This window comes from Neobacillus sp. NRS-1170 (assembly GCF_050468025.1).
Genome location: NZ_JBITPF010000041.1, coordinates 55,838 through 105,279, shown reverse-complemented (window position 1 = coordinate 105,279; position 49,442 = coordinate 55,838). Strand labels below are relative to the sequence as shown.

Genomic DNA, 49,442 nt, shown 5'->3' with positions numbered 1-49,442 from the left:
GCTTCTTTCTCATCATCTTCCTCAATTACCGCTTCTGCTTCGTCTTCATCTTTTGTTTTGACTACAGCATCCGTTTTAATAACAGTTTGCTTAGAATCTGAATCTTGATCCTCATCAGCATCTTCTTTTTCTTCTGTTTTCACAGCTGAATCCGAATCTACCTCTTCAGACTTTTCATCTTCTTTAACTGCATCAGTATCTTCTTTAACAGCTTCATCATCGGCTTTTACAGCTTCATCTTTTTCAACTTCTGTTGTTGCAGAAGCTGCAGCTTGCTTTTCAACTGTTTCTTCAGCAGGTACCTTTGCAGCCTCTTCAGTTGCTGGTTCTTGAACCTGAGCTTCCTCTGTTTTTGCCTCTTCAGTTTTTCCAACCTTGCCTAATACGGCAGAGTTTGGATTAGCATTCGCTATTGCATTCTTGCTTGCATGATACATAGCTTGAGATTTGCTCGCATTCCCAGAATTAGTCTTTTCTTTAACTACCGGAGCTGCAGGCTTCACTTGAACTGCAGGCTTAGCATTGACATGAACCTTTACACTTTGTTCAGTTTTTACATGAACGTTGTGTTCAGCTTTTTCCTTGCCAAGACCAGCTGCTTCAGTAAAATGTCCTCCTGCAAATACTCCAAAAGATAATGCTCCAGCCAATACAAAAGATTTCATAACAGAATTAGGGTTTAAGTAATGTTTCATTTTTAAATTCGCTCCTTTTATTATCATGTTCCGTGGCATTTAGCGGCGGTTAACCATTTTTAATAAAGGAGCTTCTTGTGGCGGTGGTGCCGGCGGCGCATTCACCCATTGATTAGTCAATAATGCAGATCGTGAAAGGTACAGCTGGACAAATTTGATTTCAAAGTATTTATTCCACTCAAACCACTTATCCAACGTACTTATCGTGTTCAACCCCTGACTGACTCGATCATTTGATGACCCGCCCGAACTATTGGAACGTGGAGTTGGGTTCGTCGCCCGATCGGCGTTAGGGATTTCATCCTTACTGGCAGGGACCTGTCTTTTACTTGCTGGTTTTGCCGCAAGTGGTTCAATAGGTTCTACCTTTTTCGGTTGCGATAAGTGTAAATCTACCCTTTGAGTTTCTAATCGGCTCATTGAATCGCCTGGATTATTTGCACCAAGATTAGAAGAAACAGACAATTTTCTTGAAGTCTGCTTATCCTTTCCTAACCCTTGGTTACTTTCGTTTGTAATGGCTTTTTTCTGTTGGCCTGGTGCTTCAACGTTTTTCTCTGTCTTTTTTACAACCGTCTGGACGTTTCCTTTTGCCTGAGCCGGCAAACTTTTCGGCGTTGCAATCTGTTTTTGGGACATCGCCTGTTGAGAGCTATGATTGGATGCCTGCTGTTTTACTGCGGCTTGATTTTTATTAGCAGTGGCAGGTACTGTCTTATCCATTGCCTTAACTTGGACGTCAGCTTGCAGGTTTTTGCTATCAGCTTTTGCTGCATGTGCAGCTGCATTTTGGGCATTCTGCTGCCCGCTAAGCTCGTTCTTTTCTGCAAAGGCATTGTGTGGTAAAAACAAAGCTGCTCCAACCATAAGGCCTGAAATAATAAAATGGCGGAAGTGCAATCTCTCACCCCCTTTCAACGAGTCATTTCTTACATGACACCATTCGACTCATTGAAACATTTTTTGACCGTTTTCTCCTTTTTACGATGCAAACCATTCTTTTTGCCTATCTCACATGATTCAATTGACTCGTATATTTCATGTACTTAATAAAATTGGACTAATCCAGCAAAGATAAAAAGTAATGTAAAATTCATAAATACCATTTATTAGAACAAAATAATTTGAAGAACTTTTATTCAATAAAATGAGGGGTTAAAGGAGCACCCTTGAATGACTATAATCTTTTATGCAGTATTAAATGTGTTAGCATTATACTTTTTTATCAAAAAAAAGAAAAACCTGCATATACTTGAAATCCTCGTATATTGGATGATATCTTCCTATCTTTTTCAAAACTTTTCAGCACTTTGCTACATGAATTTTAAAACAATCATAATTCCCGATCAGTTAAGCTATGCGTTTGCCCATTTTATAAACCGCATTGTTCTTATTCCTTTGCTTATGGTCACTTTTCTACACTTTTTCCTAACAACAAGTTCCAATTTAAAAAAGCTGCTGTTAATGATTATCTTTATAATTCTGTTTTCAGGTCTGGAATGGCTCGCTGATTTTTTAGGTGTTTTTAAACATGTCCATTGGCAGCTTTGGTGGTCATTTTCCTTTTGGTTTGCCTGTCTGTTAGTGTTAATTGGTTTTATGAAATTCTTTCGTAAAATCCTTTTTAAAGGTGGATTTTATGTATGAACGTTACTTTTGATTGGAATGAATGGTTTAGCATTTTATCAGCTTTAACATTTTTTGGTTTGTTTTTCATCATTCGAAAGTACTTCCCGCTTGTAATGGTAATCATCATTTGGATTTATAATCTTGCGTTTGTTGCAACCATTGATTATTTTTTGATTGCTTCTCCCTTTAAACTTTATATTTTTGGTGATAATCCCAGTTATGAGCTTTCTGGCGGACTATTTCATTTTCTTATCTATCCATCTGCCTCATTAATCTTTTTATTTGTTTATGATAAGTTCGAACTTTATGGAAAAAAAACAGGTTGGTATATTTTGGTTTGGACTGGATTTGCGTTATTTTTTGAATGGCTCTGCGTCATAAATCATGCTCTGACTTACAAAGGCTGGAAGCTGTATTATTCCATTCCAACCTATCCAATCGCTTCCATAATGTTAATTACTCTTTTTCGCTTTACCAAAAAGAAACTCCATAAGCTTTCCCTTCAAAAATCACCATAAAGTTAAAAGAGATGCTCGCAAAGCTTATTAATCGGGTGTATCTTTTTTCGGCATTTTAAATTGTGCGCAATTTAATTGTTGACTATTAATAGGTTTTCCATTATGATTTATTTGTAACGTTGATTGTACACAATTTAATTTCATAAAATATAAAAGGGGAGATTTTTGATGGAAGCATTATACACAGCAAGCGCAACCGCCGAGGGCGGAAGATTAGGGAAGGTTACAAGCAGCGACGGCACACTAGATTTAACACTGTCCATGCCAAAATCCCTTGGCGGACAAGGCAAGGAAAATGCCACGAATCCTGAACAATTATTTGCAGCTGGCTATGCCGCCTGCTTCGATAGCGCACTGAATTTAGTCGCACGGCAAGCAAGAAAGCGGATTGAATCTAAGGTAACTGCAGAAGTTTCTTTAGGAAAAGACGCGGACGGAGGATACAAACTAGCCGCTGCCTTAAATGTGGCAATAGCTGGTGTCACTTTGGAAGAAGCAGATGAATTAGTAAAACTCGCACATGGAGTTTGTCCTTATTCTAAAGCTACTAATGGCAATATCGAGGTTGAATTAACAACTAGCTTACTATAAATGGATAGGAGAAAGGGAAACCAATGGTTTCCCTTTTCTGTCTTTATAATAAGTAAATATTTTATTTATTAATCACTTGATTCTCCCTAATCCTGATGGAATTAGGTCTTTATTCATATCTTTTTATTGTGTTTTTCTTTTAGATATGGTAATTTTTAATAGTTTGATAACGCTTACACCAGAGAAGGAGACATAATCATATGGCAAATCCAGTCATTCGTACTTTAAACCTAAAGCATTTCACATATGGAAACTCAGAACAACGCGCAGCTTTCGCAGAGGAATTTGCTGCTGGTTTAAAAGAAACAGGTTTTATTATTTTAGAAGGCCATGGAGTGGATCCAAAGCTAATCGACAAAAACTACGAGCTTTGGAAACAGTTATTTAGTCTAGATACAGAAACCAAAAAACAATATGAAGGAATTAACGGCGGGCAGCGCGGCTACACCGGTTTTGGTAAAGAACATGCAAAAAACCGTACAGTTGGCGACCTAAAAGAATTCTGGCATGTTGGCCAGGAACTGCCTGAAGGACATGCCCTGCTCAGTCAATATTCTGCTAATATTTGGCCAAATGAGGTTCCTGAACTAAAGCAAAATGCGGTAAACTTTTATCGCGAATTAGAACGTGTCGCTCGCAATATGCTAGAGGCTCTTGCGATGCACTTTGATCTGCGCCCGAACTTTTTTTCCGATATGATTCATGAAGGAAACAGCATTCTTCGTACAATCCATTATCCTCCATTAGAGGAATCCATGGATCCCAATGCCATTCGCGCAGCTGAACATGAAGATATTAACCTGATTACATTATTAGTTGAATCCACTGCATCTGGATTGGAATTGTTAACACGTGAAGGTGAATGGATGCCTGTTAAGGCTGAGCCTGGACAAATTATTGTGGATGCGGGAGATATGCTGTCCCGGATTACAAATGAAGTCATCCCGGCCACCACACATCGCGTCGTGAATCCGGAAGGAGAAAATACTGCTCGTTATTCCATGCCGTTCTTCGTACATCCGTACAGCACTTGTTTATTAGAAACCATTCCATCCTGTATTTCTGAAGATAATCCGGAAAAATATCCAGCAATCACGGCTGGCGGCTTCCTGTATGAAAGATTGGTTGAGATTGGCTTAATTAAAAAATAGGAATTCAGACAAGGAATCTTCCTTATCTTTTATAAAATAGAATTAAAAAAGGGAAAGGTCTCAAGCCTTTCCCTTTTATTATCCGATGCTTCCCTATTAAGATTTCTCCGATTCTGACTTATCATGGATTGGCTCGCTCCCTACAGCGTAACGGTAAACAAGATGTCCGCCAAACCAACCCCCGATCAGAAGAAAAATAAGCCCTAACAAGGAAAGAGAAACAGAACTCATTAACCGCCACCCGTATAGTACATCAACCCCGAAACGAATAAAAAAGCTGCACGTATACATCATGATTGCCGTAATCATAATGATCATATGGCGCATTGCCACACGATCAGCGCCCTCTTCCTGTGGGATGGCCATAAAGTCAATCATTCCAGTAATAAGTGCAGGCAGGGACAAAACCAGTCCTATGGCAAGATTATAAAACGAAAAACTCCACCAGAACGAAGCATCCGTCCAGATTCCAAGCAGATCACCAAGGAACGACACTGGTAATAGGGCCATTGGAAAATGCGTAACGACAGGGTGTACCGGATGCCCCAAAAACCTTAACTTGCCCCGCTGTTTCATTTAACGTCCACCCCTTACAAAACCCCAATAAGTAAGAAAACATATGCGACAACGGCAGCTAATGCATGAATGACGATTAGACCTTTAGGATGAGGCTTATGGCGTAAATGGTAGGAAAAGAGTACGAATCCGCCAAGTGCGGCGATGAGGAATAGGATTAAGGAGGTAATAACAAGTGATCCTGCATTTTCCTGCACGACCCCAAGGATTAAAGTGATAAGACCAATTGCAGCAACGGCTCCATGGATGAGCGATAGACTCATGGGCAACTCTTTCTGACGAAGTCCTAAGACCCCAAGCACCAGACCACCAAGCGCGGCAATGGCAAAAAGAATAACAGATGAGAGCAGCATCTTAACAATCCCCTCCATTTTTCAATTTTCAATCAGCCAACTTCGGATAAAAACAGTAAATCTAATTATTCAATATAAAAATTGATTAATTAGGTTTATACATTATACTTCTGAATTAATTAAAGAATAACTTGTTTAATTAAATTTTTTACTTTATTTCTATTACAAGGAGCAGTGACAGCCTTTTTAAAATGCAGCATTTTACTATCTTTAGCTGTACACTCGCAGGGAAGAAAAAAGGAACTCTAATAACACTTGAGTGACAATGGAAAAGTCATTTCTTAACAAAAAGTTAAAATAAATGTAATTGTCTAAAATTGTCAAGTGTATATTATGAAGTAGTTAAATATTATACTGCTAATAGCAAACACATCGAAAGCTGAGGACGAAAAGCCACGGGTCTAAAGAGGAATCTCCATGATAGCCGGGTTACCACTGTGAGCGCTATGAAAGACGTTTGTCCCAGAGGGCATGCGTTTTTTTATGAGAAGGGATTACTTTAACGTGTTACTACTGTTATGCCTAAGTCTTTTTTCACTCTTAAACCTGCCCTATATACTCTTCTACGTAAGGAATCGTTAATGGACCTAATGGTAAAACAGCAATCGACATATTCTCTCCGTAAGTTTGTTTCAATTCCTCTAAAGTTTGTTCAATATTATGAGTAGGTTTTAGCATGGAACCGATAACTTGTTCATCTGTGAGCTTGGAGTATACATAGACATCTGCCCAAACTTGCGTCACCGCTTGTTTCTGAACCTGCCATTGATCGAACATTTTAAAATTCGGATCATTGATTAGATCCAATAAAGCTTGCGGGCTATCAGCAAATTCAAAAATCTTCGAATAATTCCCATGACTTGGAAGTCCATCCGAGCATTCAGAAGCGACAATAATCGTTCCGCCTTTTTTAACAATTTTATGTGCTGCACTCATCCCTTTAACGGCTTGATAAAGATTTTGGTCAAGGGGGTAACCAGAATTGGATGTAATAACGACATCAAATCGATCGTCACACTTGATCATGGCATGTTCTTTTACAAATTCGCATCCTTTGTCATGGGCTTCATACAATTCACCAGCAAATACAGATGTGATTTCTTTTTCTCTATTTAATGTAACATTTAACATGAAATTAGGTTTACACATACGATTGATCTCACGAGTCATCTCTTGAACAGGGTTATCTTCCATATTCCCCCATGTAGATCGAGCATCCCCAATCATTCTTGCATTATGGAAGGTCATAATCGTTTCAATACCAGCAATGCCTGGCATAATCCCTTTTGGACCTCCAGAAAATCCAGCAAAAAAGTGGGGTTCGATAAACCCGGTTACAATGCGAAAATCGGCTTCCACATATTCCTTATTTAAATATACATCACAATCAAACTTACTTTTTCCAACATTCACTAATGTTTCTTGATCATGACATTGATTGTTAATAATTCTTACATTATCGACAACCCAATCTCCAAGCATTTGAACAAATTCTTCACTTATTTGGTCACGATGGGTACCTGTTCCATTTATAATAACAAAATTTTCGATTGGAACATGATTAAGTTCTTCAATCAGTACGGGTACCATCTTGTGATTGGGTGTTGGTCTCGTAATATCACTGATAACAATAGCCACTTTATCCGTGGCTTTCACCATTTCTTTTAAAGGTGCAGTGCCAATTGGATTTTTTAATGCTTCTTTTAGGGCTTCAATATCATTTTCTAAACCTGGTAAATGATTAGGCTCAACAATAAATGCATCATCAGACACTTCAACTTCAAGTTCATTTTGGCCATATAATAGGTTTGTTTTCATTTTAATCGCTCACTTTCAATTTTTAAAATGTTAAAATAGGTAGTTTTAGAAAAACCAATGCCATTTATTTTCCTAAATAATTATATTATAACTGCAGTCCATTAAATATTAGCCCCTGAGAATGCTCTCAGGGGCTATTTTTCAATTTATTTACCCAGAGAAATTAACTTGCCTGTCTCTCTTGCAGGTTTAAGTCCCTAATCTTCAAATTATTTAAACCATAAATTGTAAATTTTTATTACACTTTCCAAAATGCTTACATACACTATTTATAAATGAATGAATTATTCATTCAAAAAGGAGGCTTTAACGTTATGAGTGAACGAGAATGGAATCTTCAGGATAAATATGTATTGATTACAGGCGCAACAAATGGAATCGGGCTTGCAGCAGCAAAGGCTATTGCTGCACGTGGAGCAAATATCGGAATCATTGCCAGGAATCAGAGAAGGGCAGAAGAAATTTCTATGCTATTAAAAAAGCAAACGAGTAAACCGATAAAAGTGGATATCTTCATTGCTGATCTTTCCTCTCAAAGTTCCATTCGCCAAGCAGCCGAACAAATACTGGAAAGGTGCCCACAGATTGATATATTAGTGAATAATGCGGGAGCTTTATTCGATACCCTTCAGAAGACGGAGGAGGGTGTGGAAATGACATGGGCATTGAACCACTTGGCACCTTTTCTTCTCACTTCGCTTCTTTTAAACCGTCTAAAGGCAAGTGATTCAGCTCGGGTGATCAATACCTCTTCACATGGGCACAAGATGGTGAAAAACGGTTTTGATTTTGATAATATCAACGGTGAAAATCTCTATACGGGAGTTAAAAAGTTAATGGGCGGTCCAACACTTCGCTATGCTCAGACCAAGCTTGCTAATATTTTATTTACATCGGAATTGGCACTCCGTCTAGAAGGAACAAATATTACCGTTCATTGTTTCGATCCTGGACTCGTTGCCACGAATTTTAATCAAAACAATGGAAGGATGGCCAAAGCGACAATGGCTGTCATGAACCTCTTTTCCCGTAAACCGGAGGAAGGAGCGGATACATTAATCTGGCTCGCAGAAATGAAGGATGTCTCCTGGCTAAACGGAAAATACTGTGCTGACAGACGATTGAAGGAACCGACAGCCGTGGCTGCTGACAGAGAATTGGCAAAAAGACTTTGGAAAATTAGTGAAGAACAAGTTGGGGTATCATTGAAATAATTATTATAATTTATCGTGTGAATAAAGCTTATGGAAGAGGATGAACGAAGGTGGCTCCATTAAATGATGACCAACTGGACCAGCTCCGAGATGAGCGGAGAGAACAAATAAAGAAAGCAGCCCTAAAAATATTTGCTCGCAGAGGACTCGTTGGAACTAAAATGAGCATGATTGCTAAGGAGGCGGGTATTAGCCAAGGTCTATCCTATCGATATTACAGTTCTAAGGATGAGCTTTTTATCGCACTTGTTAAAGATGCAATGGAAGAAACAGCCAAGGCATTTGCAACATTAGGACTTATGAAAGGCTCCCCTTCAGAAAAAATCAAAGAATTTACCATAAGAATGCTGGATGCAAGCAATAGGCATTCCTTTATGCTCATACAGCAAGTACAAACATCCGATGAAGTACCTGAAGAAGCAAAAGATATTGTCCAGCAATATCCAACTACTTCTTTTATTGAGCAAATGTTCCCCATATTTAAAGAAGGGCAAGAGAATGGGGAATTTAGTAAAGGCGACCCAGCTGAGCTTTTGATGCTTTATTTCTCAGTCATTTCCGGTTTAATGCTGCTTCCTCATGGATTATATGGGATTGACTTAAATCATAAGGTTGATAGTTTAATGAAAATATTAGAGGAATGAAACAAATTTAAGTCACCTATCGTCATGGTCTCTAACCGGCTCGTATGACGTAGGTGACTTATTTATTGAATGTAATTAATTCAATCCCATCCTTTAAGATATCAATTATAAAAGGCAATAGGTATCGTCATATTTAACAATACCTATTGCCTTAATGAAATTTCACCTAAAAAACACCTTGTCTATATTATATTTTGACTTGAGTTCATTAATGATATACGTTTCGTAAATTTCTCTATATACAGGGTCTTCGATAACACAAACCGCAATTTTAGTGACTTCATCTCTATGCATTTTGATTGGGGATACAGTATCCTCAAAATGCTTTTTAATTCTTTGTCGCAACTTCCTTGCTTTACCAACGAATAGTAGCTCTTGATTATTGTTATAGAACATAAAAATCCCCCCCTTATCCCTAGGGATAAGATGGAATTCTGTAAACCCATAAATATTACTTAGCTCAGGATTATTCTGTTTGGTAATAGTAACAGTTGGTTTTGGAATGGTTATGTTTATCACTTACGCACACTTCCTCTTTCATATATTATCAGTAAATGCTATCATAACATACTTTAGCAAGTTGCCCGCAACTATCAATTCTAGCGGTTTCTTGCTCCACCTATTTTTCCTCAAGAACTTCATCAAGCTATGAAGTACTTGATATTTTTTATCCATTTATAGCGGTTCCTCCGTCTATATTAAGAATTTGTCCTGTTACATATGAGGAGTCGTCCGACGCCAAATAAACATAAAGGGGGGCTAGTTCAAAAGGTTGCGCAGCACGTTTCATTGGGCTGTTGCTTCCCCATGTTGCATAAATTTCTGGTGGGAGGCTTGAAGGGATAAGAGGGGTCCATACAGGTCCCGGAGCAACCCCATTAGCACGAATTCCTTGATTAACGACGGATAATGCTAAAGAGCGGGTAAAAGAGACAATTGCTCCCTTGGAAGCAGCATAATCGATCGCGTCTTCGCTTCCAGTGTAGGCAGAAATTGAAGTTGTATTGATAATAGAGCTTCCTGTTTTTAAATAGGGAATCGCTGCTTGTGTGAGATAAAAAAATGAAAAAATGTTTGTTTGAAATGTACGTTTTAGTTGTGCCGGAGATATGTCACTAATACTTGTCTGGGTATGTACCTCTCCAGCATTATTAACGAGAATTTCAAGATGTCCAAATGCTTCCATTGTTTTCTGAACCACATATTGACAAAACTTCTCATCCCCGATATCTCCTGCAATCGTTAGGCATTTTCTTCCCAATTGCTCCACTCTATCTTTTGTTTCTAATGCATCTCCATGTTCATTTAAATAGACAATCACAACATCTGCTTCTTCTTTTGCAAAGGCAATGGCAACAGCCCTTCCGATCCCACTGTCCCCGCCGGTTATGATAGCTGCTTTGTTCCGCAGTTTACCGCTTCCAGTATAAGAAGGGTTTTCGGATATAGGTCTTGGAATCATCAAGGATTCAATCCCCGGATGTTGGGGTTGGTATTGCGGAGGATATGTGACAGGGACGGTTTCGCATCTTTTTATATACCCAAAATGGTGATACATACATATTTGCCTCCTTCGGTTATTTGTTTTATAGCATATTCTTAAAAATAGATATAGGTGAATGCCTAAGGGGTCAGGTTTTTATCTAATACTTTGTTTCGAAACATGGATTAGAAAAGTATATTTCTTCCGTAAAGGCGGAAAATTAAGGGTGGTTTTTTGCACTTAGTTCTTATAAAGGAGGTAATAGGATGAAATGGATGTATTGTCTGGGTATTATTTTAGCTTTCATTTTTACTTTACGTATACCGGTTTATGCATTTATTCCTTCTGAAAATCAAATTGTAGCACCTGAAAAGGTGACAGTGGAGAAGGCCGAAGATAAACCAGCCTTCGACCTCTGGGGAAGAACCTTCTCCCATAAAAAGGCACATGTATTAATGAAAACAGCAAAAGGAAGGGAGTTATTATCCCCGAAGAACGGTGCTGTCAAAATTGATCAAGCTCTCTTGAATCTAGGAAGAAAGTCATTTTACGAAGAAACATTTGGGAATGAAGTCTTTTTATCCGATATTCTTGGAGCTTTTAACGGACCGCTTACCATTGAAAATTTCCAAAAAGCAATAAAAGAATTAAACGGTAAGGGGACAACAAATTTACAGGTCGAATTGGCTGGAACCGTAACAATGGGAGGAAAAATATATAAAAAAGGAACAAAAGTGGATACCGGTTTTGATGTGGCAAAAGGTTCTGACGAAGTCCTGGGTTTGCCGCTAGTAAAATCTGAGGGAAGGTTAAAAGTTGGACTTAGCTGTGCAGCATGCCATGCCACTGTTGATTCGGTTAATCAAAAAGTGATTGAGGGGGCCGTTAATACGGATGCTAATTTCGGACTGCTCCTTGCATTAGGTACCAACACATCTGCTTATTTTGCACGTGCTGACATTGCATCTCTAAAAGAATATATTAAGAGCTTAGAGAGAATTGTTGTAACAAGCGAAGGAAAAAAAGAACCCTTACCGGATTCAAAGTCATTGGAAGCAGCTGTTGATGATAGTGTATTCAAATGGCCTAAGGGAAACTTTGATGTTTCTAGCGATTTTATAAGTAATCCAACGCAGATCCCGGATTCTTTCACTTTAGGGGATCATCCTTACAGCTGGAGTGGTTTTGCGATGGCAGGACCGTTTAAAGGTTTAAGTACGTTAAATAATGCCGTTCACGCCCAAGGTTCTGATTTGACGACGATTGCCGAAGCTAGTCGAGCTCTTCTTGGCATCGACAAAGAGGTATATTTAGGAACCATTCTGCAGAATGCTGCGAATCCGAAATATCGATTTGATCCAACACAAGGAAAGAAGCCCTCAGAGTTTTTTGCACAGGTTGATCCTACCCCGGATGCTCCTGGAGTAAACCAAGCGATTAAATTGCCCACCTTTCCAAGGTCTTCACTTGTATCACCGAATGGGGTTATTGTTAGCTCACCAGGAACAAAAGCAGGGGAACAAAACAATGCTATGTCAGCATTTCAAAATACTCTCGTTCCTCCAAAAGCACCCGTTAAGATAACTGATAGGGAAAAGCAATTAGGCAAACGAGTATTTGCACAGGGTTCTTGTATATCGTGCCATGCAGGAAGCTTTTATACCAATAATCAAATTATACCCGTAGAAAAAATTGGTACGGAACCGACGCGTGCGCTTGGTTTAAAAAAGGCAGGCGAGTTTTTGAAAGATCCCGTGATTTATTCACCTGATACACCTGTGCCTGTACCAAAAGGTGCACTAGTATTAAAAGTTCCGACTCAAGGCTTAAACCCTGGCCAAATCAATCTTGCGTTTGGAATTGGCAATACAAAGGGAGGATATAAAGTTCCTAGTCTTATTGGCCTTTATTGGTCTGCGCCATATCTCCATGACGGAGGGGTTGCAGTTGGAGCAAATATTAAAACTCAATTTGGACCAGAAGGAACATTAAATAAAAGTATTTTACCTGACCCGTACAACAGTTTACGTGCATTAGTAGATAAAAGCTTGAGAACTCAAGTAATAAAAGCAAATCAGACTTCGGAAAGTCTAAGGAAATCAAATGTGACAGGGCAAGGGCATGAATATTGGATAGATGCTTCAACAGGTTTTTCTCAGCAAGAACAAGATGCTTTAATAAAATATTTACTAACATTGAAATAAACCTTTTAAAGACAGGCAGTCATAATCAACGCCTGTCTTTTAAATGAAAAAAGGCTTCCTCACAACATTCAGTGAGAAAGCCTTTCTAATTTTAAAGATGTTTACTTAAATTAAAAAGTGGTTTCCGCGTTGACAATATACCAAACATTCCCGACACCCTGGCCTGTAACATCGCCCTTTACCTTGTCTTTTATCCAATAATATAGCGGATATCCTTTGTAGGTCACTTGCTCGACCCCATTATCTTCCCGCTTGATCGTGCCAAAATCACTTGGGTTAAAACCTTCCGGAACTTTGAAATCCTTGGCTGAAAATGACGGCCAGTTTTCCAGACATTGTCCGCTGCAATTGCTTTTTCCAGCTTGATCCTTAGTAAAATAATACAGTGTCATTCCTTTTGCATCCGCTAAGTATTTGCCAATCTTGGCATCTTCCAATAATTGCAATTGATTAGCAGTTGCCTCTTCAAAGGTGGTTTGGCTATTAACAATAAACCAGACATTCCCGACTCCCTGGCCAGTTACATCGCCTTTGGCTTTGTCTTTTATCCAATAATATAGGGGATATCCTTTGTATGTTATTTGCTCTACCCCATTATCTTCTCGCTTGATCGTGCCAAAATCACTTAGGTTAAATCCTTCCGGCACCTTGAAATCCTTGGCTGAAAATGCCGGCCAGTTTTCTAAACATTGTCCGCTGCAATTGCTCTTTCCAGCTTGATCCTTGGTAAACCAATATAACGCCATTCCCTTTGAATCCGCTAAGTATTTTCCAACATTCGCATTATCTAATAGTTGTAAACCATTCTCTTCGGACTTACTCCCTTTGTCAGCTGTTACCGTTTCGCTTTTTGGCACCTTCTTTTTCGTAGTCTGATCAGTCTGGCTGTTACAAGCCGCTAATAATAAAATGACTGAAAAAACTGCTAAGAAAAACGTCCACTTCTTCATTTAAGTCCCTCCCCAAAAATTGTTTACATTTGAGGAAACGGACAATGTTTTAAACCGGTTTGATTTATTTTAAAAATTTTTTCAAAAATAAATTCTGTTACTCACCTGAACCCACTGAACAGGAAAAAAGAGTGAGACTAATTGGTGCTCACTCTTTTTGTCTACCTTAACGAATCAGCCGCATACCTTCCCAATCCAATCGATGGCATTTGTTGCGCTGATTTCCCTTTTATAGTGGCGGGACCGTGCAGGATTTGCACCACCGATAACGTCAACGGTCATTTCGCGAATGAACCTTTTCCCCTTGGACCCAGACTTCACGAATGTTTTCCGGCCGTACCAAATACATGATTTTTTGAAAAATGTCGTTTAAATCTTCATTTGCATCATATATAGGCAGCTTGGCAGTTTCTAGTGAAGTATTGATGAGTTGAACATCCCAGACATAGTTTTCCGCAATGCGGCCGATTGGCAGACTTAAACTTTTCCCTCCGCCAGCGGTGGCATAATAGAACGCTTCATTAATCGTAATCCGTGAACTGGGGACACCGCGTTCTTCAGCAGGAAGAGTCGTATCTACACCATCCTCCAACATTCTCGATGACATTACCGCTTGCCTGGCATTATCGAACAGACTAGGGGAAAAACCTCCTGAAATATCCGATCCTAATCCAATTTCTACCCCTTTTGAATGCAGACGAGCGATCGGAATAACGCTATTGGCAAAGTAGGCATTGGAAATAGGACAATGATAGACAGCCGTACCCGTTTCTGCAAAGAGCCCAGCATCGTCATCATTTAAAAAATTACAATGCGCCATAACAGACTTTTCACGTAATAGACCAAAATCATGCAAGGCAAACGCATCATTTTTATGAAAACGATCCTGGACATAGCCATGCTCCCAGTCACTTTCACTGCAGTGTGATTGGATGTAAGTATCATACTTTGCGGCTAATTCTCCTAAGCCTTTTAAAGTATCGTCCGTACAGCTTGGAATAAACCGAGGAGTAACGACCGGGTAAACACCCTGTTTCGTTTGCTTCGTCAATTCGTTGACCGCTAAAATAAACTCCTCTGTATCCGCCAATGCCGATGCAGTATCAGTGTCGCGATAATAATCAGGGGTTTGGTCGGGATTATCCATGACAACCTTTCCCACTAATCCCCTCTGCCCTTTTTTGGCGCATATTTCCGCCAGCGATAAACTCGCTTCTTTATGGACGGTAGCAAAATAAAGCGCGGTCGTTGTCCCGTTAGCGAGTAATGTACTGACGACATCCTCGTACACATTTTTTGCAAAGTCTAAATCGGAAAATTTCGACTCAATCGGAAAGGTATACGTGTTTAACCATTCATAAAGCGGGATATCCAATGCCGTACCGGCCTGGGCCCACTGCGGGGCGTGCACATGCAAATCGATAAAGCCAGGTAACAAATATTGACCGAGAGCTAAACGGTGAAAGTTTTCTCTGCCTTGGTAAGTATCAAGTAAAGCTTGATAACCCGCATCCTCTGCTGCCATGATTTTTTCAATCATTCCGTCCTCATTAATACAAAATAGATGGTCTTTTAAAATTTGAATTTCTTTTGGAGATTTACTTGTAAAAGCAGTCCCTTGGAAAACTCGCGTATATGGTTTCATGAATGACACCCTCATATTCTTGATTTCATACTTGCTATTGTAGGGTAATGAACAAGGCAAGTCCAACAAACTAAAGAAGAGATGCCTCTCAGACCAAAATAACCAAAAAGAACGATATAACCAAAATATTGTCAGATAATTCACTAAAATTTATACTTCATTTATTGATAGCAAAGTTTCTATCAATTTCATCTTGTTTAACTTGTAAGTGTTTACAATATTTTAAAGTTAATAGACTAGGAGGATTGTCAATGAAAATCAATTTTAAGAGTCTTACCACGCAAGTTGTGATTGCCATTGTCCTTGGGATTATCTTTGGTGCCTTATTTCCGAAAATGGGTTCCGAATTAAAAGTGTTATCCGATATTTTTGTCAAAATGATCAAAATGGTCATTGCACCGATTATCTTCTTAACCATTGTCGTCGGTATTGCCGGTATGGGGGATATGAAAAAGGTCGGCCGAATTGGCGGAAAAGCTTTACTTTATTTTGAAATCGTTTCCACCATCTCTTTGGCGATTGGCATTCTGTTTGCCACGATTTTCAAGCCAGGTGCAGGGGTCAATGCCCACAGCGCGAAAGCGGACATTTCCCAATTTACCAAGCAGGCAGCCGAAGGAAGCCACAGCTTCATGGACTTTATCATGGGAATCATCCCTGAAAACTTTATGGGTGCTTTAGCAAACGGCCAGCTTCTTCCGATTCTTTTCTTGGCCGTCCTATTTGGAATCGCCTTAGCGGGCCTTGGCGAAAGAAGCAAGTCTGTCATTGATTTATTTGAAAAATTATCCGAAACCTTCTTCCGGATTGTAAACATTATCATGTACTATTCACCAATTGCAGCATTTGGAGCGATTTCCTATACGATTGGTCAATTCGGAATTGGTTCGCTTTTATCCCTTGGAAAATTGTTCGGGTTAACAGTATTGGCGATGGCCGTGTTTATTGTTGTCATTCTCGGCGGAATTGCGAAATTTTATGGTTTTAATGTCTTCAAATTTATCAGCTATATTAAAGATGAAATCTTTTTAGTATTAGGTACATCCTCATCTGAATCGGCTCTCCCTAAAATGGTGGAGAAGCTTGAAAAATACGGATGTTCAAAATCTGTAGTCGGTCTTGTTGTACCAACCGGGTATTCGTTTAACTTGGATGGAACCTCCATCTACCTATCGATGGCAGCCCTATTCATCGCACAGGCTTTTGGAGTTGACTTAAGCCTTGGACAGGAAGTCACTCTGCTTGGCGTATTAATGCTTACCTCTAAAGGGGCTGCAGGTGTAACAGGCTCCGGTTTTGTTACCTTGGCAGCAACTCTCGCAGCATTCCCAAGCGTTCCAGTTGAAGGAATCGCCCTCCTTCTAGGTGTTGACCGCTTTATGTCAACGGCCCGTGCCCTTACAAATCTTATCGGCAATGGGGTTGCAACGGTGGTTGTTTCCAAAATGGAAAATGAGTTTGATGATAAAGCAGCAGAAAAGTCATCTTTGAGCAAAACGGCTTAACCCTGCTTACAGATGTATAGCTTTCAGCCACGGTATACGTGGCTGTTTCTTTTGTTATCGCCAAAAAGTAAGCTATAATGAGCAAAAAAGCAAGGAAAGGAGAGAATTCATGGAACCGATCCGAATCTTGATTGTCGAGGATGATCCGATGGTCATGGAGATTAACGCGGAATTTGTATCGAAGCTGCCAGGCTTTACGTTAGTCGGAAAAGCCTTTTCTGGCAAAGATGCCCTGTCTTTAATTAAGGAAGTCCATCCTAATCTGGTCCTGCTCGATTACTTTTTGCCGGACATGAACGGATTTTCCCTCCTTCAGCTAATTAGAAACGAAAACTATCCTTTAGATGCCATTCTCTTAACGGCCAACCGCGACCCCCAGCATGTCCAGGAAATTTTCCGCGCAGGGGTTGTCGATTATATTGTTAAGCCGTTCCGGTTTGACCGATTCCAATCGGCGCTGGAGCAGTACCGAAATACCTTTAAAAAGTTCAAGGAAAACCGGCCATTGGAGCAGGCTGATTTGGATGCGATGACAAGAGTCCAAACAAAGCAGCCGGAGCATGAAGAGTCCTTGCCAAAAGGATTAAATGACCGGACCATGAAGCAGGTTTTGCAATTTTTAGAAGGGCACACGGAGCCTCTATCATCTGACGAAGTGGCCGCCGGAACTGGTTTAGCACGTGTTACAGTACGCCGCTATTTAGAATATCTGGAGAAAAAGGGCGACATCATCATGGAAATTCAATATGGTTCCGTCGGCCGCCCTATTAACAAGTACCGGTTATAGAAAGAGGGGGTCTTGTGCGACATAAAAAACCACTGTTTCGTCTGCAAACGACCATCACCCTTCTCGTCTGCGGAGTAGTGGCATTAGCATTATTTGTAACCGATCTGCTCATCAGCCGGGAAATCGGGAACACGACCAAAAACAATCAGGCAGAAAAAGCCATGAATATTGCCAGGTTGACCGCTCATTCTCCCCTTATAATCGAAGCACTTGAGCATAAGCGGAGTGAAAGCGACATCCAGGACTTCACCAATGAAATGGCGAAATCTTCTAACGTCGAATTTATTGTCGTGCTTGATATGATGGGGATTCGAAAATCACATCCTAATCCTAGTAAAATCGGTGAACGATTTGTCGGCGGGGATGAAGGGCCAGTCCTCCATGGCCATGAACATATCTCAACGGCCAAAGGAACCTTAGGCTACTCTTTAAGAGCGTTTACGCCTGTTTACTCAAGTTCGGGGGAACAAATTGGCGCTGTAGCGGTTGGAATTTCCCTTGATAAGGTCAAACAGGATGTAAATAGCAGCAAAAGGGTTATTTTACTGGCCGTCATTTTCGGGGTCTTGATCGGCGTTATCGGCGCTGTTATTGTAGCTAGAAAAATAAAAAAAAGCATGTTTGGGCTTGAACCGTTTGAAATCGGAAAATTGCTGGAAGAGCGAAGTGCCATGCTCCAATCAACAAAAGAAGGCATCCTCGCAGTTGACCAGGACGCCCGGATCACGCTCATTAATAATGAAGCACTGCGTTTATTCGAAGAGGCAGGAATCAAGGAAAATCCAGCAGGACGCTTGGTCGACGAATACATCCCTCAGCTTCATCTGAAAAATGTCCTAAAAACAGGAAAACCCCGGCTGAATGAAGAAATTGATTTATCCGGTATTACCTTGTTAACGAATCAACTGCCCATTCGAGTCGGAAATGAAATGGTTGGGGCGATTACGACATTCCGCAACAAAACGGAAATCAATAAGCTGGCAAAAGAGCTTACGGGAGTCACGCTCTATGCAGAAGCACTGCGGGCCCAGTCCCACGAATTTATGAACAAGCTCCATGTTATTCTCGGGTTAGTTCATCTCAAGCGCTATGAAAAGCTGGCAGACTATATTAACCAGATTTCCGACCACCTTCAAAACGAAGTCGGTTATATCGTTAGTAAAATAAAAGACCCGGCCTTAGCGGGGTTCATTCTCGGGAAAATGAGCTACGCTAGGGAACTGGGGGCGGAGCTGTCTTTCACAGGAGAAGGTGTTCTGCCTGAACCTGCGTCACCGGACATCACGCATGAATTAATCACGATAATCGGCAATTTAATTGATAATGCTTTAGAGGCTTTCACAGACCAGGAAAAGAAGCAAGTATCGGTTTATTTTGACTATTACGATCCAGAGGTTTTTATCGAAGTAGCCGATAATGGGCCGGGAATAAACGAAGAACTTTCGGAAAAAATCTTTTACAAAGGCGTTTCGACGAAAGGGAAGGATCGAGGAATTGGTTTATCTCTCGTGAAGCGAAGTGTGGAAAAACTTCATGGGAATCTGGAAGTTTCATCAGTTATTGGAGAGGGAACAAGATTTATGCTTAAGATCCCTTATCAAATTAAATAGAAAAATCACCTTCAAGGAGTGTTCAGAATGCCAATTGGAAAAGGTTCAAGTACACATATTATCATGCGTTTACAATTAGACGTGGAGGTTTTTTCATTCGGTGAAATTGCCAGCTGCATCAGCAATGCAGGCGGCGATATTATCGGGGTCGATGTAATTTCCTCAAGCAAAACTCATACCATCCGGGACATCACTGTCAACGTCCATGGCTTGAAGCATAGCCGGCTGATGGGCGAATTAATCTCTAAACTGAAGGGCGTCAAGGTTCTGCAAATTTCGGATCGAACATTCCTGATGCATTTAGGAGGAAAAATCGAGACCGCACTCAAAACGAGAATTAAGAACAGGGAAGATTTGGCGAGGGTCTATACGCCTGGAGTAGCAAACGTCTGCACCGCGATTGCCGAAGAACCTGAAAAGGCTTATTCGTTAACGATTAAGCGTAACACGATTGCTGTTATCTCTGACGGAACTGCCGTCCTAGGCCTTGGGAATATTGGACCCTATGCCGCCATGCCGGTTATGGAAGGTAAGGCGATGCTCTTTAAACAACTGGCGAATGTCGATTCTTTCCCACTCTGTCTCAATACGGAAGATACGGAAGAAATCATTCGTACCATTAAAGCCGTTGCCCCGGCCTTTGGCGGAATCAATTTAGAGGATATTTCTGCACCAAGATGCTTTGAAATCGAAAAAAGATTAAAGGAAGAGCTCGATATCCCTGTTTTTCACGACGATCAACATGGAACCGCCGTTGTGCTTCTAGCCGGACTTTTAAACGCTTTAAGAATTACCAATAAAAAGCTTGAGGATATCAAAGTAGTCTTCACTGGCATTGGTGCAGCTGGAATGGCGTGTACAAAGATTCTCCTTTCAGCTGGGGTTCGCAACATTATTGGAGTGGACAGGCATGGGGCAATCCACCGTGATGTTCAGTATGACAATCCTTATTGGAATGCCTACGCTAAAATGACCAATCCCGATAATCTAAAGGGATCTTTATCAGAGGTTATTGTAGGGGCTGACGTTTTTATCGGCGTTTCCGCTCCTGGAATCTTGAAGGTTGAGGATGTAAAAACGATGGCGAAGGATCCGATTGTATTCGCCATGGCCAACCCGGAACCGGAAATTAACCCGGATATCGCCGAGCCATACGTACGGGTAATGGCGACCGGCCGCTCCGATTACCCGAATCAAATCAATAATGTTCTTTGTTTTCCGGGAATATTCCGCGGTGCGCTCGACTGCCGTGCGCATGAAATCAATGAAGAAATGAAAGTAGCGGCAGCGAAAGCGATTGCTTCCGTTGTTTCGGATGAAGAACTAAGCGAATCGTATATTATTCCGAGTGTGTTCAATGATAAGGTCGTGGAACGGGTCCGCGCAGCCGTGGTCCAAGCAGCCCATCAGACTGGCGTCGCACGGAAAGAACCGCGCCCGTGATTTTAGTTTTTTCAAGTTTATCGGCGGATTTTTGAGGTTTATCGGCGAATTTGGAAATTTATCGGCGAATCGAAAAATCACCCCTCTTAAAATAATTGGGACAGTTGTCATAACTGTCCCTTTTTTGTAAAAAGATTAATTTAAACTTTTTTTACAAATTCAGATTTTAATTTCATCGCACCAAAACCTTCAATTTTACAGTCTATATCATGATCTCCTTCTACTAACCGGATATTTTTCACCTTGGTACCTACTTTTAAGACTGAGGAGCTCCCTTTTACTTTAAGATCTTTGATGATGGTTACCGTATCACCATCATTTAGGACATTTCCATTGGCATCCTTGAAAACCTTTTGATCTTCACTATTATCTGTTTCTAATTCTGAAGACCACTCATAGCCACATTCAGGGCAAACAAAAAGATTCCCATCCTCATAAGTGTATTCCGAATGACATTTTGAACAATTAGGCAAAGTAGACATAGCGGCATTTCCTCCATTTATTATCTTACATAAAGCATAGTCCAGCCTATATCTATTTGCAAACCCTCATATCACTTTCAAAAAATTTTTAACCAACTTTCCCCCTTAAAAATTGATAGTTTTAAGAATAGTATGTCAAAATAGGTAGGAAGATCACTGAAATAGGATAAAATGGAGGGATTTTGACCATGAGAACGATGAAACTCGGAAGCAGTTCAATCGAAGTACCGGTCCTGGCCGTTGGCTGTATGCGAATTAATTCGCTGGACAAACCTGATGCTGAGCGCTTTGTCCAGACTGCTTTAGAAGAAGGGGTAAACTTTTTCGACCATGCCGATATATATGGCAGCGGGACATGTGAGGAAATTTTCGCTGATGCCATTCATATGAATGCTGCCGTTCGCGAAAAAATCATTTTGCAATCCAAATGCGGCATTCGCAAGGGCATGTTCGACTTTTCGAAGGAATATATTTTAGAATCCGTCGACGGAATATTAAAGCGCCTGAAAACCGAATATCTTGACGTTCTCCTACTGCATCGCCCGGATGCGCTTGTGGAGCCTGAAGAAGTCGCTGAAGCCTTTGATAGTCTTGAAAGTTCCGGAAAAGTGCGGCATTTCGGTGTATCGAACCAGAATCCGATGCAAATCCAGCTTCTTCAGAAATTTGTGAAGCAGCCAATTGTGGCAAACCAACTGCAATTAAGCATCACTAACGCCACGATGATTTCGAATGGTATTAATGTCAACATGGAAAATGATTCAGCCATTAATCGGGATGGAAGCGTGCTTGATTTTTGCCGATTGAATGACATTACCATTCAACCATGGTCTCCCTTTCAATATGGATTCTTTGAGGGCGTATTCCTTGGCAGCGACAAGTTCCCTGAGTTAAATCAGAGGATTGATGAAATCGCTGCTAAATATGAAGTGAGCAACACGACCATCGCGGTTGCGTGGCTATTGCGTCATCCCGCCAAAATGCAGCCTGTCATTGGTACCATGAATCTGGACAGGTTAAAAGATTGCTGTCAGGCAAGCGAAATTCATCTGACACGGGAAGAATGGTATTCTATCTATCGTGCTGCGGGCAACATATTGCCATAAACAGTAAAGATATGTCCTTCATCCAAGCGATGAGGGACATAACCTTTCTTAAAACCCCGATTAATGTCTTTCATCCGTACTATGAAAGACAAAACTCTTCTTAAAAACCGGATTAATGTCTTTCATCCATGCTATGAAAGACAAATCTCTTCTTAAAAACCGGATTAATGTCTTTCATCCATGCTATGAAAGACAAATCTCTTCTTAAAAACCGGATTAATGTCTTTCATACGTACTATGAAAGACAAAACTCTTTTTAAAAACTGGATTAATGTCTTTCATCAGGGCTATGAAGGACAAAACTCTTCTTAAAACCTTGATTAATGTCCTTCATCCAGTCCCTGAAAGACAAAACTCTTCTCAAAACCATGATAAGTATCCTTCATCCGGGCCTTTTTCGTAATGATACAAAAAAAAAAGTCGGCCTCTAAGCTAATTAGAGACCGACTTTTTTTCAATAATTCATTTGTTATTATTCCAAATTACTATGCCGGCCGAACGCTTCGGAATGGTCCACTTCGTTCAGCTTGCCAAACAGCAGGCAGATTGTATCAAACAAAATATGCACACTTTGGTCAAAAAGAGATCCAAGCGGCTGAATCGTTTGTAATTCATTCTCGCGCCGATACTTAGTTGCTGCCGGTACATGTAGGATATGAGTAGAGGCCGCAGCCAGTGGTGACTCAGGATTGGTGGTAACTGCCATCACCGAGCAGCCGATTGATTGTGTTTTTTCAGAGGTCCAAACCACACTCTTCGTTGTACCAGAGCCCGATACCGCCACCAGGAGATCCCCCTGTTCAATCGATGGGGTAATCGTTTCACCCACTACATACACCGTTGCCCCCAAATGCATCAATCTCATCGCAAATGATTTTGCCATTAAGCCGGAGCGGCCTTCACCAATAATAAAAATCCGCTTTGCTTGGTGCAATTCGGACGCTAATGTTTTGAGCTGCCCTTCTTCTACCTGACTAATAACCGTTTCTACTTCTTTTAAAATTGTTTTGATGACTGACATCTTTATTCCCCCTGCCCAATTGCTTGTTTAAATTTTACCGCGGCCTCTGAAGGATTTTTTGCTTTTGTAATCGCCGAGCCCACAATGACCACTGATGGATTTAATGTCTTTCTTAAACTTTCCAACGAATCCAACGTAATTCCGCCCGCAGCTGCTAGTTTAAGAGTCGGATCTGAAAGAAGTTCGCCGTGCTTTGTACCCAAGTTTTGTGCCCCGGATTCTTCTTGTTCATCTTTACTTACATGAGCGCAAAATATGGCTTCGTTGTACTTTAATAATTCGCATACTTGTTCTTTTGAGGTATTCAATAAATCAAACATTACCAATTTGTTATAACGTTTGGCCACTTCGATGCAGGCATCAATCGTTACGAAAGGGGATACCCCCATAACAGTGGCGATATCTGCCCCGGCCTCGAAGGTCATTTCGAATTCATAACGGGCATTGTCAATCGTTTTCATATCAGCCACAATCACCTTATTTGGAAAAGCTTGCTTTAGCTCTTTTACACTGCTCATCCCAAATTCTTTAATTAAAGAGGTTCCTACCTCCACCCAATCAATGGAATCCTCCACTTGTTTGGTAAGTTCAATGGCTTCGGCGATCGTCATTCGGTCCAAGGCAAGTTGTAATTTCATTGTTTTAATCTCCTTACTAAATCGGTTTAGTAAAACTGCAAATGAGAGGGTGTCAGGCACCCGCCTACACCATCTGACTTGGGAACACAAACTCTTCCGGTTCCCGCTCGACTTTATTGATTTGATCAAACAGCAATTCCGCTGCCTTCCGCCCCATTTCCGAGGCTGGCTGGACAATAAAAGAAATCGGTGTTTCGACTAAATGAGCAAACGGAATATTATCAAAGACGATTAGTTCAACATCCTTGCCAAGTTTAAGACCCTTTTCTTTTAAACATTCCACAACCGCTAGAAAAACACGGTCATTTCCAGCAAACAAAGCAGTCGGCCGCTCCTTCAGGGAAAAGAGTTTTTCTAATTTGCCCTGCATTTCACTAATGCTGGATTCAATAATGAAATCATCGGTTACTTTTAAACCGGCATCTATCATCGCTTTTTTATAGCCTTCCAATCGATCCCGGCGCGTACTGACCGTTAAGGGCTGCACAGCAAAGGCAATGTTTTGATGGCCCTTCGCAATCAAAGATTGAATGGCCTTATAGGTGGACAAAACGTTATCGGTTAGCACCGAAAACGCATCGAGATTTTCAACCCTTCGATCGACAAATACGACTGGGTAGCCTTGCTTGATCATGCTTTCATATAAATCATTATTTTTTCCGGTTGGAAAAATAATTAGGCCGTCTACTTGCTTAGCCCGAAGCATCTCAATATAACGCTTTTCTTTTTCCGGATTATCATCGGCGTTGCACACGATGGCGTGCAAATCATGATCTTGGCAGAAGTCCTCAATCGCGCGGCTGATCTCGGTTGATAAATAGTGCATAATATTGGCCACGATGATGCCGACCATCGAGGTACGCTTTTGCTTTAAGCTCCTGGCAATATAATTAGGCTGATAGCCCAGCTTTTCTATCGCTTCTTCAATTTTTTGTTTTGTTTTTTCACCCATGTATTCAAACCGTTTGTTGAGAAATTGCGAAACGGTACTTTTAGAGACACCGGCTTCTTTCGCTACATCGGCCATTGTTACTTTTTCCATATAATCCACTCTTTCAATCTGCATCAATGACTTCATTTTAGCGATAAATTATCGGTTTTTCCAGTTTTGTAAATATTGTTTTAAAATAAGAGACGTGTGTTCATTGCCCGGGATGCACGGAAAGGAGCTCCCACGGTAAATGAAATGGCATTTCATTGCCCGCGAAGCTCGAAATTGAGCTCCCACGGTAAATGAAATGGCTGTTCATCGCCCGCGAAACTCGAAATTGAGCTCTCACGGTAAATGAAATGATTTCGGTTCAACTCATCCACGCGCAATCATAACCTCTTCTATCAACTTCCTGGCATTTTGTGTGACCTCGAATAAATAGTCCTCTGTAAGTGCCCTGCCTGGATCAACCAAGGAAGTTCCGACACCAACCGCCACCGCTCCAGCTCGAATATAATCCTTGGCATTTTGCAGGTTAATACCTCCTGTTGGCATCAGCGGGATATGCGGCAGCGGACCGGCAATATTTTTAAAATAACCAGGACCCACCGTTCCCGCAGGGAAAACCTTTATCGCATCCGCGCCATGTTCATAAGCGTTTAGAATTTCCGTTGGGGTAAAGGCACCCGGCACACTAATTACCCCATACCGTTTCGTCATGCGGATTGTTTCCACATTGACAGTTGGCGAAAAAATAAACTTCGATCCGGCCATAATAGCCGTCCGTGCTGTCTCTGGATCGAGGACAGTCCCAGCGCCAACCAACAAGTCATCCCCAAATATATCTGCAGCTTTTTCAATAATCGCTAAGGCCTTCGGCGTTTCCATCGTGATTTCAAGAGCTGTGACTCCGCCTTCTTTAAGGGCGTTTCCCATTGGAATAATAGATTCAAGAGTGGCACCGCGAATGACCGCAACAACTGATCTATTTTTAAGTTCCTCAATCCCCATTCAAAATCTCTCCCTTTAATGGCCAACAGCTTTAGAGACGAAACTCTAAAGCTGTTGCCGATTTTATGCACTTATATTGACATTCCCGGATTCCGTTTGTTTTTTCGCTGACTTTACTGCCCATACCGTTAAAATAGCGGATAGGAATAGTGAGCCTGCCATGAAGATATAAGAGGCACTAAATCCACCCGTTGCTCCATTCAAATAACCAACTACATAGGAGCCAGCAAAAGAACCTAATGCACCCATACTGTTAATCAGGGCCATCGCGCCGCCGGCTACATTACGCGGCAGGATTTCTGGAATGATCGCAAAGAACGGGCCATATGGAGCATACATTGCACCACCGGCAATCACTAATAAGATGAATGAAATCCAGAAATGATCTGTTCCAATCGCATAAGAAGCATAGAATGCAACAGCACCAATTAATAGGAACGGCCAAACAAATGCGTTTCGATTCAAGGTTTTATCAGAGAAATAAGAAGCAACTAACATAAGAATAATAGCTAAAATATAAGGAACCGAAGACAGCCAGCCTGTTTTGACGATGTCCATATTTGGCGCCGCTTTAATAATGGATGGAAGCCACATAACAAATCCGTAGACCCCAATGCTCCAAAGGAAGTATTGTGCACTTAACAAAATAACCGGTTTTGATTTAAAGGCTTCGCCATAATTTTTAACAGGTTTAATACCTTCCTGCTCTTTTGCTAACTGTTGTTCAAAATCATTCTTTTCTTGCTCGGTTAACCATTTTGCTTCTCTAGGTTTGTCATTAACAACCTTCCACCAAATAAATGCCCAAATCACAGCAGGCAGACCTTCAGCAATAAACATCCATCTCCAGCCAACCGAGTTTACTAAATAACCAGAAATAATCGACATCCATAATACCGTTGCAGGGTTTCCTAAAATTAAGAACGTGTTCGCACGGGATCGTTCTGCTTTTGTAAACCAGTTACTTAAAAGAACCAGCATAGAAGGCATAACAGCACTTTCCACGACACCAAGAGCAAAGCGAATCACAAATAATAATTTAATATTCGAGACCATACCTGTAAAAGAAGCTAATAACCCCCAGGCAATCAATGACCAGAAAATGAGGACCTTCGCACTCTTTTTCTCGGCAAATGCAGCACCAGGCACTTGGAAAAAGAAATATCCTAAGAAGAAAAGTGAACCAAGCAAGGAAGAGGTGCCAGCTGTAATGTGAAGATCCTCGGCTAAACCTGAAGCGGCCCCGAAGCCATAGTTGGCACGGTCAAGATAGGCAAGACTGTAAGTAATGAAAGCAATCGGAATTAAGCGCAGCCATCTTTGTTTCGCAATCGTTTGTTTCATGTCATTTCACTCCCTGTAAATTTTCTTCTATATATTTTTGCAGTTTATTTTGAGTTGGATAGCCATCGTTGTCTCCCGGTGATTGAACAGCTAGAGAGCCAATTGCATTTCCCCTTGCAACTGTTTCCTGAATCGAAAGTTTCTCCAAGATTCCGCAAATGACGCCAACAGCGAAACCATCTCCGGCACCAACCGTATCAATAACCTCTTTCACTTTAAAGCCTGGAACTGTTCCTTCTTCAAAAGCAGTTTTATAAAAGGCTCCTTCTTCACCAAGCTTGATCACCACAAGCTCAACACCACTTTCTAAGTAAAAAGAAGCAATATCTCGCGGGTTCTTATAACCGGTCAAGATTTCACCCTCTGAAATTCCCGGCAGCACATAATTAGCTCGGAAGGCAACGGCATTGATTTGTTCCACCATTTCTTCTTTTGATGCCCAGAGTGATGGCCGTAAATTCGGATCAAACGAGACGGTTCGGCCATTATTTTTCATAAAAGATAAGGCATGTTTGGCATATTCCCTAGCCTGTTCAGAAATGGCCAACGGAATTCCGGTCATATGCAGGTGTTTTGCGGATTGAAAATAATCTTCATTGAAATCAGCGATTTTCAGGTGGCTTGCGGCCGAGCCTTTTCTAAAATATTGTACCTCAGGATCCCCCTCCATCACTTTGGATTTCAGTTGAAACCCTGTTGGATGCAGTTCATCCATTAAAACCTGCTCAATGTTGATGCTTTCATTTTTAAGCCTTTCAATAATGAACCTTCCAAAAGCATCATTGCCTACCTTACTGACCCAGCCAGCCCGAAGTCCCAGCCGGGCAAGGCCGATGGCCACATTGGTTTCCGCACCAGCAAGCTCAAGGGTGAATTGATTGATTTGGTGTAAGGAACCAGGCTGATTAGCCATAAACATCGCCATCGCTTCACCAAAGGTAATGACATCTAGCTGTTGCATGAAATCGCCTCGCTTTCTATTACTAATTCCGAGATTAAATCGATATAGTCCTTCGTTTTCTCTTTCGGCTCAATCGGAAATTCAAGCGCTTTCACCATTGTGCTTGGAAATTGCTGCATGACTTTTTTCCAGCTATGATTCCCTTCCTTTTGAAGTGGTACCGTAATTGGCCCCTCTTCGACTTGTTTTAAATGTAGATAAAGGACGTACGGTGAGAGCTTAGCAAGAGCATCCTCTACACTTTGGCCGGAATAATACCAATTCCCGGCATCGAAGGTCATTTTAACGGGAACTTCATGTTCGGTAACGTTTTCAAAAAAGGATGTTAATTGGTTGATATCCGCGCCATGGGGCGTCTGGTCATTTTCGACCAATAATTGAATGTCTTTGTATTGGTTTAGGAAAGACGCAAGTTCAGTCATGTTTGAAATTTCCTTTTTATAGTACCCAAGTGACACCTTAAGCCACTTTGCCCCCAGTATCAGCGCCTCTTGAAAAATCTCAGTTAATTCCGTGTCATTTAATTGATGATCCTCTTTCCATAATTCAATGGGAGCGGAGTATACTGCAAAAAGTCCATTGCTGGCCATTTCATTTTGAATTGTGTCTAGCTGCGGATCTTGAACCGGCAATAATTCACGGCGAATCTCGACTCCATAAGCTCCTGATTGAGCAATAAGTTTGATAAAGGATTCCTGCCCATTCGCTAACACTTCGAATCTATCAAAAGCATTCAACGGAACAATCACGTTTTGCATGTTAAAGATCCTTTCTAGCTGTAATTTCGATAAATCGATTTAGTAAACCGGTTTAGTAAATCGATTTATTTTTATTATATAGACTATGTAAGCGTTTTTCAATAGGGGATTTTATATTTTTTTAGGAGAAAATAAAAACCCCGCTCATCAATTTTGAACAGGGTTTGCAATATTAAATGATTATAGGAACAAACCAACGATCGTTCCAGTTAAGACTGATCCCATTGTAGCTACTAACAATACCTTTAGACCAACCTTCGCTAACTCACTTGCCTTTTCATTATTGATTGCTTGTACAGTTCCCAAAATAATACCAATAGATGAAAAGTTAGCGAATGATACTAAGAATGCTGATACGATACCTACAGTCTTATGAGACATATGAGGGATCATTTTCATGAAGTCTAACATAGCAACGAACTCGTTAGCGGCTACCTTAGTACCCATGACTGAGCCGGCTTTAATAATTTCATTTGCAGGAATACCCATGATCCATGCGATAGGAGCAAATACATATCCAAGTACGCCAGTGAAAGAGATACCGAAGATGGAAGTGAAAATCCAGTTAACGGCTGCGATTAATCCTACATACGTGATAAGCATAGCGCCTACGATTAAGGCCGTCTTTCCGCCAAGCAATGTCCAGTTGCCGATTGCTTCGAAAAGAGATTTCTCTGGTATCATTCCCTTAATATCGATTATTTCATCTTCTTCTTTACGAACAGGACATACGATTGTTGAAAGGATAAGTCCAGAGAATACGTTAATTGGTAATGCAACCAATACGAACTCCGCAGGAATCATTTGCATGTATGCACCTAAGATTGAACAGCTTACCGCAACTAGAGAAGAAGTAACAACAACGAACAAGCGGTTACCAGAAAGATTAGGAATGAATGACTTAACCGAAAGGATAGCAGAAGTATCACCAAATACCATAGAATTCACGGCAACAAAAGATTCCACTTTTGGCAGGCCTGTTATTTTACTTACTGCACCACCAATGTATTTAATAGCTAATGGTAATATTCTTGAATAAGTCAGTATACCTAAAATAGCTGTTACGAATACAATCATCATTAGAACATTTACAAAGAATAAATTCTTTCCTGCAAGGTCACCGAATACGAAAGAGATACCGTCATTACCGAAAGAAAGAACTTTATTAAAACCATCTACGATCTTGTGCAGAACTTTTTTACCAATTGAAGTATTAAGCATAAACCAAGCTATTAATAACTGAACGGCTGTCATGATACCAACGGCACGATAGTTGATGTTTTTCTTATCGTTTGACATCAACCAGGCTATGCCCATGAGAACAAGGATACCAACGATTCCAATTATGATTGACATATTATTTTACCTCCAAAGCATTGATTACATGGATTGCTTGAGTTCTTTTCTCTTTATTATTTGAAAACTTCAATCTAAAAAAACTAAAAATAAAATAAACAATAGCTAGAATTAATACGCAGGTCCAGATTCGGGAGACATTTGGTGTACTCCAGACACCTAAAAAATAAAGGAGTGCTGGGATGGTCAACGTTACCCAGGATTGAACAAAGGCAACCAATCCAATATAATGTTCGATTTTTTTATTAAGCGCATTTGATAAAAAGAACAGAAACCATAAAAATGTCCACATGCCCCATGTTAGTGCATTGACAGCATCATGAAAGTGAATAATAGATGTTAAGGTATATACGACTCCAACAATACTAACCCAAAGACTAAACCAACCGAGTCCGCTGCCTTCAAGACCCTTTAAAGCGGTGAACCCAACATATAAATAAGTTAAGCCAAATAGAAAAATTGATGCATCATTATATAACTCCCAATGATCTTGATTCGAAACAACGATCAAATAGGATGGAATAATCATTTGAATGGTACCAACGAAAAGATTAAAGATACCAACACTTTTTGCATCTGCTTTCCCTAACAGCATAAGACTGTTTAGAAATAAGACGGCACCTGAAAGAAATAAACCAACAAAACCCATTATGTCCTCCTTCACCTTACCCACGAAATTTCCAGTTAAATTTCTATCATGATATAATTTTTCATTAAACGCTTTCATCGTTAAATACCTAAATAATATAACACACATTTTGAACAAAAGTTAAATTAAATTTGAACAAAATTTTAATTTATTTTTTTCCATTTTCTTTAAAAATGCCCATTTTAGTAAAACACTAATAATAAGACACTCGAATTTATTTTAAAAATATGAAATTTTGTAAAAGTTATATGAAAAAGTGTAAATATTAAGAACATAAAAAAGCTGCCACAATGACAGCTTCAGTTTTAAAACCCTTAAATAGAATAATGGGATTTTAAAAGTTTTTCGGTGAATTAAATAACAAATTTACTTACAAATACTAAAGGGCCCTCAGTGTTAAATTTATACCTTTCCCGAGCAACTAGATTAAATCGGAAAGATTTAAGTCCCATCGCTCTTCCACTAATTTCGAACCAGTCCACTCATCATTTGGTTTTTCTTCTGTTACTCTAAAATTATATTTTTGATATAGATAACGAGCAGTTTCTAATATACTAACAGTCCATAGGAAAACATGTTGGTATCCTTGTTTCTTACAGAAATCGATGGCAGTCTCCATAAGCCTCTTCCCAATCCCCATACCATGATAATCTTCATCCAATATAAACCATCTTAATTGGGCAGATTGATCCTTAGATTGAGTAATCGCAATGGATCCAACCATCTTTCCATCTGCCTCCGCAATCCAAAGCTCCCCGCCAGATGTATCAATCATAAATTCAGTTAGGCCCTTCATAACGTAATATTCAAACATTCTCCCAAACTTATAGGTTTTTTCATACAACCTTCCATGAAGATGTGCAACGAAACCAACATCTCCAGGTAGAAATGTTCGAATGGATATCACTGACTGTGAAGGATATTCTTTATTGAAGATTGATTCTATAGTCTCCATGGAACTGACCAGATTGGACAAATCACGATTCGATATTTCTTGAATCATTTCACCTACCTCATGATTAGCATTTTCAACCAGGTCATTAAGAATTTCTTTTCCATAGTCGGTAAGATAGAGTAGGTATTGGCGTTTATCGTCTGGTGATTGCTTTTTGAAAATGATTTTTTCATCCTCTAATTTTTGAACAATTCTGCTCATATATCCCCGGTCTACTCCAAGATTTTCCCTAACTTCTGTTGCTGTACAACCGTTTCTAAGATTGATTTCAGTTATCACACGTGCTTCTGTTAATGGAAAAGGTTTATTATAGATTTCTTGATCAATTTTACCCAAAACATTTGAATAATACCGATTGAATTTCCGAATTTTTTCTACATATTGAATCGTATCCATTTTCTCCACCCTTATATTCAGAAAATTTTAACTAATTTTAGTATAAAGTTATTAGTTGACTAAGTCAACTAATAACTACGGGGAAACGGACTGATGCACTTTTTTCTAAATTCTGTTCGTTTCATGGCGGTTTTATAAAAAAGGAAGCCTGATTCACAATGAATCCAGCTTCCTTTTTAAGTAAAAACAATATTCATTAAGATTGCAAAACACCATTCTTACCAAAAGAATACCTTTTCCCATTAATGGTGTAATCCAAGTTTTTCTCCCTTATCCCATTTTTTAATCCCACCAAAAATACCAAACAGAAGAATTGATAAGTGTTCCGGCAAGTGCATTAACTGTTCCTACCCCTTGCCAGACTATGTCTCCACAAAATCCAAATTGTTCCCAAGCAAGCAATTCTGATTCTTCTTGTGTCTTTGGTGGGTTCTCTACAAATAATTCCCATACATCAGAGGTAACTAAAGCAGGCGTAGCTCCATATTTTTCGTACCAGTATTTGAATACCGCAACTTGCTCCTCTGGCACTGGGCATTCATTGAATCCGCCCATCGGTACCCAGGCAGCTGCTTCCCACGGTTTATCAGTTGGAATCTTTGCGAGAATGATTTTCTCATTAATTGCATCCTCAATAGAAAGAAAATGATGCGATTGTTCCTCTTTTAAAAACTCGTCGGAGATATCATAGTCTTCGTCCTCATCTTCATCCATAGGCATGACCTCTTCAAGCAGGTTTTTTAACAATTTTTTTGCATCAATATCCTTCGCTTTCTCTATGATAGTTTCCCGATCATCATGAGAGAATGCATTTTCTGCATTAGTTTCCATTATTTCTAGCATTAATTCTGAAGGGATAATGATCAGAGGCGTGTACCCTTCTTTTTTGCCTTGAATAAGAGCTTCATTATAGATCCTCGTAACCCCTTTAGCATCTTTCTCATCAATGATCCGACATTCGCAGCCTAATTTAGCAATTATCTCTTCAATATAATCTTTATGTTTTTCTTTTTTCTTGAATTTATCAAATATCCCCACGTTCTTCCTCTCCCCCTGAAAAGGACGCATTTAATAATGCCCTCCTGATTATATTTTCCTATAATTTTATTATATTACTAAATATTCCCTATTCATATGAATTTTATAGATTACCAACTTCACAAAAAAATATAACTTTCCACTGGATACAGGAGGAAAACTCATCTACTTATTGAAATAATAGTGACGTATCCCTATTCACCTTATTGTACATACTTATATCGTGAAATGTGGATTCTTGTTGTTAGGAAATAAAGAGAGAAAAGGATGGATGGAAATGTCCTATATTGTTGATTTTAAAAATGTGTCTACGGTTGGTTTAGAGTCTTCACCTGTAGTAGAAGCGCTCGCTGGTTTACGTGCTAATGAAGCCCGTTACTTTATGAACAAGTACAAGCATGAATTTACGGTTGTACCAGCTAGCGAAAGTCAGGAGACCCTTGATTATGTGAACCGAATTTTGAAAGAAGAACGTGATATTGAGTTTGCGGCCAAACCTCTAGAAACCTCGCGTTTTCAAGTAGAAAATATCAAAATGGCCTACGTCTTTTATGAGGATGGTCTTGAGGTTAATGTCATGTATACGGTTGATGGCCCTAAGCCGAAGCGGGCCGTTGGTTTTAAGCTTTCAGAGGGGATGGAGATACCAAAGGAGTTAGAAGAGAAGTTTAAGTTTGCTAGACAGAAGTCTAAACTAGCAGGAACCATTCGGGGCTCGTTTTTTGTCATTAAAGGAGAATATTAAAGTAAGCAAAAGCGCAAGTTTTTTTAAAGGATCTTTTTTAAGCCAAAAATATGCAAGTTTTTAACTTGTATATTTTTGGCTATTTATTTTTCCAACAAAAAACCTCATTTACTTTTGATACGGTTCCCCGTGACCAATCTAAATGAGGTTTTTTCTAACATCATTTTCAATTCTATATTAATATTAAAATGATTGAAGCAGCCAGTACTAATTCTTAAATTACCGGTTTCATCGTTTCTTTTAGTATTAAAACAGAATGATTGAATTGTTCTTTTTCCTTATCATTGAGCTGAATTTCAACTATTTCTTGAATGCCGGCACGATTTATTTTTGCTGGAACTCCGATATATACATCATTTTGTCCATATTCTCCGTTTAGATAGGCAGATACCGTCAGGATGCTGTTTTCATTATTTAGGATTGCTTTTGTAATCCTAACAAGGGACATTCCTATTCCATAGTATGTTGCCCCTTTTCGCTCAATGATCTGATAGGCGGCATCGCGGACATTTACGAAAATTTCTTCTAAACATTCTTTCTTTAAATCTCCTTTCCGTTCCAAAACAGTGTCGAGATGTTCAATTCCGATCATTGCATGGCTCCAAACAGGGAGCTCTGTATCTCCATGTTCACCAATGATGGCTGCATGAATATTTCTTGTATCTACGTTGAAATATTTCCCCAGTGCAGACCTTAGACGTGCAGAGTCTAATACCGTTCCAGAACCAATTACACGTTCTTTTGGAAGTCCTGATTCTTTCCAAGTTATATAGGTTAAAATATCTACTGGATTTGTTGCGATTAAGAATATTCCATCAAATCCACTTTCCATAATGCTCTTTACGATTTGTTTAAATATTTTCGTGTTTTTTTCAACCAATTCCAACCTGGTTTCCCCTGGCTTTTGTGCCAATCCCGCAGTAATAACAACTAAGTCCGCACTTGCACAATCTTGATAAGAACCGTTCCATACATTTATTGGAGAAGGTGCGAACGGCATTCCATGGTTAAGATCCATCGCTTCGCCTTCGGCCTTTGCCTCATTTACGTCAATTAAGACTAGTTCCTCAGCGACTCCCTGGTTAATTAGTGAATAGGCATAACTACAACCTACAGCACCTGTTCCAACTAGTACAACACGATTTACTCTTTCTTTATTCATGGTAAAAAATCTCCCTTCTATTTAATAATTAAAATATTAGCCAGCTGATTAATGCAATTATTACAAGTAAACATAAGCTATATTTAATTGTCACTTTAAATAAATCACTTTCTTTTCCTGCTAATCCAACCGCTGCAGCTGCAACAGCGATAGATTGAGGTGAAATCATTTTAGCCATTGTGCCACCCATTACATTGACAGCAACCATTGTTTCAGGTGCTATACCAATTTGTGAAGCAGTGACAGATTGAAGTGGAGCAAATAAGGAACCACTGTTAACAACAGAGCCTGTTAAAAATACTCCTAACCAACCTAGCACTGGTGAGAATAAAGGAAATACTTCACCTGTTGATGCAAATGCTAAACCAAGTGTTGATGACATTCCAGAATAAGTACAAATATAAGCGAAAGCAAGTACACTACAAATTGTTAGGACTGGTGATAATAATTCTTTTGTAGTTTCTTTTGTAATGTCTCTCAGCTGCTTAATGCTGCAGCGAAAAAGAATGCTTGCAACAATGATTGTAATGACAATTGCCGTAGTAGTAGATGAAAGTAAATCCAATTTAAATACTGCAGCAAATGGAGTATCTTGCGGAACAATTGGTGCATGCTTAATAACTAAGTTGTTTAATCCTGGAATTGGCAGCATTAACACTAATTTTTCTAAAGGACCGCCGGGAATAAATAGATTTTTGAAAAATGATAGATTAAACAAAGTGACACATATGGTTAAAAATACAAAAGGCATCCAAGCATAAGCAACTTCTCCAAAAGAGTACTTAACCTGCATATTTGCTGCCTTTTCTTTATTTACTCGAAAAATCTCTTTAGGTTTCCATACTTGTAAAAATAGTGCTAGTGCTACTAAGCTCACAATAGCTGCAAAGATATCTGCTAACTGAGCACCTAAGAAAGTTAGAACAATTGCCTGTGTAAGTCCAAATGAAACACCGCTAACTAAAATCGCAGGGAATGTTTGTCTAATTCCTTTCAACCCATCGATAATAAATATTAGTAAGAATGCTATTACAATGCTTATTATTGGAAGGATCAATGCCGTATATCTTCCAACAACAAGCCCATCTAAACCTGTAAGTAGAGCGGGGACGGTTACTGGAATACCCATTGCTCCATATGCACCACCGGCAATGTTTGCAATCAAGCAAAGGCTAGCTGCATATATTGGACTAAATCCAAGTCCTACTAAAATGGCTGACGTTATCGCAACAGGTGCTCCAAATCCTGCAGCTCCTTCCAAAAATGCTCCAAATGAAAATGCTACTATAAGAACTTGCAATCTTTGATCCGCTGTAATAAAAGAGATACTATTCTCTATAATTGCAAATTTACCTGTTTTTACTGTTATTTTATAAAGGAAAATTGCAGCAAACACAATTGATGCTACTGGCCAAATACCGGCTAAAACTCCATAAATAGCTGACATCAAAACTAAAATAACAGGCATTTTATAAATAAAGACTGCAAAAGTTCCTGCTACAAGTATGCTGAAGAAGCCAGCGATAAAGCCCTTTAATTTAAAAACTGTCAGCATAACAATAAAAAAGATAATAGGAATGGCAGCTAAAATAGCTGACATCCATATGTTCCCCATTGGGTTATAAACTTGCTCCCATACATTCATGCTGTTCAACTCCTAGTGAATTGTAAGTCCTTTTTATTTTTAACAAACCAATTGATCACAATGTGAAATGTTTCACATTCCAATTTAAAAAATATATTTTTCTCTCTAGAAAGAATGGTTTTTACTATATTTCTGTTAACAGGGTTAGTATAGCATACAATTTGTGAAACATTTCACAATGTTTATGAATTAAATATGAACTTTAGGTTTAAATTGCATTAGTATTTCCGATTTATTAAATAAAAAAGGTTCATTTTACTAATGCATTAGCAAGGCATAGTATGGAGGTATCAAAAAATATTTGAAAGGAGTTAAGATGATGAGAGAATTAAGAGTTTATCATGTGGATGCATTTACAACAGAAAAATTTGGAGGTAATACAGCAGGGGTTGTGTTAGATGCAGAAAAATTAACGGAAGATGAGATGCAAAGTATCGCAAAGGAATTAAATTTACCAGAATCCGTATTTTTACTGCCTTCAAATAACAAGGAGATTGATTATAAAGTGAAATACTTTACTCCTGCTGAAGAAATCAACTTCTGCGGCCATGCAACTGTTGGGTTAACCTGGCTTTTGGCAACTGAGTTTGGTCTAGCCGAGAAAAAAGGTGGGATTGTGTTAGAAACGAATATAGGTAAAGTACCGGTTGTATGGCATAAAGAAAATGGAAACATAATTGATGTGGAAATGACACAAGTTACTCCAAAAACACAAGATTTCACAATTGACCTGGAAGAGCTTAGTCAGTTGATCGGCGTCAAACCAGAAAGCATCGACCCAACCTATCCAATCAAACTGGCGAATACCGGAAACTGGCATTTACTTGTTCCTATGAAAAACCAAATGAACATTGACAATGCTATGCCAGACTTAGCGGCTTTAGGGAAGCATAATAAAGAACATAATATCAGCACGACACACCTTTATACTTTTAACACCTCGAAAGAATGTGATTTATATACCAGAGATTTCGCACCTGGGATTGGCATACCTGAGGATCCCGTAACGGGGGCAGCAAACGGCGCATTAGCTGGTTTCCTCTATTTAGAAAGTGTTATTCCTCAAGGTGAGACGACACATCTTAAAATCGCTCAAGGAGATGCGATTGGAAGACCTGGAATGCTTTACGTGACTGTCATTCCGAATGAATCAGAACCAGTCATCAAAGTAGCAGGAGCAGCTACCATCACCATTCGCGGAATCTTAACGATATAAACAAAACAGCTTGAATGAAGTGCCTTCTTTAGGCCTACTTATTCAAGCTCTGGTCTTGTTTAAAATGTTCTTTTAAGATCTCCATAAATTTCTTAATGGAAGGTGCCGCTTGCTTAATAGATTTTAACGCTATACCTATTTCACGATACAAAACCGTTTCAAGTGGAATCACTTTCATGTTAGGAGTATTTTTCGGCAGGACCATTTCTGGGATAATGGTGATCCCTAGCCCTTCTTGAACCATAGAAATAATTGTATTGTTATCTTCTATTTCAAAAATAACATTAGGATGTACGTTATTTTCTTTAAGGAGCCTCTTTATTAAAAGATCACAACCTGCTTTTGGCATAATAAATGATTCATTATGTATTGATTTGACTTTAACTGGTTTCAGTGTGTTCAATCGATGATTTTCAGGTACTAAAACAAATAATTCGTCTTTTAGTAATTGAATGGTATCAAATTCTCTAACAGGAAGCGTTAAAAAACCAATATCAACCGTTCCTGAAGTGATCCAATCCTTGATATCGTCGTAGCCGCCTTCATATAACTCTATCTGGATGCCAGGATATTTATTTATGAAGTTACGAATGAGACCTGGAAGAAATTTGGACGAAAAACTGGGGAAAGTCCCGATTTTAATGCTTCCTACTTCGATTCCTTGTATAAGTGCCGCTTCCTGCTCAAGCAATTTTGCATGATGAATGAGCTGACGAATATGCGGTAAAACTCGCTCTCCCGCATCTGTTAAAGATATTCCGTTCCGATTACGCCGAAGCAATACGATTCCTAATTCTGTTTCAAGTGTTGAAATGTTATGACTAACTCCTGATTGTGACAACCCTAGCTTTTCGCCGGCTTTTGTAAAACTGCCGCTTTCAACAACCGCTAAAAAAACTTCGTACTGAAAAATAGCCAATATCACCACCCCCATTCATTCCTATTTTGAACTTTATTTTTGACTACTACAATCTAAGTCTATTTTAATAATATAGAAAAAAGATATCTTCAGTATACTAGATAAACCTTTTGTTTTCCTCGGAGGTAATTCATTTAACCAACCTCAATTACTTATAGTACGGTTCTCCTTGACCTTTCTCTTTAAAGATTCTAGATAATAAATGGCTGGTAAAAAGTATGGGCTTTCCTAGTAAAAATGTTTTATGGTATGATGTTTAAATTGTTTACTGCCTTGTTTCACATTTACATTCATCTAAGAAAAGAGGTATTTATGTACTCTACAGAATTATCCAAGCGACATTGGTTGCTCATCTTTACACTTTCTTTATTAACATTTGTCCTCGGGACAAGCGAGTTTGTTATCGTCGGGATCTTAACCGATATTTCCTCGGGTCTTCATATAACAAATGCCAAAGCAGGCACACTGGTTTCTGCGTTTGCCATTACCTTTGCCATTGCCACACCACTCGTGATGAGCGCAACAAGTCATTTTCCTAAGCGTAAATGGATGTTGTTTTTGATCGGAACGTTCATCATCCTGAATGCTTTGTGTGTAATTTCGACGAGCTACATCATGTTCCTTGTACTTCGGATGATGACGGCGATTGTAACAGGAGTTTTAATCTCACTTGCCATGATTGTTGCAAGTGAAACCATTCCAAACGCAAAGCGAGGACTTGCTATATCATTTGTTTTCGGTGGTTTTACACTTGCAAACGTGGTTGGAGTACCAATTGGCACTGTAATAGCTGAATGGTACAACTGGAATGCAACCTTCCTGTTAACGACTTTTCTGGGTGGAATTGCGTTTTTGGCATCATTCTACGTTTTGCCTAATAAGCTCAGTCAATTTCGCAGTTCGATGCGTGATCAATTTTCTTTGTTGACACACCCACGAATCTTAATGGCGTTTTTCATTCCATCTCTAGGATTTGGAGCGACGTATGCCGTTTATACGTATCTTGTTCCGATCCTGAATGGAATGGAAGCACCGAGTAATTCCATCAGTTTGATATTGTTTGGCTACGGATTTATTTCGATTTTCAGCAACATTCTCGCTGGTAAAATTGCCAGCTACAATGCGATCGGGCGCCTTCGAATGGTTTTCCTTGTGCAAGCAATTGTTCTGATCAGTTTATATTGGACGACAAATAATCTACTCTTTGGATTGATTAACATTGGCTTGATGTCATTAATGGCCATCCTTTTAACAACATCTACCCAGCTTTATTTGATTGACCTTGCTGGTATTTATCAACCAAAAGCGACAGGACTCGCTGCTTCACTGATGCCAGTCGCAAGCAATATCGGTATCGGCATGGGTTCCGCAGTAGGTGGAATGGTTTACCATCAAGGAAATTTGATGAATGTGACATTGGTCGGCGGATTGATTGCAATACTAGCAAGTCTTCTAACTTTTCTAAGCCATCACTTGGACCAAAAACAAACAAACCCCGCATAAGAGAGAATCTGCGTACGCTTTGGCAAGCTTTGTTTTGACACCTTCAGATGGACAAAATCTTTCCGTTGCATATTAAAAGAAGAAAGAAGTATCAAGAACGTTGAAGTGTTCTTTGATACTTCTTTCAAATGCCTCAAAACCAATAGTATTGAATCTTTTTATCTTTGCTAGATAGGTTTTCAATTATTTCTTCTATGCCTGTATTATTTTCTACATTAGCTAATTCACGTGCCAGCTCAATATTTGGCACATCATCATTTCGACTTAGTTGAGAAGCTAACAGGTTCACTACTGACATAATGATCCCTCATTCAAATTTAATTCTTGTACATACATCAGAAATTTTTCCGTATAGAATACTCTAAGCATTCCAGACAAAAAAGATAAGCTAAACAAGATATCTCAACAATGATTGGATTTTTTCTCCGTCACTTATGATACGGTTCTTTCTCCGTGGCATATCTAAATGAGATATCGAGTTATCTTAATGAACTAGTCTTTTAAAATAATTTAAAATCTTGTCTAGTTTTTTCATTTGGTTTCCCTTTGGACTTTCCATATTCCCAAATTCAAAGAACTTCACTTTCTTGATTCCCACGAAATTAAATAAGGCTCTTTTCATTAGAATTTTATGTGCATTATTCAACCAAAAAAATGGATAGTGCGCAGGCCCCTTCATGGTAGATATACAGATTACCGACTTTCCTTTCAGCAGCCCTTCCGGAAAATATCCCTGCTTATCTTTATAGGCAAAATTAGAAGCGAATAATTGGTCGATATATCCCAAAAGCATCGCTGGAGGTCTTCCCCACCAAATAGGGTAGATAAAAACAATCTTATCGGCCCATGTAAGTTGCTGTCTATATTTTTCAATATTAGGATCACTATGCATATCTCGTCTTCGTTTTAGCTCGTTAAACACCAGAAGTGGATTAAAACCCTCATCATATAAATCCAACACCTGTAACTCTTTAATATGAGGATTCTGTTTACTGCCTTTGATAACGTTTTGTAAAAAAGCATAATTTAAACTTTTATGATTTGGATAAGTATAAATAATTAACATTTTCATAAGGCACCTCTTAATTATCATTTGATAACTAAATTGTAGCATCCTTACATTTGATTATCAATTGATAATTGTTTTTTGATAACTATTTTGTTATCTTGTCTTTAAGAGGTGAGATCATGAACAAAAAAGAACTTTTTTACAAGCTCGTATCATTTACAGCTGCTGTTCATCGTGTAACAAATGAATTAACGAAAAATGCAAAGCCAGATTCAATCTCGCAAGTTCAATATAATATTCTTGAATTTATCACAGTTAGTCAGCCTGTAACTCCTAGTGAAATTAACGATTGTCAGAATATGTCTATGTCAAATACTAGTCGTGAGCTAAGCAAGTTAAGTGAGAAGAAATTAATTGAAAAGATGATTGATAGCAAAGACCGACGAAAACAATATGTTCGTCTATCGCAGGATGGGGAAGTTGTAATGAACGAAGCATTTGCTGCAATTGAATCCCGTTTCCTTAATCGAATACAAAATGCTTCTAAAGAAGATTTAATAGAGATTGAACTTGCAATCGATACTCTTCATAAAAAATTATTCTATCCTTAAGCATAAGTTCTAATTTTTTTATATTACTATTAAAGGAGCGCATTTCAATTTGAAATGCGCTCCCTTAATAGTTATTTCCCATAATCTTTTTTCTTCATTAAACCTTTCCTGCTATTCTGAAAGTTCTCCTTTTTCGATTAAAAACCTCATTTACTTGTGGTAAGGTTCACCGCGATTAATCCGAAATTTTATCGAATAATTATATTCCGGACTCATAGTAAATTCAATTAACTAACTATCCGGCAGGTTCTCCAGTTCCTGAAAGACCTTTATTTTTATATCCTCGCCTGATGTAATCGATAGTAAAGGAAGATCAATTGCAACCCTATAAAAAAAACATTTTTTGCCTTTAAAAGAAGGATTTTGCTGCAAGCAGCAAAGCCTACAAAAGCCCGATTGATAACATTTAATTTGGTCATTTAAACTGAAACTCAAAATACAATTGATATCAGTGGTGTTAAGCTGAAAGGGTGATAGGAATGGAGAAATTCGTTTTGCACCTTAATGAAGTTGACAAAGAATCATTACCATACGTTGGGGGAAAGGGCGCAAACCTTGGTGAAATGACGAAGGCTGGCTTCCCTGTGCCGCAAGGCTTTTGCGTGACCATATCAGCGTACCAGGCTCACGTGAGAAAAAGCAAAGAGATGGATGGGTTCTTCACCGAGCTTGACCAAGTTCAGGCAGATAACCTAGAAGAAATTCGTAGGTTGGGACAGAAAATTCGTGAATCTATCGAGCACCTATCCATTCCATGGGATGTACAGACTGCCATCGTAGAGGCGTGGCAGCAGTATGGGATGGGGAAAGCCTTTGCGGTTCGTTCGAGTGCAACCGCCGAAGATTTGCCCAGCGCTTCTTTTGCCGGTCAACAAGAAACTTATCTTAATGTACGGGGTTTGCAGCAACTCCTTGATGCCGTTCGTCACTGCTGGGCATCGTTGTTCACGGACAGGGCCATTTCATACCGGACGAAGAACGGTTTTAATCACCGGCAGGTTTTTCTATCCGTGGTGGTTCAAGAAATGATCTTCCCATCCGTATCTGGCATCATGTTCACAGCGGACCCTATTACGGGAAATCGGAAAGTCACCTCTATTGATGCCAGTTTTGGATTAGGGGAAGCCTTAGTATCCGGACTGGTATCAGCAGACCTCTATCAGGTTAAAAGCGGTCAAATCATCCAAAAGAAGATTTCCGACAAAAAAATTGCGATCTACCCCCTTCTGGATGGCGGCACAATAACAAAGGATTTATCCATTGAGCAGCAACAGTCCCAAGCTCTTTCAGATGAACAGATCCTCCGGTTAGCGGAGCTCGGGCGGAAAATTGAAGAGCATTACGGAACCGAACAGGACATTGAGTGGTGTTTCGTAAACGGCGAGCTTTACATTGTTCAAAGCCGCCCAATCACGTCACTCTACCCCGTACCGAAGATTACTGATAATCGTCTTCATGCCTTTATCTCGATGGGGCATCAGCAAATGATGACAGATGCCATAAGTCCTTTGGGCATTTCGATCCTTAGGACGATGTTTCCCTTTGGCAAATCGGACTCTGTTCGATCAGAGAGTTCAGCGGTCCTGGAGGCAGGAGGTCATTTGTTTTTCGACCCGACTGATTTGCTATATCTAAAACCGGTCAGACGAATACTGCCTCGATTACTGTGTCTCATTGACGAACGAATTGGCAGCGCCATGGGACAATTGGTTCTTCTTCCCGAATATCAGCATCCAGCAAACAAACATGTAAAAAAGGCATTTTATCGAACCGCCCGAACCGCTATTCGGACCGTTCTTCCCGGTTTGTTTGTAAAAGATTTCACCGCTGCTAGGCAAGATATCAGCCTTTTCATGAACCAAAGAATTCAAGAGACTGAACTCCTTCTGTTTGAGGTGTCAAGTGCCGAACGTATTTCAAGGCTCCAGGAAAACCTCGGCAACTTAATCTTATCAGTGATAAGAAAAATAGCCCCCTACATGTTTTCGGGTCTGGCTTCAAAAGTGTTAACTGAGGCATTGGTAAGAAGATGGCTGGGTCATGATGAGAGAGTGCATTTGCTTAACAAATCCTTGACCGGCAACGTCACCAGCGAACTCGGCCTAATGATTGGCGATCTTGCTGATATAGCAAGAGAATATCCCCAGGTCGTCGAGTATATACAGAGAGCCGAGGATAGCACCTTCTTTGATGGATTGTATCAAGTTCAAGGAGGAGATGCATTCGGGAAGGAATTCGAGCACTTCATGAGCATATACGGTATGCGGTGTCCGGGGGAAATCGATATTGCGAATACAAGGTGGCGGGAGTCACCAACGTCACTCGTTCCTTCGATTATAAGTCACATTCACAGTCTTGCACCTGGTGAACATCGGGACAAATTCCTTCAAGGTGAAAAAGAAGCACAAGAGGCCGAAAAGCAAATCATCTCCGACGTACGCAGAACAACCGGGGGGCGCTTTAAGGCACGAATCCTTGCTCGGCTGATACGAAACTATCGAAATTTGGCAGGACTTCGGGAGTTTCCCAAATACACCCTTATTCGTCATTTTGACATCTATAAGCGAGCTATCTTGGACGAGGCCAGAGTACTTGTAAAGCATGGAAAACTGTATAGAGAATCAGAAGTATTTTACCTTTCCTTAAGTGAGCTCTTAGCTATTAAAGAAGGCATCTTTGATGGGGGCATTCAAAAACTGATTGTAGATCGCAAAAGTCAGCATCAAGGAAACATAAAGCTCATACCCCCCCGTGTCATGACTAGTGATGGAGAAGTCATTACAGGGGGGCGGCGTGATGTGAAAGCCCCGGATGGTTCGTTAATTGGAACACCCGTGTCATCTGGCGTGGTCGAAGGTTTTGCAAAGATAGTGCTTCGTGCTGAAGAGGCGAAACTCAATTCTGGCGAAATTATGATTGCTCCGTTTACAGACCCAGGTTGGACACCGTTGTTCCACTCTGCAAAGGGTTTGGTGATGGAAGTCGGCGGCATGATGACGCATGGAGCTGTCGTAGCCCGTGAATATGGAATACCCGCAGTAGCCGGCATCGATAATGCTACCAGAATTCTAAAAGATGGATCTTACATTCGGATAGATGGTACTCATGGTTACGTTCAAGTTTTAGAGGAACCGAATAGCCTTGCCTGAATCTCAAAAGACGAGTACAAAAACAGCAGCGATGGACAATAAAATCGGTTGTCCAACCGCTGCTGTTCTATTTCTTTTTATTTAAATACGCATTTCCTAAAACTTCAATAAAATAAAGAGCCGCATTTATGAGTACAGGTGATAGAGTAACCTGTTTTCGATTTTTATTTTGTATATTTACTATTTTTATAGAAGGATTCGTTTTTGCAGGAGATTCCTGGTTCAGATTATGCGTGAAGTTATGAGCTGTTTTGAAAAGGAGATCGTCATACCTCTTTCTTTTTTCAACATTACTAAGAATTTCATATGCTTCTTTCACTCTTTTAAACTGTTCAGAATTCCCTTTGTCTTTATCTGGATGTACTTCTTTTACTTTTTTTCGATAAGCTTCTTTAATTTCACTAAAAGTTGCATCATAGGGTACGTCTAAAATACGATAGTAATTTCCAATGGATCCCATGTATTTTCCACCCTCTTTTAGTTAAAATAGCTCCTCTTCCCCATTTTAATCCTTCCAAAATAGTATTCAGGTTCTTTATAAAATATTCGAATTTTTTATGGTGCAATTTTGTCTATTTAAAAAGGAAATAGGTTTCTAGAAAGGAAATAATATTATAGATTTGTAATAAAATATCCCCTCGTCAGTCCAAACAAGGGGATTCATTTATAAAACTATTCATATTTCGTCCGGTCGGTAAAAGCGACATATACCAAGTAAATGGCCATACAGATGGCGGTCGTCAAAAACCCCCAACCAAGAGTTAACTGGTCCATCACGAGATAGTTGTTGCACAATTGTATAGGTATGTTGATATATAATAAGCCCATTCCAAAATATTTTACTGTAAAAATAAGAATGAGAACATTTTTTCCAAGTCCGCTAAGCTTTTTCCAGCTATCCCGCAATGAAACCCCGGCTAAAAACGGCAGCGTCACAAATTTCAATACCTCCGCACTCTGCACAGTTAACGTCTCATCCATCGTTTTCGGAATTGTCCAGTAAACCATAATGATAATAAACAGAAAAACCCCAGGTATCCCGTTTCGATTCCATTTTTCAAAAAAGCTAGGAAACAGGATTTGAAAAAAACGTGCCATTAAAAACCCCGAAAATACGAGCAACGGCATTTGCATATGCATGTGAACGATCATAATCGATTCCAATAAATGAGCAACAGGGGGAAGCGCCAAAACGATATAAATCAATAATCCATAGACAGCCTGTTTCATTGCTTACTCCCCCGCTTCCCTTTTAAGAATAGCGGCAACCTTCTTAGCCGCTTTATCCGTCTTTTTATAATCCATGACATCCACTAACGTACCTTTCGGATCCACTAAATAGAAGGCTGAATTATGAGTGAAATTTCCATATCCATCTGGAATCACAATGACACCAAAGGCTTTTAGCAGGGAATCCAGCTCCGCTTTATTGGGAATCCGAGCCATTCTCCAGGTTTCCCCGTCACTATGAAAATAGCTGCGATATTTTTCAAGTGTCCCCGGATCATCTCTCGCCGGGTCAAAACTAATACTTAGAAATACGATATCTATCCCGAGATATTTCGGCTGCAGCGCACTATACACTTTCGACATATTCATTTCCAATTGCGGGCAAACCGTGGTGCAGAATGTATACAGAAAGGTAATAAAAACATATTTACCTTTAAATTCAGAAATAGCATAATCCCGACCTTTGCTATCCTCTAAGGTTACGTTTGGGAACTTCGGCTTATCCTGCACCAGTTTATTGACCCGTGCCGTTTCTGCCGTAAATGCACTAAACCCATTGGTTCCGAAAAGAAATAGCGTTATGCCGAATAAAAGGACAATTGCACACGCGATTGTTGTACGCCAATCCTTGATCATCACGATCACTTCCCAAATCTATTTAATAATAGGCTCTGGTAAAGGGCATTGTTGACTTTTAACACTGTTGATTGGAGCGGAAGGCGCGAAGACTCCTGCGGGAGTACGGGGCAGGGGAGACCCCGCAGGCGCTAAAGCGCCGAGGAGGCTCCCCGGCACGCTCGCGGAAAGCGAAGCGCCTGGAGCGCAAATCAACAACAAAGTTTAACAGAGCCTAATAATAAAAAGGAGATAGCCCACCGATTCGAGCTATCTCTTTTTCAAAAAATGTCCAGCTACAGCGCCTCTGCGCTTCTGCTTTTCTTATTACCACGTTTTAAATGGCGGTGATCCTGGAGGTGCATTGACAATAAACTCAGTTATCGGAATAACATACGCCATTGCCACCACTAACAGCATCACGACAATCCATAATCCCCAGCGTTCAGTCCAATATGGAGTGGCAGATCCGTCTTCTTCTGCTTCCGCAATTGGGAATTCGGTTTCTCCCTTTGGTGCAAAGAACATCATGTTGATAACCGCATATACTTGAAGAATGACACCGATGACCAACAAGGTTCCGCCAATCGCCAGCATGAACAAATATGGATCCCAGCCTAATGCCGTCGCATTATCACCATAAGTTGTATAAGAAGTTCTGCGCGGTGATCCAAGTAAGCCAACTGTATGCATCGCCCCTGACATTAACACCATACCGACTGTCCAAATCCAAGTTTGAATAACGCCTAATCGATTGATTTGTGGTGTTAACACCCGTTTTGAAATATACGGAACTAACCAGTAACTAATTCCAAAGAAAGTCATCACAACGGACATACCTAGTGTTAAGTGGAAGTGTCCCACAATCCACATCGTATTGTGAACAACCTGGTCTAATTGGTTCGTTGTTTGTGCGATACCGCCTGCGCCAGCTGGAATGAAGGCCACCATCGCGATAAATGGTGCTAAGAAACGAACATCGCCCCACGGCATCTTTTTATACCAGCCGATAAATCCTTTACCGCCTTGTTTTCTTGCAGTCCGTTCAAATACTGCGAACATCGCCCATGCTGTCATTAATGACGGGAAGCCGATTGCCAGACTCATAAATACGTGCAAGAACTTAACAGATTCAGAAATACCTGGGTCAATGATCTGGTGGTGGAATCCACCGGTAATGTTCATGACAACTAATGCAATAATGACGACGCGGGTTAATGTATCACTCCAGCGTCTTCCGCCCATAATTTTTGGAACCACGACATACCATGCAGAAGTAGCGGTTAAATACCAAATATTAACGAGTGTGTGGCCAAATGCCCAGAATAGAGTACGGGCAAGCATTACATTGATGGTTTTAACCCATCCTAATGACCATGGAATGATCATAACGATTACTTCTACTGCTACAGGAAGCAGCGCGAACAATAACAGGATAAAAACGCCAGTTGCAAAATAAGCAAGAATCGGAACATGCTGTCCTTTATGGTTCTTTCTCCAATCTGCTACATTTATGAAGGCCCCGATACAGCAAGCCCATACACCTAACACAATGAATACTAAACCAAAGTAAAACATTGGTGATGCTGCCATCGGTGGATAGAACGTATACATAACTGAGGCATTGCCCATTAAAATGGGGATAACAGCTAAGACAAATCCGATGATTTTCAGTCCAAATCCAGTCCAAGCGATTTTTCGAACTTTAGGAAGCAGCCCGCCTAGTGTATGGGACATAGCTGCATAAAAGTAACCAATGGTGAAGAAAGCCGTTAAGACAACTACCAATAAAAGACCGTGTGCGGTTAAAACTTTATAATAATTAAGCCATGTCGGCAGTTCCAGCAGGCCTGCACGGTTTAAGCCTTGCAGCAGCCCTAACAGTCCGCCTAAAAATAATGCGGCAAATGCGACAAAAATATATGATTTTGTTAATCTGGCATCCTCATTGCTGATCCCCATTGCCTTATTGGCACTTTGTTTAAATGTGTTTAATTTTGCTGTTTGCACTTTGATTCCCCCCTTTATTTAACCGTAATCGTGGTACTCATCATCTGGTGGCCTGCACCGCAATATTCATTACATAACACTAAATATTTTCCTGGCTTATCAAATTTCTGTGTGATTTTTTGAATGTGGCCCGGCGTCACCATCGCATTTAAATTGGTTCCGGCGA

The 49,442-nt window shown here is 39.9% G+C and carries 46 protein-coding genes, 3 pseudogenes and 1 riboswitch (1 of these 50 cut by a window edge); of the genes and pseudogenes, 17 read left to right on the top strand and 32 right to left on the bottom strand.

Annotated elements, in window-relative coordinates:
* A pseudogene (locus tag ACIFOT_RS19325) lies at positions 1-695 on the bottom strand (hypothetical protein); the annotation flags it as partial.
* 39 nt (positions 696-734) lie between these two features.
* The gene (locus ACIFOT_RS19320) at positions 735-1,595 is read right to left on the bottom strand and encodes a hypothetical protein (protein WP_430066965.1); all 861 of its coding nucleotides are present in this window, start codon (positions 1,593-1,595) and stop codon (positions 735-737) included.
* 273 nt (positions 1,596-1,868) lie between these two features.
* On the opposite strand from ACIFOT_RS19320, the gene ACIFOT_RS19315 reads away from it, so the two are divergent.
* The 4 genes from ACIFOT_RS19315 (at position 1,869) to ACIFOT_RS19300 (ending at position 4,584) form a co-directional block, all read left to right on the top strand.
* Positions 1,869-2,342 carry a hypothetical protein gene (locus ACIFOT_RS19315; protein ID WP_430066964.1) on the top strand — a complete coding sequence of 158 codons (474 nt, stop codon included), beginning with the start codon at positions 1,869-1,871 and terminating at the stop codon, positions 2,340-2,342.
* Complete coding sequence (locus ACIFOT_RS19310) at positions 2,339-2,842, top strand: hypothetical protein (RefSeq protein WP_430066963.1); 504 nt, start codon at positions 2,339-2,341, stop codon at positions 2,840-2,842. The genes ACIFOT_RS19315 and ACIFOT_RS19310 overlap by 4 nt, the downstream gene beginning before the upstream one ends.
* A gap of 168 nt (positions 2,843-3,010) precedes the next feature.
* Entirely contained in the window at positions 3,011-3,433 is a 423-nt protein-coding gene (locus ACIFOT_RS19305; RefSeq protein ID WP_430066962.1) for an organic hydroperoxide resistance protein, read from the top strand.
* Between the two features lie 200 nt (positions 3,434-3,633).
* Positions 3,634-4,584 (top strand): isopenicillin N synthase family dioxygenase, encoded by a 951-nt coding sequence (locus tag ACIFOT_RS19300; protein WP_430066961.1) that lies wholly within the window; start codon positions 3,634-3,636, stop codon positions 4,582-4,584.
* Between the two features lie 96 nt (positions 4,585-4,680).
* Here ACIFOT_RS19300 and ACIFOT_RS19295 read toward each other — a convergent pair whose 3' ends face one another.
* From ACIFOT_RS19295 to larA, 3 genes are all read right to left on the bottom strand, one after another.
* Positions 4,681-5,160 carry a DUF2231 domain-containing protein gene (locus ACIFOT_RS19295; protein ID WP_430066960.1) on the bottom strand — a complete coding sequence of 160 codons (480 nt, stop codon included), beginning with the start codon at positions 5,158-5,160 and terminating at the stop codon, positions 4,681-4,683.
* A gap of 14 nt (positions 5,161-5,174) precedes the next feature.
* On the bottom strand, positions 5,175-5,513 hold the full coding sequence (locus ACIFOT_RS19290; RefSeq protein ID WP_430066959.1) for a hypothetical protein: 339 nt from the start codon (positions 5,511-5,513) through the stop codon (positions 5,175-5,177).
* A gap of 352 nt (positions 5,514-5,865) precedes the next feature.
* Positions 5,866-5,950, top strand: a riboswitch (cyclic di-GMP riboswitch).
* Positions 5,951-6,053: 103 nt separating this feature from the next.
* On the bottom strand, positions 6,054-7,331 hold the full coding sequence (gene larA / locus ACIFOT_RS19285; RefSeq protein ID WP_430066958.1) for a nickel-dependent lactate racemase: 1,278 nt from the start codon (positions 7,329-7,331) through the stop codon (positions 6,054-6,056).
* 314 nt (positions 7,332-7,645) lie between these two features.
* On the opposite strand from larA, the gene ACIFOT_RS19280 reads away from it, so the two are divergent.
* Positions 7,646-8,545, top strand: a complete 900-nt coding sequence (locus tag ACIFOT_RS19280; protein WP_430066957.1) for an SDR family NAD(P)-dependent oxidoreductase — start codon at positions 7,646-7,648, stop codon at positions 8,543-8,545.
* A gap of 50 nt (positions 8,546-8,595) precedes the next feature.
* Positions 8,596-9,189 carry a TetR/AcrR family transcriptional regulator gene (locus ACIFOT_RS19275; protein ID WP_430066956.1) on the top strand — a complete coding sequence of 198 codons (594 nt, stop codon included), beginning with the start codon at positions 8,596-8,598 and terminating at the stop codon, positions 9,187-9,189.
* Positions 9,190-9,351: 162 nt separating this feature from the next.
* Here ACIFOT_RS19275 and ACIFOT_RS19270 read toward each other — a convergent pair whose 3' ends face one another.
* Positions 9,352-9,708 carry a nucleotide excision repair endonuclease gene (locus tag ACIFOT_RS19270; protein ID WP_223595331.1) on the bottom strand — a complete coding sequence of 119 codons (357 nt, stop codon included), beginning with the start codon at positions 9,706-9,708 and terminating at the stop codon, positions 9,352-9,354.
* 148 nt (positions 9,709-9,856) lie between these two features.
* Positions 9,857-10,747 (bottom strand): SDR family oxidoreductase, encoded by an 891-nt coding sequence (locus ACIFOT_RS19265; protein ID WP_430066955.1) that lies wholly within the window; start codon positions 10,745-10,747, stop codon positions 9,857-9,859.
* Between the two features lie 191 nt (positions 10,748-10,938).
* Between ACIFOT_RS19265 and ACIFOT_RS19260 the strand changes: the two genes are divergently transcribed.
* Positions 10,939-12,876, top strand: coding sequence for an electron transport protein (locus tag ACIFOT_RS19260; RefSeq protein WP_430066954.1), 1,938 nt, complete (start codon positions 10,939-10,941; stop codon positions 12,874-12,876).
* Between the two features lie 110 nt (positions 12,877-12,986).
* Here the strand turns inward: ACIFOT_RS19260 and ACIFOT_RS19255 are convergent.
* From ACIFOT_RS19255 to guaD, 3 genes and pseudogenes are all read right to left on the bottom strand, one after another.
* Positions 12,987-13,325: pseudogene (locus ACIFOT_RS19255) on the bottom strand (COG4315 family predicted lipoprotein); the annotation flags it as partial.
* Positions 13,326-13,373: 48 nt separating this feature from the next.
* Positions 13,374-13,826: pseudogene (locus tag ACIFOT_RS19250) on the bottom strand (COG4315 family predicted lipoprotein); the annotation flags it as partial.
* Positions 13,827-14,097: 271 nt separating this feature from the next.
* A complete protein-coding gene (gene guaD, locus ACIFOT_RS19245) occupies positions 14,098-15,471 on the bottom strand; it encodes a guanine deaminase (RefSeq protein ID WP_430066953.1) in 1,374 nt (457 codons plus the stop codon).
* Positions 15,472-15,722: 251 nt separating this feature from the next.
* Between guaD and ACIFOT_RS19240 the strand changes: the two genes are divergently transcribed.
* The 4 genes from ACIFOT_RS19240 (at position 15,723) to ACIFOT_RS19225 (ending at position 20,816) form a co-directional block, all read left to right on the top strand.
* Positions 15,723-16,976 (top strand): dicarboxylate/amino acid:cation symporter, encoded by a 1,254-nt coding sequence (locus ACIFOT_RS19240; protein WP_430066952.1) that lies wholly within the window; start codon positions 15,723-15,725, stop codon positions 16,974-16,976.
* A 109-nt stretch (positions 16,977-17,085) separates the two neighbouring features.
* Entirely contained in the window at positions 17,086-17,763 is a 678-nt protein-coding gene (locus tag ACIFOT_RS19235) for a response regulator (protein ID WP_430066951.1), read from the top strand.
* A 14-nt stretch (positions 17,764-17,777) separates the two neighbouring features.
* Positions 17,778-19,373 (top strand): DcuS/MalK family sensor histidine kinase, encoded by a 1,596-nt coding sequence (gene dcuS, locus ACIFOT_RS19230; RefSeq protein WP_430066950.1) that lies wholly within the window; start codon positions 17,778-17,780, stop codon positions 19,371-19,373.
* Between the two features lie 63 nt (positions 19,374-19,436).
* Positions 19,437-20,816: an NAD-dependent malic enzyme gene (locus ACIFOT_RS19225; RefSeq protein ID WP_430066976.1), complete on the top strand. Its 1,380-nt coding sequence runs from the start codon at positions 19,437-19,439 to the stop codon at positions 20,814-20,816.
* Between the two features lie 140 nt (positions 20,817-20,956).
* Here ACIFOT_RS19225 and ACIFOT_RS19220 read toward each other — a convergent pair whose 3' ends face one another.
* Positions 20,957-21,298 (bottom strand): zinc ribbon domain-containing protein YjdM, encoded by a 342-nt coding sequence (locus ACIFOT_RS19220; RefSeq protein ID WP_430066949.1) that lies wholly within the window; start codon positions 21,296-21,298, stop codon positions 20,957-20,959.
* A 188-nt stretch (positions 21,299-21,486) separates the two neighbouring features.
* On the opposite strand from ACIFOT_RS19220, the gene ACIFOT_RS19215 reads away from it, so the two are divergent.
* On the top strand, positions 21,487-22,404 hold the full coding sequence (locus tag ACIFOT_RS19215; protein ID WP_430066948.1) for an aldo/keto reductase: 918 nt from the start codon (positions 21,487-21,489) through the stop codon (positions 22,402-22,404).
* Positions 22,405-22,876: 472 nt separating this feature from the next.
* Here ACIFOT_RS19215 and hxlB read toward each other — a convergent pair whose 3' ends face one another.
* From hxlB to ACIFOT_RS19160, 11 genes are all read right to left on the bottom strand, one after another.
* Positions 22,877-23,425, bottom strand: a complete 549-nt coding sequence (gene hxlB / locus ACIFOT_RS19210; RefSeq protein WP_430066947.1) for a 6-phospho-3-hexuloisomerase — start codon at positions 23,423-23,425, stop codon at positions 22,877-22,879.
* A gap of 2 nt (positions 23,426-23,427) precedes the next feature.
* Entirely contained in the window at positions 23,428-24,063 is a 636-nt protein-coding gene (gene hxlA / locus ACIFOT_RS19205; protein WP_430066946.1) for a 3-hexulose-6-phosphate synthase, read from the bottom strand.
* 64 nt (positions 24,064-24,127) lie between these two features.
* Positions 24,128-25,105 carry a LacI family DNA-binding transcriptional regulator gene (locus ACIFOT_RS19200; RefSeq protein WP_430066945.1) on the bottom strand — a complete coding sequence of 326 codons (978 nt, stop codon included), beginning with the start codon at positions 25,103-25,105 and terminating at the stop codon, positions 24,128-24,130.
* Between the two features lie 264 nt (positions 25,106-25,369).
* The gene (locus tag ACIFOT_RS19195) at positions 25,370-26,005 is read right to left on the bottom strand and encodes a bifunctional 4-hydroxy-2-oxoglutarate aldolase/2-dehydro-3-deoxy-phosphogluconate aldolase (RefSeq protein ID WP_430066944.1); all 636 of its coding nucleotides are present in this window, start codon (positions 26,003-26,005) and stop codon (positions 25,370-25,372) included.
* A 63-nt stretch (positions 26,006-26,068) separates the two neighbouring features.
* Complete coding sequence (locus ACIFOT_RS19190) at positions 26,069-27,349, bottom strand: MFS transporter (RefSeq protein ID WP_430066943.1); 1,281 nt, start codon at positions 27,347-27,349, stop codon at positions 26,069-26,071.
* Position 27,350: 1 nt separating this feature from the next.
* The gene (locus ACIFOT_RS19185) at positions 27,351-28,310 is read right to left on the bottom strand and encodes a sugar kinase (RefSeq protein ID WP_430066942.1); all 960 of its coding nucleotides are present in this window, start codon (positions 28,308-28,310) and stop codon (positions 27,351-27,353) included.
* Complete coding sequence (locus ACIFOT_RS19180) at positions 28,298-29,068, bottom strand: sugar phosphate isomerase/epimerase family protein (RefSeq protein WP_430066941.1); 771 nt, start codon at positions 29,066-29,068, stop codon at positions 28,298-28,300. Before ACIFOT_RS19180 ends, ACIFOT_RS19185 begins: the two co-directional genes overlap by 13 nt.
* A 180-nt stretch (positions 29,069-29,248) precedes the next feature.
* Positions 29,249-30,424: a NupC/NupG family nucleoside CNT transporter gene (locus ACIFOT_RS19175; protein ID WP_430066940.1), complete on the bottom strand. Its 1,176-nt coding sequence runs from the start codon at positions 30,422-30,424 to the stop codon at positions 29,249-29,251.
* 1 nt (position 30,425) lies between these two features.
* On the bottom strand, positions 30,426-31,073 hold the full coding sequence (locus tag ACIFOT_RS19170; protein ID WP_430066939.1) for an AmiS/UreI family transporter: 648 nt from the start codon (positions 31,071-31,073) through the stop codon (positions 30,426-30,428).
* Between the two features lie 421 nt (positions 31,074-31,494).
* Complete coding sequence (locus ACIFOT_RS19165; RefSeq protein WP_430066938.1) at positions 31,495-32,424, bottom strand: bifunctional helix-turn-helix transcriptional regulator/GNAT family N-acetyltransferase; 930 nt, start codon at positions 32,422-32,424, stop codon at positions 31,495-31,497.
* A gap of 282 nt (positions 32,425-32,706) precedes the next feature.
* Positions 32,707-33,492, bottom strand: a complete 786-nt coding sequence (locus tag ACIFOT_RS19160) for a DUF4253 domain-containing protein (protein WP_430066937.1) — start codon at positions 33,490-33,492, stop codon at positions 32,707-32,709.
* Positions 33,493-33,739: 247 nt separating this feature from the next.
* On the opposite strand from ACIFOT_RS19160, the gene ACIFOT_RS19155 reads away from it, so the two are divergent.
* Positions 33,740-34,207 carry a phage tail protein gene (locus ACIFOT_RS19155; RefSeq protein ID WP_430066936.1) on the top strand — a complete coding sequence of 156 codons (468 nt, stop codon included), beginning with the start codon at positions 33,740-33,742 and terminating at the stop codon, positions 34,205-34,207.
* A 214-nt stretch (positions 34,208-34,421) separates the two neighbouring features.
* On the opposite strand, the gene ACIFOT_RS19150 is transcribed toward ACIFOT_RS19155, so the two are convergent.
* Together ACIFOT_RS19150 and ACIFOT_RS19145 are read right to left on the bottom strand one after the other, a co-directional pair.
* The gene (locus tag ACIFOT_RS19150; RefSeq protein ID WP_430066935.1) at positions 34,422-35,369 is read right to left on the bottom strand and encodes an L-lactate dehydrogenase; all 948 of its coding nucleotides are present in this window, start codon (positions 35,367-35,369) and stop codon (positions 34,422-34,424) included.
* A 28-nt stretch (positions 35,370-35,397) separates the two neighbouring features.
* The gene (locus ACIFOT_RS19145) at positions 35,398-37,014 is read right to left on the bottom strand and encodes a lactate permease LctP family transporter (RefSeq protein WP_430066934.1); all 1,617 of its coding nucleotides are present in this window, start codon (positions 37,012-37,014) and stop codon (positions 35,398-35,400) included.
* Positions 37,015-37,333: 319 nt separating this feature from the next.
* On the opposite strand from ACIFOT_RS19145, the gene ACIFOT_RS19140 reads away from it, so the two are divergent.
* Positions 37,334-38,230, top strand: a complete 897-nt coding sequence (locus tag ACIFOT_RS19140; RefSeq protein ID WP_430066975.1) for a PhzF family phenazine biosynthesis protein — start codon at positions 37,334-37,336, stop codon at positions 38,228-38,230.
* A 34-nt stretch (positions 38,231-38,264) separates the two neighbouring features.
* Here ACIFOT_RS19140 and ACIFOT_RS19135 read toward each other — a convergent pair whose 3' ends face one another.
* Positions 38,265-39,155, bottom strand: coding sequence for a LysR family transcriptional regulator (locus tag ACIFOT_RS19135; RefSeq protein WP_430066974.1), 891 nt, complete (start codon positions 39,153-39,155; stop codon positions 38,265-38,267).
* 306 nt (positions 39,156-39,461) lie between these two features.
* Between ACIFOT_RS19135 and ACIFOT_RS19130 the strand changes: the two genes are divergently transcribed.
* Positions 39,462-40,652, top strand: a complete 1,191-nt coding sequence (locus ACIFOT_RS19130) for an MFS transporter (protein ID WP_430066933.1) — start codon at positions 39,462-39,464, stop codon at positions 40,650-40,652.
* Between the two features lie 133 nt (positions 40,653-40,785).
* Here the strand turns inward: ACIFOT_RS19130 and ACIFOT_RS19125 are convergent, their stop codons facing one another.
* Positions 40,786-40,950 carry a hypothetical protein gene (locus ACIFOT_RS19125; RefSeq protein ID WP_430066932.1) on the bottom strand — a complete coding sequence of 55 codons (165 nt, stop codon included), beginning with the start codon at positions 40,948-40,950 and terminating at the stop codon, positions 40,786-40,788.
* A 186-nt stretch (positions 40,951-41,136) separates the two neighbouring features.
* Positions 41,137-41,724, bottom strand: a complete 588-nt coding sequence (locus tag ACIFOT_RS19120) for an NAD(P)H-dependent oxidoreductase (protein ID WP_430066931.1) — start codon at positions 41,722-41,724, stop codon at positions 41,137-41,139.
* A 116-nt stretch (positions 41,725-41,840) separates the two neighbouring features.
* Here ACIFOT_RS19120 and ACIFOT_RS19115 point away from each other — a divergent pair, with 116 nt between their 5' ends.
* A complete protein-coding gene (locus tag ACIFOT_RS19115) occupies positions 41,841-42,272 on the top strand; it encodes a MarR family winged helix-turn-helix transcriptional regulator (RefSeq protein WP_430066930.1) in 432 nt (143 codons plus the stop codon).
* 479 nt (positions 42,273-42,751) lie between these two features.
* Positions 42,752-45,421, top strand: a complete 2,670-nt coding sequence (locus ACIFOT_RS19110) for a phosphoenolpyruvate synthase (protein WP_430066929.1) — start codon at positions 42,752-42,754, stop codon at positions 45,419-45,421.
* A gap of 67 nt (positions 45,422-45,488) precedes the next feature.
* Here the strand turns inward: ACIFOT_RS19110 and ACIFOT_RS19105 are convergent, their stop codons facing one another.
* The 5 genes from ACIFOT_RS19105 to ACIFOT_RS19085 all read right to left on the bottom strand — a co-directional run.
* Positions 45,489-45,881, bottom strand: a complete 393-nt coding sequence (locus ACIFOT_RS19105) for a J domain-containing protein (RefSeq protein ID WP_430066928.1) — start codon at positions 45,879-45,881, stop codon at positions 45,489-45,491.
* A 212-nt stretch (positions 45,882-46,093) separates the two neighbouring features.
* Complete coding sequence (locus tag ACIFOT_RS19100; RefSeq protein WP_430066927.1) at positions 46,094-46,651, bottom strand: hypothetical protein; 558 nt, start codon at positions 46,649-46,651, stop codon at positions 46,094-46,096.
* 3 nt (positions 46,652-46,654) lie between these two features.
* Complete coding sequence (locus ACIFOT_RS19095) at positions 46,655-47,287, bottom strand: SCO family protein (protein WP_430066926.1); 633 nt, start codon at positions 47,285-47,287, stop codon at positions 46,655-46,657.
* Between the two features lie 306 nt (positions 47,288-47,593).
* Positions 47,594-49,228, bottom strand: coding sequence for a cbb3-type cytochrome c oxidase subunit I (locus ACIFOT_RS19090; RefSeq protein WP_430066973.1), 1,635 nt, complete (start codon positions 49,226-49,228; stop codon positions 47,594-47,596).
* Between the two features lie 62 nt (positions 49,229-49,290).
* A protein-coding gene (locus ACIFOT_RS19085; RefSeq protein ID WP_430066925.1) for a cytochrome c oxidase subunit II crosses the window boundary here: on the bottom strand, positions 49,291-49,442 show its end. It continues 316 nt past the right edge of the window; the window shows 152 of its 468 coding nt (coding positions 317-468); the start codon falls outside the window, past its right edge; it ends in the stop codon at positions 49,291-49,293.

Excerpts from the sequence above, each read along its gene's own strand:
- hxlB (WP_430066947.1), bottom strand. The coding sequence starts at position 23,425 with ATGTCAGTCATCAAAACAATTTTAAAAGAAGTAGAAACGGTTATTAGT.
- ACIFOT_RS19115 (WP_430066930.1), top strand. The coding sequence starts at position 41,841 with ATGAACAAAAAAGAACTTTTTTACAAGCTCGTATCATTTACAGCTGCT.
- ACIFOT_RS19145 (WP_430066934.1), bottom strand. The coding sequence starts at position 37,014 with ATGAATGTATGGGAGCAAGTTTATAACCCAATGGGGAACATATGGATG.
- guaD (WP_430066953.1), bottom strand. The coding sequence starts at position 15,471 with ATGAAACCATATACGCGAGTTTTCCAAGGGACTGCTTTTACAAGTAAA.
- ACIFOT_RS19310 (WP_430066963.1), top strand. The coding sequence starts at position 2,339 with ATGAACGTTACTTTTGATTGGAATGAATGGTTTAGCATTTTATCAGCT.
- ACIFOT_RS19095 (WP_430066926.1), bottom strand. The coding sequence starts at position 47,287 with ATGATCAAGGATTGGCGTACAACAATCGCGTGTGCAATTGTCCTTTTA.
- ACIFOT_RS19125 (WP_430066932.1), bottom strand. The coding sequence starts at position 40,950 with ATGTCAGTAGTGAACCTGTTAGCTTCTCAACTAAGTCGAAATGATGAT.
- ACIFOT_RS19160 (WP_430066937.1), bottom strand. The coding sequence starts at position 33,492 with ATGCGTCCTTTTCAGGGGGAGAGGAAGAACGTGGGGATATTTGATAAA.
- ACIFOT_RS19100 (WP_430066927.1), bottom strand. The coding sequence starts at position 46,651 with ATGAAACAGGCTGTCTATGGATTATTGATTTATATCGTTTTGGCGCTT.
- ACIFOT_RS19315 (WP_430066964.1), top strand. The coding sequence starts at position 1,869 with ATGACTATAATCTTTTATGCAGTATTAAATGTGTTAGCATTATACTTT.
- ACIFOT_RS19105 (WP_430066928.1), bottom strand. The coding sequence starts at position 45,881 with ATGGGATCCATTGGAAATTACTATCGTATTTTAGACGTACCCTATGAT.
- ACIFOT_RS19235 (WP_430066951.1), top strand. The coding sequence starts at position 17,086 with ATGGAACCGATCCGAATCTTGATTGTCGAGGATGATCCGATGGTCATG.
- larA (WP_430066958.1), bottom strand. The coding sequence starts at position 7,331 with ATGAAAACAAACCTATTATATGGCCAAAATGAACTTGAAGTTGAAGTG.
- ACIFOT_RS19190 (WP_430066943.1), bottom strand. The coding sequence starts at position 27,349 with ATGAAACAAACGATTGCGAAACAAAGATGGCTGCGCTTAATTCCGATT.
- ACIFOT_RS19185 (WP_430066942.1), bottom strand. The coding sequence starts at position 28,310 with ATGCAACAGCTAGATGTCATTACCTTTGGTGAAGCGATGGCGATGTTT.
- ACIFOT_RS19295 (WP_430066960.1), bottom strand. The coding sequence starts at position 5,160 with ATGAAACAGCGGGGCAAGTTAAGGTTTTTGGGGCATCCGGTACACCCT.
- ACIFOT_RS19240 (WP_430066952.1), top strand. The coding sequence starts at position 15,723 with ATGAAAATCAATTTTAAGAGTCTTACCACGCAAGTTGTGATTGCCATT.
- ACIFOT_RS19195 (WP_430066944.1), bottom strand. The coding sequence starts at position 26,005 with ATGGGGATTGAGGAACTTAAAAATAGATCAGTTGTTGCGGTCATTCGC.
- ACIFOT_RS19120 (WP_430066931.1), bottom strand. The coding sequence starts at position 41,724 with ATGAAAATGTTAATTATTTATACTTATCCAAATCATAAAAGTTTAAAT.
- ACIFOT_RS19305 (WP_430066962.1), top strand. The coding sequence starts at position 3,011 with ATGGAAGCATTATACACAGCAAGCGCAACCGCCGAGGGCGGAAGATTA.
- ACIFOT_RS19200 (WP_430066945.1), bottom strand. The coding sequence starts at position 25,105 with ATGGAAAAAGTAACAATGGCCGATGTAGCGAAAGAAGCCGGTGTCTCT.
- ACIFOT_RS19140 (WP_430066975.1), top strand. The coding sequence starts at position 37,334 with ATGAGAGAATTAAGAGTTTATCATGTGGATGCATTTACAACAGAAAAA.
- ACIFOT_RS19130 (WP_430066933.1), top strand. The coding sequence starts at position 39,462 with ATGTACTCTACAGAATTATCCAAGCGACATTGGTTGCTCATCTTTACA.
- ACIFOT_RS19225 (WP_430066976.1), top strand. The coding sequence starts at position 19,437 with ATGCGTTTACAATTAGACGTGGAGGTTTTTTCATTCGGTGAAATTGCC.
- ACIFOT_RS19220 (WP_430066949.1), bottom strand. The coding sequence starts at position 21,298 with ATGTCTACTTTGCCTAATTGTTCAAAATGTCATTCGGAATACACTTAT.
- ACIFOT_RS19165 (WP_430066938.1), bottom strand. The coding sequence starts at position 32,424 with ATGGATACGATTCAATATGTAGAAAAAATTCGGAAATTCAATCGGTAT.
- ACIFOT_RS19280 (WP_430066957.1), top strand. The coding sequence starts at position 7,646 with ATGAGTGAACGAGAATGGAATCTTCAGGATAAATATGTATTGATTACA.
- ACIFOT_RS19155 (WP_430066936.1), top strand. The coding sequence starts at position 33,740 with ATGTCCTATATTGTTGATTTTAAAAATGTGTCTACGGTTGGTTTAGAG.
- ACIFOT_RS19150 (WP_430066935.1), bottom strand. The coding sequence starts at position 35,369 with ATGAATAAAGAAAGAGTAAATCGTGTTGTACTAGTTGGAACAGGTGCT.
- ACIFOT_RS19090 (WP_430066973.1), bottom strand. The coding sequence starts at position 49,228 with ATGGGGATCAGCAATGAGGATGCCAGATTAACAAAATCATATATTTTT.
- ACIFOT_RS19300 (WP_430066961.1), top strand. The coding sequence starts at position 3,634 with ATGGCAAATCCAGTCATTCGTACTTTAAACCTAAAGCATTTCACATAT.
- ACIFOT_RS19260 (WP_430066954.1), top strand. The coding sequence starts at position 10,939 with ATGAAATGGATGTATTGTCTGGGTATTATTTTAGCTTTCATTTTTACT.
- ACIFOT_RS19110 (WP_430066929.1), top strand. The coding sequence starts at position 42,752 with ATGGAGAAATTCGTTTTGCACCTTAATGAAGTTGACAAAGAATCATTA.
- ACIFOT_RS19265 (WP_430066955.1), bottom strand. The coding sequence starts at position 10,747 with ATGTATCACCATTTTGGGTATATAAAAAGATGCGAAACCGTCCCTGTC.
- ACIFOT_RS19170 (WP_430066939.1), bottom strand. The coding sequence starts at position 31,073 with ATGGGTTTTGTTGGTTTATTTCTTTCAGGTGCCGTCTTATTTCTAAAC.
- hxlA (WP_430066946.1), bottom strand. The coding sequence starts at position 24,063 with ATGAAATTACAACTTGCCTTGGACCGAATGACGATCGCCGAAGCCATT.
- ACIFOT_RS19180 (WP_430066941.1), bottom strand. The coding sequence starts at position 29,068 with ATGCAAAACGTGATTGTTCCGTTGAATGCTTTTGATAGATTCGAAGTG.
- ACIFOT_RS19175 (WP_430066940.1), bottom strand. The coding sequence starts at position 30,424 with ATGTCAATCATAATTGGAATCGTTGGTATCCTTGTTCTCATGGGCATA.
- ACIFOT_RS19290 (WP_430066959.1), bottom strand. The coding sequence starts at position 5,513 with ATGCTGCTCTCATCTGTTATTCTTTTTGCCATTGCCGCGCTTGGTGGT.
- ACIFOT_RS19215 (WP_430066948.1), top strand. The coding sequence starts at position 21,487 with ATGAGAACGATGAAACTCGGAAGCAGTTCAATCGAAGTACCGGTCCTG.